Source organism: Chryseobacterium sp. (assembly GCF_041914225.1).
GTDB lineage: Bacteria > Bacteroidota > Bacteroidia > Flavobacteriales > Weeksellaceae > Chryseobacterium.
Map to the genome: position 1 here is coordinate 57672 of NZ_JAYSDT010000010.1, position 42634 is coordinate 100305.

Genomic DNA, 42634 nt, shown 5'->3' on the forward strand with positions numbered 1-42634 from the left:
GAAACCGTTTTCTGTGCGAAAGTAAGCACCGTAAAGAAAAGCATCAGAAATAAGGAAATATTTTTTTTCATACTTATTATTTGCTCAATTAGTTAATGGTTATTGGTTTTTGTTACACTTTTTATAAAGATGAATTTTATGGATAAAGGTTAAATCATTATCACTACAAATGTAGTTATATTTATTAAAGTTTTGATTTTTTCAATAAAATATGCATTTAAAAATCAATTCATCATGACTTACAGAAGTTTACACTACTGAATATTTTTCTTAAAAACTATATTTGGCATATCAATTTTATAAAAACGCAGGCTGATTATTTTTTTAAATCCTGTAACAAAATCTTTATGTATTTTGTCTTATTAAATCAATAAAGGAACATTCTTAACAATAATAGAAATTTTGATATTTTTATCTGTTCCAAATAGTAAAATCTGATTTGAATCATAGATTAAAAAAAAATTAAAAACTGGTACATCAATATATATTTAATAATTTTGTAACATAAAATTTATAAAATGGGAATTATTTTAAAGCCTATAGATGTTGTAGATGATATTTCGAAAGAAGATTTCTACGAAAAATATCTGAAGCCAAGAAGGCCCGTTGTCATCAAAAATATGGCAAAAAAATGGCCTGCTTATCAAAAATGGACGATGGAATACATGAAGGAGGTTGTAGGAGATGTGGAGGTCCCGCTATATGACAGCTCAAAGGCAGATCCCTCTGCTCCCATCAATGCATCTGCAGCAAAAATGAAATTTGGAGATTATATTGATCTTATACAAAGAGAGCCGACTGATCTCAGAATCTTCCTTTTTGACCCGATAAAATATGCCCCTAAACTTCTGGAAGATTATATTTCTCCCAAAGAATTAATGGGAGGTTTCCTGGATAAGTACCCTAATATGTTCTTTGGCGGTAAGGGATCAGTAACGTTCCTTCACTTTGATATTGATATGGCTCATATCTTCCATACTCACTTCAACGGCAGAAAACATATTCTTCTGTTTGATTATAAGTGGAAAGAAAGGCTTTACCAGATTCCGTATGCAACTTATGCGCTGGAAGATTATGATATTGAAAACCCGGATTTTACCAAATTCCCGGCGTTGGATGGTGTAGAAGGTATTGAGTGCTATCTTGAGCACGGTGATACTTTATTCATGCCTACAGGATGGTGGCACTGGATGAAATATCTGGACGGAAGCTTCTCTATTTCTTTAAGAGCATGGGACAAATCATGGGCAGTAAAGGCTCACTCTCTGTGGAACCTTACTGTACAGCGTAAATTTGACGACATTATGAAGTCTAATTTCAAAAAGAAATACATGGACTGGAAAGAGAAAATGGCCATTAAAAGAGCTGAGCTGGCCCTGAAAAGAGGTTTACCAAGATAATAAAAAGACGTTTCAATTGAAACGTCTTTTTTTAACTTATTTATTGATTAACAAATGTTTACAACACTCTGTAAACAGGATACTGCCTGAATGTTTTTTCTTCAAAATAAGGAGAATGTCTGTAAATCCAATCCAGCTGTGCTGTTCCATCCTCCGACAATTTTTTATCTGATGCCCTGGCTGTTTCGAAAGCCTCTTTCAGTTTTTTATCTTTTTTCAGAAGTTCTGCAGCTGTATCTTCAAAGATATAGGCAGAATAATATTCTTTCTGTGCTAATATTCCATCAAAGAAATTCCAGTTAAAGAAAGAGTCTAATGCCTCAGGTTCAAGCGTTTCTATAATATATTTTACACCTGGCTGATTGGTAGAAACCAGATAATCACCCGCAGAAAATGTTATGTTTTTAGTGGAAGCATCCACAGTAGTTTCAAAATGCAGATAATGCCCTTCATAAGGATTTTTAACGGTTTTGAAATCTTTGATTTTATAAGATTCAACTGACAAAGTACTGTCCTTCTGAATCGACTTCATCTGAATATGATTTCTTTTGAACTCTTCAAGAACCCGATACTGTGACTGAGGGATCACATAATATTTAGGAATAGTAATATATCCCGTTGGGACAGCAGTAGTAAAGAGCTTTATATTTTTTGTAAAAGGTTTATTCCGGTCATAATACAGTCTTGGCTTACCTGAAATTTCACTTGGCTTGTATTTTCCTTCATAGCCTTTAAAATCCATCGTAGAAAACTTCGTAGAATCTATTTTCCAACGGATTCCATATTGTTTCCCAGCCTGATACTGTTTTAAATTTTCAATGCGAAGCTGCTTTATTTTTTGGTAGTCCTTATCTAAATTCTGCAGATTCACCAGCATATATTTGTAAGTAGCATCAACCCTTTTGTCATAAGGCTTCAGCATATGGGTTTCAGGAACAGTTCCTAAAGAATTGAAAAGGGAAGTATATCCTGTGGAATATTTGGGAGAGTCTTCAAATGAGGCGAATCCAACTTCCGGAACATCTCCGTGAATGTTTACATAAGGAGTACTTTCATAGCCTAGTTTCTTCATATCCTCAAGATTTTTAGCCTGATACTCATTGTAAAAATAGTTTCCGAGGGTGGTTCCCAGACGTTCTTTAAAGGTGGAAATATAGGTAAATGTATACTGATAATCCGCTCCATTGCTGACATGATTATCAATAAAAACATCCGGTTTCAGCCATTGATAGATTTCCTGAAAGCTTCTGGCATTTTTGGAATCTGCTTTAATAAAATCCCTGTTCAGGTCATAGTTCCTTGCATTTCCTCTGAAACCATACTGTTCCGGTCCGTTCTGGTTGGCTCTGGAGTAAGAACCTCTGTTGAGCATTCCACTGACATTGTAAGCAGAAATAGCAGCAATAATAAAGTTCTGTGGGGTTTTGATTTTTTTGGCAGCAAGATCTCTCATCAGCATCATGGTAGCATCTATACCGTCTGGTTCTCCCGGATGAATTCCGTTGTTGACAAAGAGAATAGCTTTTTCTTTTCTTAATTTTTCAAGGTCTTTTTCAGGAAAGGGATTATAAACCACTACATATATTGGTTTTCCATTGTCATCTTCTCCTTTTTTAAGGTATTGAATGGTATTGAAATTTTTAGCCAGATTTTGATAGTAGCTGTTCATTTCATCGTAGGTAACCGTCTGATTGCCATTTCCTTTTTCAAAAGGAGTCTGAAATGGTTTCTGTGCAAAAAATAAGGAAGAACCCAGAGTGAATAAAAGATATTTCAGTTTCATTGAAGTCATATTTTCAGACTTTAAATGTAGTTATCTTTTGTGAGAAACAGGAATGTGTTGGCAGGCAAAATTGTGAAAGATTGAAAAGGCAAAATTATTTTAAAATAGAAACCTAACAGGTTTTGAAAACCTGTTAGGTTTGTTCTCAATAGTATTAATTTCTGCCCTTTTCTTTAGGATATAAGGAAGGAAGCGGATCACTTTGCCAGAATTCCTTGGAATCGACATCCATGATGGATAAAGCTCCGGTATAAGCTGCTGCGGTATCCATATTCCAGACATTGGCTTTGTTGGCAGGAACCGTAATTCCAATATCAAGAGTAGGCGTATGCCCAATGAATATTTCTTTGTACAATAGCAGCCTTTTGGGATATAATGCTGAGTTTCTCTGTAGCTTTTTATCCATTGCAACAGCGGTTTCCCAAAGGGTTCTGTCCCAACGATAATTACTGGAATAAACATCTCTTTCAGGACCATGCATGGATGCATAACCCGCATGAATAAACAACCGGTTCTGATCATCAATATAATAGTTTTTCATTCTTTGAAAGAACTCAAGATGAAGATCCAGATTTTCCGGGAGATAATCTTTGTAACTCTCAACGGTACTTCTTCCTCCGTTAAAAAGCCATACATGAGGACTTTGGCCTGATGCCAGCCAATCTTCGCACCAGGCATCATGATTTCCTTTGATGAAAATACATTCCTGTTTTTCTGACAGCTCAGTTAAAAACTCTATAACTTCGGAAGATTCACTCCAGCCATCTACATAATCTCCTAGAAAAATCACCTGATCATTTTCTGTGACTCCGGCTCTTTCGAGAACCTGTTGTAAGGCTTTAAATCCTCCGTGGATATCACCAATTACTAATGTTCTGCTCATCTTTACTTTGAAATATATTTTGCATCTACAAAATCTGTCAGCCAAACTCCGTTTGCAGACTGAAAGAAAGCTAATCCATCCTGATGCATTGTTCCGGTTCTGATGGTAAGAATAACAGGCTTGCCATGTCTCATCCCGACCTTTGCAGCCGTTTCTTTATCAGCACTTAAGTGTACATGCTGACGTGTTCGCTTTTCAATTCCTTTTTCCAGAATCGAAGCAATATTGGTTTCTGCAGTTCCGTGGTACAAAAAGTCAGGAGGCTGTAAAGCTTCCAAAGCCAGGTCAATATCAATAGAATGTCCCTGACTGGCTCTGATCATGGTTTTATCTTCATTAAAAGCAAAACGTTTTTTATTATTGGTTTCTACTACCTCATCCAGTTCTTCGGGAGTAAAATGTATTTTTCTTTTCGCAGATTTTTCTCTCAGCTCTTCTACATCTACCCAGCCGTTTTCATCCAGTGCAAGTCCTATGCTTTCCGGCTGATGCCGTAAGATCAGGCTTAAAAATCTACTTATTTTTTTCTTTTCTATTTCGTTCATGGTTGGTGCATTTTAATTCATTAATTTTTGGTGTAATTTCTCACACAGCTTCTCAATATCGTCCTTTCTCACCAGCTCTGCAATCCATTCCTCAGGAATATTTTCGTATCCATAATAAATTCCGGCAATTCCTCCGGTGATGGCTCCAGTAGTATCTGTATCTTCTCCCAGGTTGACTGCTTTTAAAACCGCTTCAGCATAGCTTTCTGAGTTTAAAAAACACCATAAAGAGGCTTCCAGACTTTGGAGAACATAGCCGCCACTTTTGATTTCATCTTCAGCATATCCTGAAATATCATGTTTCAAAATCCTATTGAAAAGTTCAATTTCTTTTGGGTTAAAACCTTGATTTTTAGCGTATTTTAAAGTGACATTCTGTGTTTGCTCATATGCTTCTTTTTTATTCTTTCCTTTCAACAGTTGAATAGCAAAAATCACATAGATGAAACAGGCAAAAACAGAACGGAAATGCCCGTGAGTTATTGCGGAAACCTCTTTTACCATCAGATAGAGTTTCTGAATATCATCTTCCTTTTTGAGATAAAAAGCTAAGGGAAGAATTCTCATCAAAGAACCGTTTCCATTATCTTCTTCAAAAATATTTCCTGAAAATCGGGCGCTCTCACCTTTGATTAATCTAGCCAAAGAATGTCTTGTCGTTCCTCCAATGTCAAAAAGTCTTCCATGAGCAGTCCAGTGACCGTATTTATTCCATTTTACAAAGCTCTGTCCGATTTTTTCCAGATCATAACCTTTAGTAAGTTCTTCCGAAAGACAAAGGGTTAGAGAGCTGTCATCACTCCAGGTTCCTTTGGGTTGGTTCCATGACATATACTCCAGCATTTTTGTTACCGGAAAACGTTTTAAATCTTCCCTTTTTTTAAATTCCACCGGAACCCCAAGAGCGTCTCCGATGCAAACACCCATAATTCCTGCTTTTACTATATTTTCCATCAGGCAAGGTTTACCAGTTTATCAAACAACAGTTTCATTCCCTGTGTTGCTATTTCTTTCATTACAACAGCTCTCTGTCCGTAACCAAAACCTGTTTCATTAGGATTGATCACAATTAGAAGACAATCGTCTTTGATATCATGAATCAGTCCGGCTGCCGGATATACCTGCAAAGAAGTTCCTATTACGAGTAAAATATCCGATTCTTTGACAATTTCCTGTGCAGTATGATACAAAGGAACATCTTCTCCGAACCAAACGATGAAAGGTCTTAACAGTGCCCCATCTTCGGCCTTATCTCCAATTTTAATATCATCTTTTTGTTCATAAATAAGGTTTTTATTGTTGCATGAGCATGATTTGAAAAGTTCTCCATGGAGATGAAGAATATTGGAAGATCCTGCTCTTTCATGAAGGTCGTCAATATTCTGGGTAATAATCTGAACCTCAAAATATTTTTCCAGTTCTGCCAGTAATTGATGTGCTTCGTTAGGCTTTACCTCATGAAGCTGGCGTCTTCTCTGGTTGTAAAATTCCAAAACCAACGCTCTGTCTTTTCTCCATCCTTCCGGACTTGCCACATCCGTTACATTATGATTTTCCCAAAGACCGTCTCCGTCTCTGAAGGTTTTTATTCCGCTTTCGGCACTGATTCCGGCACCGCTTAATATGGTTAGTTTTTTCATCTTCTATTTATAATTTCATTATAATGGAAGTCCTTATAAGGATTACTAATTCCAGCCTCTTCCCAGTCGTCACAAACAGTAATAATTGAATCAGCATATTTAATATATTGTTCATCATTTTTAGAATAAATATCTATTAAAGATTCTACCTCTTTATTATCAAAAATATAAAGACTATTATTTTCTTTAATTAAAAAAGCTTCCCTAAACGCTATAATAAAATCCTTTATATCAGATTCACTTTTACTACCCTTATAAAAAACATAATATGATTCATGTGATACATTAATTCGATGTTTCATTATTTCAAATTCGAACTCATTTACATTATGTTTTAACTTCCTTTTGGTCTCATTCACTAGTTTAAAATTCAATTCAAAATTTGACGGAAAAACCTCGTAAAACTTCACATCATCATTTTCAAAAAGTTTATAAAAATCTTTCTTTATCTTTTCTGGTGTTTTAACGCCAAAGTAAATTCCTGTGATAGCTGAACGATGAATTTTTTTCATTCCAAATTTATCAAAGATTAAGCGAATTTCTTTTTCATGTTGCCACGCAGACTTTTTAGTAGCAAACATTTTTCTTATAAAACCATCTTGCAAATTTATAATATCATCAATTCCCAAAGTTGGAATATTATCTTTATAATCAATTTGAAATTGATATTGAAAATCAAAATTTTGCCCTTTATCAACTAATTTATCTAAATCATATTCTATACAATATCCAGAATATGAACTAGCATAATAAGCCCATAATTGCTCATTCAAAAAATCTGTACTTAAACAATAAACTCCAACTTCTTCTTTAAAATTTAAAACTTCCTGAAATTGTTTTTCGAAGTTTTCTAATTCCTTATACGGGAATAATATTTTCAATTGTTTTATAACTTGAGATATCTCCTCGTTAAAATAGATATCAAACGGATCATTTAACATGCTATAATTTGATGAGTAAAATGAATTATTACTTATAGTTTCAAAATCTCTTTTAAAAACATCTTCTTCTATTGATCTATATTTATAAGCTTTCATGATAATTATGTTTTTCTATTACAAAATAATTTCTTCAAACGGTTTCAGCATTTCTTCTTTCTTTGTAAGCACTGCAAAAATCACTCTTTTAAATTTATTTTTATATTTACCCTGAAGGTGTTTTTTAAATAATCCTGCAATTTCTTTTGGATCATTTTTAAACACGCCACAGCCCCAGGCTCCTAAAATTAATACCTCATTTCCTTCATGCAAAGCGAGGGAAAGCATTTTATCCATCCTGAGATCCATTGCATCAAGTATTTCATGAGCTTTTTCCGGTTCCTGGCGCTTTACCACACCTGCATTGACTGCAGGAGAAGTAATAAAATTGCACAGAACTGGCTTATCCAGTAATTCTCCTTTGTCTTTTCGGAACACCGGAACTTTCGGGCTGTAAATCATGGTGTCAGTATAAAAACAGGATTCCATCGCACGGTGAATTTTGTAATAATCCCAGGCTTGAAGCAGACTTTCATGCAGTCCGGAAGTTCGTGCCAGGCTTTCTTCCTGCGCTTCTGCCCCGTTGATAAATCCTCCTCCAGGATTTTTTGCTGAAGCGAAGTTCAGACACATGAGTTTGTGCTGATCTTCTTCTTTTGCCAATTGTAAAATAGCTTTTAAAGAACTGTAGTTCCAGGTTTCAATTTTTGTTTCAAAATCAGTTTCCGGCATTGGAAGTTGTATCATCTCGGAAAGGTGTTCCGGAGTGAAAAGAACGGTTTTTTTTTTACTGATTTCCAGCTCGTTTTCTATATTTATTTTTTCGTTATATTCGTTGATATAATATTTTCTGGCAAGGATATCCAAGGTATCTTTTGCCATTCCTTTATTAGTCATAGTTAGTTTTTTAATGTTTAACATCAATTCTTCCAAACCAGTATTTCCTGTTTTTTCAAAATTATCACCTATAAATACTTTGGTTGCTTTAATGTCTCCTATAATTGCCTTATTAAAGCTATTTAATTCTTCAGAAGGGACCCATAACTCATTATGGTTTCTGGCCCCGACATTCTGTGTCGGATATTGATCTGCGACTTCTTCCAACACTTCAAACTGCGTTACAAAACCAAGATAGTTTCCGGCTTCGTCCCTGGTATTCCATTTTTCAGCAATTTCTGAAGCATATTCTTCGTTAAGAACAGGATAAAAAATAGGCTGCCATTCTAATCTTGGGGGGAAACTTTTAAATCCGCTTTCCATAATCAATATCATTTCCTTTTCTCCTACCGGTCTGTATAATGTTTTTGTTTTCATGACTTTTCGTTTATTTTATTACATTATAACTCCAAATTTCTCTTTTCTGAATTAATTCATTCAAAATCATATACATACACATCCACATCCTTGACAAGCAGTGTTCTTTCTATAATAGGTTCAATTTCTTCCCATTTTCCTCCTGCCAGTCCGCATCCGATTCTCGGCATATGTACTGAAGCTTTTTGTTGGACAGCTTCATTCGAGAGTTTTAATAAACATTCTTCTACAGCATCATATCTGATAGGTGGAACTTTTGAATGAGTGATAATTTTATGCAGAGCAATCATATTGCATACCCAGATATCATCCGCTGTCTGAACGATCTGGATTTCTCCAAGATTAAAATTTTTATTGATCTTAAACCACTCCCTATATGCTTTTTCCGGTTGTTTCCACCTTTTGGAAATGGCAGTGACAAATCCTTTTCCCCAGCCTCCTATATCATTGCAGATATGAGCAATAATAATATTTCCTCCGGCATTGGGACGGGTAGCATCACCTTTTATATATTGTATTGTTTTCATGATTATTATTTTTCAATCCTTGATCATTTTCTATTCTATCATTACATATAAAACTAATGCTTTTTATGTTATTCCTGATTCTCTCTTGAAATCAAAAAATCCGTCTAAAATCTTTTGAATACGGAGAGTACGATCCATACACAGCGTCAAACTGCACATCAAGATTCTCTAACTTAAACTGTTCATCAATCTGATCCAGGCAGGTAATAACAAGATTCTTTTTAGTCGGGAATATATAAGCTCCGTCCACTTTCAAGGCATAATTCAGTAGTTTATAATCTATTTCTCCTGTTCTCAGCTCCTTCTGATATTCATTAAATATACAGGTTTCCTCTTCATTATTTCTAAGTTTCATTTCTTTTTCATTGCTCATCCAGCCGTTTCCGTGGCGGGTTGCATAGCTTCTGCTGACATAATACATTTCAATATCTTCAATTTTCAAAAGCTTACAGATTTCGTATACATTTTTCGAAGTGGTATGAGCATAGGTCACATTGGGAAAAACGCCATGATCCATATCGAGTAAAATACCCTGGCTTCCTTCAAAAATAAGGTGATTGAACGAAGCCAACCAGGTATAATCATTTATTTTCCAATCAATTCTATCAATAGCTTCTAAAAAAGGCTCTAAAAGTTCTCTGATCTCGTTTTCATCTGTAAAACCATAGTAATAGGCAATTCCTTTCAGCTTTTCCATCAGCATTTCTTTGGGTGCAATCAGGTCTGCAGCAAACAGTTTATAGGGACTTTCATTTCTTTTCATGGTGGCTCCTACTCCTTTTCCGCAGGTTCCGTGTTCCAGGTTTCTTGCATTCGTTCTGTTCTGCCAGACATCAAAAGGGGTAGTAACCTTTGCCAATGGATGAATATGCAGCTCAATATTTCCATGCTTTGTCTTCAGTTCTTCTCTTTCATTAAGGAGAAAAACAGGATGAACAGTACAATGTTCTGTGAAGTAAGAAGGTAATCCGCGAAGAGATCCACTTCCAAAACTGGAATGCACATGCTTTCTATCATCAATCATGACAGTATGAGCAGCCTGCTGACCGCCTGAAAACCGGACTACAATAGCCTCAGGATTCTGAGAGGCCAGAAAATCTGTGGTAATTCCTTTCCCTTCATCACCAAAACCAAGTCCTATTACTATTTGTGCCTTTTTCATCTCTTTTTATTTTAAAAGCTTGCTATCATCATTTGTGTTTAATTTTCCTGATGGCAATTGCTCTGTTTTAAAGCATTTGAATCTGATCCAATCCTTCTGTTCCTGTTGTTCCAAAGGTTGAGTTTTTAAACTTATCACAGATAATTCCTTTAATAACGTTCGGAATTTCTCTGTGATCTTCTATGGAAATACAGTTTTGTCCTAATAATTCTCTCCATCCCCTGTCTGCTCTCAATGCCTGATCTGAATGCAAAACGCTGATATGGTATACTTCATATTTTTTCTTTGCTTCTTCCAACAGCTCAATATGAGTATAGGTTTGCTGTCCTTTCCCCATAATTTCTCTGATTGCGGAAGCAGGAAGTGTTTTTAAACAAGGCTCATCTCCAACAGTAAACAGCAATCCTTTTTGTTTTCTTTTCTCAAAGGCATCTGTTCTGGTATGGAAAGCTGCAAAATACCATGCTAACAGGTAGCTTTCTCCGGCATTTCCTCCGCCACCGGATTCAATATAAGTACGGGTAAGCCACATATCCAGCTCTGCATCCCCGGACTCAAACTGTCCTACCTGAAGCGGATAGCCATCACATTCATGATCTCCGATTCCAAGGAACAATAAGGCCGGATCGGGAACGCCTCCCTGGATAATTCCGCCCATCAGTTTATGTAATCCATCTCTGATCAGCTCGTAAGGAATATGTCCCATACTTCCGGTAACATCCAGCCCTAAAATAATCGGAACCGAATGAGGATGAACTTCCGAGTCTCTGGATTCCCTGAAAGAAATCCCGTGAGGATTCATGGATTCATGAGCCATTCTTTTGGCATTCTGGGTGAAAATTTCTCCCGCGGATTTTGTTCCGTAACCTGCTTTTCTTGCTCTGTCATAACGAGCGTCTAAATCATATCTTGTACTTCCCATGACTATACTATTTTTCCAAATAAATATTCAAATCTTCTCTGGGTTACTTCCAGCTGAATATTCAGATTTCTGATTGTTAATGATAATTCCATGTCTTTCTGAACAAATGCTTCCGGATTGAAATCCGCAAAAGTCAGACTGTTCCTGTCCAAAGGACTGATATCAATAAGTCCTTCCTGTTCACGCTCGAGTCTTTTGATTTTTAATTGGATGTCTTCGACTCTGCGTCTGTAGATCAGTTCGGAATCTGCTCCGATGATCCTTGCACGGTCTTCTCTGATCTGATCATTATTTCTTTGTAATGATTCGATAAATCTGGGTTTTAATTCATCTTCCATGACCAATATTTTATTTGTGTTTATATTACGCTAATTAAACCAGACATAGTAATGCAATTCAGTTTTTTCCATGATTACTATTTTGTGTTGGTTTTATGCTTTTACTTTCTTAGTTGATCTCTTACTTCCATCAAAGCAAACCCTAACAGGTTTTCCCCGCTCCACAGTAAAGGATTTTCTGCTCTGCTATCTGTTTCCAGCATTCCGATTCCCCAGATTTTGTCATAAGGACTTGCCTCTACGAGGATTTTATCTCCGGTTGATAAAAGAAAGTCTTTAAATTTCTGATTTTGAGAGAATTTCAAAAGATTTCCCTGGGTTACAATTTCAAATTTATGCTTGTCCCACTGTTTCGGATCAAAGTTTTTTACTTTTCTGCCCAGAGCTTTTGCCTGATTAGGGGTATTTGCTTTTAAGATTTCCTCTTCTGTTCCAGGATCATTAAATAATCTAGCCTTTCCTGCCATCATATAATGTTCTGCCGTTTTGTAAATGATCCCGTTTTCTTCAAAATTTCCGGGAAACCACTGGCTGAAACATGACTTGGTGACGGTATCTTTTGCCGTGTGTCCCCAGAAAAAGAGAAATTTTATCTTTTCTTTCTTCTGAAAACGTTCTTTTATATTCTGCAAGTTGTATTTCATGATTGCGTTATTTTTACACAAATTTAAACTAACATCATTTTTCTTTCCAAATTTATTTGTGTTAAATTTACGCTAATAATTATAATTAACTGATTTACAGATATAAAATTTTAATTTATAAAACACGAAAGACACAATTTATGATCACAAATGACACTATTGACTACATCGAATCTTCGATTTCTGATGAAGGAAGCATAACATCTAAACTCCGGATTCTTCATTTCACTGCGCTACATTCAGAATGACAAAATCATAATAGCAGGATTAATGAAAAATTATATATACCCTTTTTAGTATGTTTTGGCTAAAGCCGACGGGAGGAGCAATAAAAAAACGGGCTGAAGCCCGTTTCTACTGAATATGTTTTTGATTAATTATTAAATACATTTTCTTTACTAACATATATTCGTGAGTATTTGTGCAAAACATTCGTGAAATTTGAGTTTACAGATCTTATTTAATTTCGAAATAAAACCCCTGCTCTTCAAGCTCTTTATATTTTTCCTTATTGAAAGTAAAAAGTTTTCCGGGTCTTCCGCTGCCTTCTTTTTTAACGTTATTGGTTTCATTAAGCAGCCCGTAGCTCATAATTTTTTTACGAAAGTTTCTTCTGTCGATTTCCTGTCCTATAATGGTTTTATAAAGGTTTTCAAGATCAGAGAAAGGGAATTCTTCATTGAGAAGATTGAAACCGATCGGCTGATACTGAATTTTTGTACGTAGTCTTTTTAAGGCAGTATCAATGATCGTTTTGTGGTCGAAAGCCAATGAAGGAAGCCTATTAATACTGAACCATTGTGCATCTTCAGCATCAGAGTCTGCAAAAAGTTCATGATAAGATGGGTTCACAAGCCCCAAATAAGCCACAGAAACCACTCTGTTTCTCGGATCCCGGCCCAGATCACCAAATGTATACAGTTGTTCCAGAAAATCGGGCCTTATGCCTTCCTCTTCGTACAGTTCTCTTTTTACCGCATCATCCACACTTTCATCATCAAGAACAAGTCCTCCGGGCAGTGCCCACCCTCCTTTAAAAGGTTCAATATTTCTTTTAATCAGAAGGATCTGAAGGTCTTTTTTATCAAAATATCCGAAGATGACAGCATCTACAGCCACTTTTATATCCTGTAATTTTTTTGGAGACTCCATAAATTGATTTGCGTTACGAATACACAAAGTTACGATTTATGCTCATAGTAAAAAATAATTAGAGGTATAATAAAAGTTCTTATCTTTAAGTTATCATTCTAACCATCTTAAAACTAAACCATTATGAAAAATTTATTATCAATTCTTGTCGCAGCTTTTTTATTAACGGCTTGTGAGAAAGGAAAAACAACAGCAGCCAATAGTACTGATAAAGCCGATTCTGCAGCTGCAAAATCTGAATGGAAACCTGTAGATTCTGCGACAGCTATGAAAGCGTGGATGGAGTACTCTACTCCGGGAGAAATGCATAAAATGCTGGCAAAATCTGACGGAATATGGACAGGAGAAACACCATGTGGATGGAAAACGGAGGAAAGCCTATGATAAGTAAATCTGAGACTACCAATAAAATGATGTATGACGGACGCTATCAGATCAGTAATCACAAAGGAAATTTTATGGGAATGCCTTTCGAAGGAATGAGCATTGTGGGATATGACAATTCCAAAAAGAAATTTATAAGTACATGGATCGACAATATGGGAACCGGAATCATGCATAGTGAAGGAGATTGGAATCCTTCTACAAAATCCGTTGAATTTAAAGGAAAAATGACGGATCCTTCAAGACCCGGAAAAGATTGTGATTTCAGGGAAGTTTTCACTTTCATAGATGACAATACCCAAAAGTTGGAAATGTATGGCCCGGACTCCAAGACAGGAAAAGAGTACAAAACCATGGAAATAAAATACACCCGTAAGAAATAAATCAACAAAAAACCGCTTCATCAGAAGCGGTTTTTATTTTATAATGAATTAATCATTCAGCTTTAATACAGCCATGAACGCTGATTGCGGTACTTCTACCCTACCAATCTGCTTCATTTTCTTCTTACCTTCTTTCTGCTTTTCCAATAGCTTACGCTTTCTGGAAATATCTCCACCATAACATTTTGCGGTAACGTCTTTTCTTAAGGCTTTAATGGTTTCTCTTGCAATTACTTTCGTACCTAAAGCTGCCTGAACAGCAATATCAAACTGTTGTCTCGGGATCAGCTCACGAAGCTTTTCACACATTTTTTTACCAATGTGATATGCATTACTGTCGTGAATCAAAGATGAAAGTGCATCTACCATATCACCATTGATCAGGATATCCATTTTTACAAGCTTGGAAGCTCTGAATCCAATTGGATGGTAATCGAATGAAGCATATCCTTTAGAGATCGATTTTAACCTGTCATAGAAATCAAATACTACCTCAGCAAGCGGCATATTGAACACCAATTCCACTCTTTCAGAAGTTAAATAACTTTGGTTAACAATTTCTCCTCTTTTTTCAATACATAAAGTCATTACCGGTCCTACGAAATCAGATTTGGTAATGATAGAAGCCTTGATAAACGGTTCTTCCACTCTATCCATAATAGACGGATCCATCATTTCAGAAGGGTTGTTGATCAGAATCGGAACCTCAGGTTCTTTTTTGGAATATCCAAAATAAGATACGTTCGGCACCGTAGTGATCACGTTCATATTAAACTCTCTGTCAAGACGTTCCTGTACGATTTCCATGTGAAGCATTCCCAGGAATCCGCAACGGAAACCGAAACCAAGAGCGGCAGAACTTTCCGGTTCGAAAACCAGGGAAGCATCATTCAGTCTTAATTTCTCAAGGGAGAATCTCAGCTCTTCAAAATCCTCGGAATCAATTGGGTAAATACCGGCAAATACCATTGGCTTTACTTCCTCAAATCCATCAATAGGAGCAGCTGCAGGTCTGTCAAAAGAAGTGATGGTATCTCCTACTTTTACTTCACGGGCATCTTTGATCCCCGACACCAGGTAACCTACATCTCCACAATGGATTGTTTTCTTAGGAACCTGCTTAAGTTTTAACGTTCCAACTTCATCAGCTCCATATTCTTTTCCTGTAGCGAAGAATTTGATCTTTTCATTTTTAGTAATACTTCCGTTCACTACTTTAAAATACGCTTCAATACCTCTGAAAGGGTTATAAACAGAGTCGAAGATCAAAGCCTGAAGCGGACCGTCAGGATCTCCTTCCGGTGCAGGAATTCTTTCAACAATCTGCTCTAAAAGGTTATGAACCCCTTCTCCCGTTTTTCCGGAAACTCTCAGTACATCTTCATAGTCGCACCCGATCAGATTCATGATCTCATCAGTTACTTCTTCAGGATTGGCAGACGGAAGGTCAATTTTATTCAGAATCGGAATGATTGTCAAATCATTTTCCAGTGCCAGATACAGGTTACTGATGGTTTGCGCCTGAATACTCTGTGCAGCATCCACAATCAGAAGCGCTCCTTCACAGGCAGCGATAGAACGGGAAACTTCATAGGAAAAGTCAACGTGTCCTGGTGTATCAATAAGGTTTAAAATATATTTTTCTCCTTTATATTCATAATCCATCTGGATAGCATGCGACTTAATCGTAATCCCACGTTCTTTCTCCAGGTCCATATCATCAAGCGTCTGAGACTGTAATTCTCTTTGGGTAACTGTATTTGTATACTCCAACAGACGGTCTGCCAGGGTACTTTTACCGTGGTCGATATGGGCGATTATGCAAAAATTTCGTATGTTTTTCATTTAAGAATCTTGTAGTTTGCAAAGATAAGAAAATGCAGGAGAATTTTTCATTCTTAATTCTTTCTTTTAGCTGAAACACAGATAACAATAAGAAGAGAGGCAAACTTTCCCCCTTTTCAAATATTATTTTGTTTTGCCAAAGTCTTCCGGTAACACATAATTTCCGGTAAAAGGATCAAGATAAACTTTAGGTCCTACAGTATTCTTTCTTTTGCCTGATAAACTGACATCTATCACTGCACCAATAACGCCACCAATCAGACCTCCTGCAGCAGCACCAATTGTAACCCCCGTTGTTGCCGTTTCAGGAAATAATTCTGCTTTTGTTACCTCAATAAAAACACCCTTATCATCTTTGAAAATCTCAGTGTAACCCACGGGGATATTTTTGTATGCAATGCCTTTATACACAAAACCATAAAAATGCCTTATTGCCGTTTTTTCTTCTCCTTTTACGGCCTTTGTAACGATTCCTTTATCATTAGTCTGCAAAGTAAATCCGGGTTCAGGATTGTGAGTAAAAAAGCTGTAATAGTCTTTATAAACTCCTTCTTTTAATTCATCTGCTTTTAGAATACTAAGTTTTTCTTTTAATATAGGAACATAGTCTGAAAGCTCGTTTTCTGAAATACTAAGTTCCCAAGGTGTTGCTTTATAGGATTCTTTAAAAAGATCAGTAAGAATTAAAGTTACTTTTCTTGCCAGACTTTGTGCCAGATAAGGAGTTGTTCGTGATGAGACTGTTGCTACAGTATCTTTTCTGTCAATAAAATGATATCCGTCTTCTTTCTTAATAAATGTACTTGCCTTTAATTCAAGCTTTCCAATAGAGTACTTTTCCTTTTTGTCTTCTGAAATATTTAACTTCTCCAACAGAATGACCATATCATTATTTCCTCTTACTGGATTGTATTTATAAAACCAATCCTGTATGTCTTTGCTGGCACCGTTTTCGAAAATAATTTTCGCCTCATCCTTATGGTGCATAACCATTCCAATTTCCTGATTTTCCCTTTGATCTATTACCGTAAGACTCTTGATAGAATTTTTGCCATCCTTAATAGATTTTGAAAGATCAATGGTTTCTATTTTCTGCGCTGATGCAAAAACTGATATAAGTAAAAGGAAAAAAAAGCTTCTCATAATTTATGTTTTAACTACAGCAAAAATAGGAATTTGAAGCAAATTAAACGGCTCTCACAAAAATATCTGTGAGAGCCGTCCAACATTAAAAAAATAAACTATTATGGGTTTTGTTTTGGTCCTGAAGCATTATTGGTGTTTCCATGAGGTCTCCTTTCTTCCATTTTATCCTTCATCATTTTTTCTGATTGAAACAGCTTCAAAACTTTCTGGCAGGGTATCACCTGCTGCATTTTGTCTGCATATTTTTTTCTGTTATCCAGCAGCTTTTGTCCCACTTCAAAGCTTTGCTGTAGTTTGGCCTTAGCTTCCTCATCCGTTAAGGTTTCCGGATCAAAATTTGAATTGAACTGACTTTTTATCTGCTTCTGGCTATCCAGATATTCGTTATACAATTGTGTAAATTCGGCCTTATCTTCCGGATCGACATTCAGATTATCCATGATCATATTGTTTCTGAATTTCTTCAGAAGTTCCTTTCTCTCTTCAGGAGAAAGGTTATTGATGACTTCCTTTCTTTGTTTAGGATCCATCTTTTTCCAATCATAATCTGTTCTTTGGGCATTTAATCCAAAGCCGTAAATAATCAAAAACGTCAATAATATCTTTTTCATCTTCTATTAATTATAAATATCCAAATAAACGTCCTGAGTCGAATTACTTGCTAACTCTGCAATTTCAGAATTAGAAAACGAATCCAGATAGTCATTCATTCGTGTTTCTTCTTTTTTATTTACTGTTTTCACCGGTTTTGGTGTCTCTGTTGTTCTTTCAGTTTCATGAACGCTTTTTGAAACGTACACATTGTTATTTTTTTGATTTTCAACTGTTTGATTATTATTTTCAACAGAAGTTAAATCAGATTTTAAAGTTTCATAAGCCAGCTCACTTTCTGTTTTTGGTTCTCCGTTATTGGCAACATACGTTGTTTTAGAGTTCAGTATTTGTTCCGTGGAATCGTTATCTGAATTGAAAACATAGGTTGCTCCAAAGATCAAAGCCAGTGATGCCGCTGCTGCATACACCCAGTTCAGCTTAAAGACAGGTGCTTTTTTACTTGTCTTTATATCATTCATAACGCTCTCCTGAATATTTTCAAACAAATTTTCAGGGACTGTGTAAATGTTTTTACGTTCTAATTTTTCTATATCGAACTCTTTCATCTTTGTTGGATCAAAAATTATTTTTCGTAATTTTCTTTAATATAATCTTCTATTTTTTGTTTGGCATAATGATAATTGGTTTTCAAAGTTCCTACGGACATATCTACAATTTTAGATATTTCTTCGTAAGGTAAATCATCATAATACCGCATCATAAATACCAGTTTCTGCTTCTCTGGCAGGCTCTGTATAGCGTTCTGCAGTAAAATCTGTATTTCTTCAGCATCATCCTCTGCATTATAAGCTACGAGATTCTGCATATGATACTCCGGGTCTTCATCAGTTTTCTGCATCTTTTTCATTTTGTTGACCTGCTGTAGTGCCTCGTTGGTAGCAATTCTGTACAACCAGGTATACAGCTGGCTATCATTTTTGAACTGATGAAAATTCTGATAAGCTTTAATAAAAGTTTCCTGCAAAGTATCCTGTGCAAGATCTCCGTCCACAATAATTCTTCTTATGTGCCAGTACAATCTGCTTTGATAGGCATCCATCAAGGCACGGACACCTTTATCCTGGGTCCGTGGATTCTGCATCAACGAAATAATTTCCGCGTCCTTAATCTTCATAAGATGCCTTCATTGTTTTGGATTACAAAAATAACTGAAAGTTAAATTAATTCTTCAATTTTCAATTTAAATATTAAAAATATTATGAGACACTTACGCAATAAACGTGCCTATATTGAAGTACATGATTTCCAAAGTTATCTTCCTTTCCCGGCTCGGCTTAAAATCCTATATTTGTTATATGCAAATTGTAATTATCGGTTCCGGAAACGTTGCCTACCATCTGGCAAAAGCTTTCACTTTGAAAAGCATCCCTGTGGCCCAGTTATTTGGGAGGAACGAAAAAGAATTAAGTAAAATTTCCGAAGAATTAAACATTCCCTATTCCACAGACCATCTAGAAAAGGCAGATCTTTATATCATCTGTGTAAGTGATCATTCTGTAGAAGAAGTTTCGAAGATCATACCCGGAAAAGACTGCCTGGTCGCCCATACTTCAGGGTCTCTTCCCAAAGAAGTTCTTACCGGTGAGTATCGGAAATCCAGTTTCTATCCTTTACAGACCTTTTCAAAATCCAAAGAACTGGAATATGAAAAAATTCCGTTTTTTGTAGAGGCTGAAAATGATGAAGATCAGAAAATATTGTTGGATCTTGCTTCAAAAATTTCGGAAAGGGTAATGGAAAGCACTCATGAAAAAAGAAAGTATATTCACCTGACGGCTGTTTTTGCCTGCAATTTTGTGAATCACCTTTTTTCAAGGGCCAAGGAAATTTCAGACGCTCAGGAAATTCCGTTTGATTATTTCTTACCATTAATTGATGAAACAGTTCAGAAAATTCATACGATTGAACCTAAAGAAGCACAGACCGGGCCTGCCGTAAGAAATGATGTCAGAATTTTACAGCTGCATGAACAGTTATTAAAGGACGAGAGTCTTGACATTTATAAAACAATGAATCATTCTATTCAGAAAATGTATGAGCTATAAAGAGAAATTAAAAGATATTAAGGCATTTGTATTTGATGTTGACGGAGTTTTCACAGACGGAAGTGTATATCTGCTTCCCGGAGGAAATATGTGCAGGGTAATGAATGTTCTGGACGGTTATGCCGTAGTAAAGGCATTAAAAAACAATTATCTGATTGGTGTTATTACGGGAGGGAATGATGAAATGGTAAAACACAGAATCAATTACCTTGGAATTCAGGATTACTATCCGAAATCTCATAATAAAATAGATGATTTTGAAGACTTTAAGAAAAAATACAATCTTAAAAATGAGGAAATTCTGACGATGGGTGATGATCTTCCGGATATCCATATTATGGAAAGTTCGGCTATTGCTGCGTGCCCTGAAAATGCAGTTCCCGAGGTAAAAGGAATCTCTGATTATATTTCACCTAAAAAAGGAGGAACCGGAGCGGTTCGTGACGTGATAGAACAGGTGATGAAAGTTCAGGGTAACTGGCATGATGATAATACCCAATCTGTATAATTAACGGCATGAAATTACTTTTAGCATCACAATCCCCAAGAAGAAAGGAACTTCTTTCCAGCCTTGGTTTTGAATTCGAGGTTGTCAAAATAGATTGTGAAGAAATACTTCCTCAGCACATTAAAATAGAAAAAGCCGCAGCTTATCTTTCCGATTTAAAAGCGGATGCGTTCAGAAGTCTGGAAGCGGATGAAGTGCTTCTGACTGCCGACACAGTGGTAGCTGTTGATCATCAGATTCTGGGTAAGCCTAAAGATGAAGCGGATGCCTTTAAAATGCTCCAGAGCCTTTCAGGAAGAACGCATCAGGTGTATACAGGAATTACCATCAAAACTGCCAATCAGTCTTTTACCGAAACAGATGTAGCCGATGTAGCTCTGGATGTGCTTACGGATGAGGAAATTAACTATTATATTCAAAATTATAAGCCTTTCGATAAGGCAGGAAGCTATGGCATCCAGGAATGGCTGGGAATGGCAAAGATTACAAGCCTTACAGGAAGTTTTTATACGATTATGGGGCTTCCTACCCACCTCGTTTACAAAATTTTGAAAGAAACCGCTTTGATTTAAAAGATTTTTAGGATTCCGGATATCTGTTAAAGAAGAAATAAAATATTTCCTGCAGAAATATAAATATTATTCATTATAAAATTTTATTATTTTTACAAAATCATCAAACTGCTGATAATAAAAAGCAGATTAGCGAGTTATATTGAATAATGAAAAAGAATATATTATTCCTTTTAGTCATATGCCTTGTTGCTTCCTGTGCTACCAAAACAAAAAAGCCGGAGCAGCGTTCAAGGGTATTGAAAGGATTTTCCACATATTACAATACTCTTTTTAATGCGAAAGACGTATTAAACAGTGAATTTACGGCCAGAGACAAAGGGCATAAGGACAATTTCTATGCTCCTTATATTCCTATTCTGACATACGAAGAACAGCCTTTGGGAAGTGACCTTGGCCAGACTGAAGCTTTTGCAGAAAATTCTATGAAGATGGCCGAAGTAGTCAACAGACCCTCCGGAAGAGGTAATTCGGGAGTTCCGAATATTCCTGGCGGGCCTCCGGGAGGCGGACCATCAAGACCTGACGGAGAGGAGAGCAAGGGCGCTACCACTCTTGAAATTGCAGAAGCCAAAGCTTTAAAAGCTATTAATAAATATTCTGTAACCAGAAACGGGGAAGAGAAAAACAAGCAGATTTTTGATGCCTATATGATCCTTGCCCAGGCAAGAATTTACCGTGGTAAATCCCTGGAAGCACTGGATGCGCTCAATTATGTCTTCACACATATGAAAGATGATAAAAGGATTGCGCTGGCAAGAATTTATCAGGGGCTTGCTTATGATAAAATCAAAGATTATCACAGAGCGCATGAGACTTTTGCAAAACTGAAAGGAGAAGACATTAATAAAAGCTACGCAAAGCTGCTGAGTATTTACTATTCTGAATCTCTGCTTGATGCAGGGAAAAAAGAAGAGGCAGCCAAAGAACTTGACAATGCTTTTGAACTGAATAACAATAGAAAACTGAAAAGCAGAATCGCTTATCTGAGAGGCCAGGTTTATGAAAATCTGAACCAGAATGATAAGGCAAGAGAAAGCTATGCTGCAGCATACAAATATGCCAGTGATTTCGAATTCGAAGTAAAATCACAGATTGCAATTGCCAAAACCTTTAACGGTAAAGGAGATTATGCCGGGGCAAAAAATTACCTGGAAGGAATCAGTAAGAAAGGAACTTATGGTTCCAGAAAAAATGAATTTTACTATGCCTTAGGTCTGATGGCTAATAAGGCCGGAAAAAAAGATGAAGCACAGCAATTCTTCAGAAAATCACTGTTTGAGAAGGTTTCTGACCCCCAGATCCGTGGGCTGACTTATTATGAAATAGGAAAAAGCTACCTGGATAAGAATGATTATTTAGGGGCAGGAAGCTATTACGATTCTGCACTTGCCGTAATGACTTATGAACCGTCAAAAATCTTGTTGAAAGACCAATCCGAATACATTAAAAAGATTTCCAAAAACTACTATCTGATCAAAAAGAATGACAGTATTCTTTCTCTGGCAAGGATGGATGATGCCCAGAAGACTGATTATTTCACAAAATATATTGCAAAATTAAAGATTAAAGAAGAAAAAGCAGAACAGGAAAGAAGACGTGCTGAAAGAAGTAAAGGTTTTGATACAGGAGATTACAGCGCCAATTCTGTTTTTGCCAACAGTGGTAATTCTTTTGAGGACTTTGGAGTAACTACAAAAGGTTTTTACTTCAGCAATACAGGAACTGTAAGCAAAGGAACCTCTTCATTTAAGCAGATCTGGGGAGACCGTGCTCTTGCCGACAACTGGCGTTCTTCCAAGAAGATGGCCTCTATTGAAGATATGAAGAATGAAGCTCTGGGAGTTACTTCAGCACCTAATCCAAGACGTTTTGAACCTGCTTATTATATTGAACAGATTCCTACCGATCAGGGCAAATTGTCCCAGCTAAAAAAGGATAGGGATACTGCTTCACTGGGACTTGGTATTATGTATCAGAACTATTTTACCAATACTCCCCTGGCGACTAAAACGCTTTATGACCTTGTAGATGTGAAGCCGAAAGAAAAGGTAATGTTACAGGCATTGTATGAGATTTTTGCCATGAATTATGAAAAGAATCCCCAGGCTTCTGAAAGGGCAAAACAAATTCTGTTAGCTGATTATCCTTATACTTCATATGCTGAGTTTGCAAGAAATCCTAAAAACAAATCATTTGTAAAATCAACTGAGGAAGTTGAAAACGAATATAAAAAGGCATATGCCTTGTTTGAATCGGAAAAGTTTACGGAAAGTAAAGATGTGATTGATCAGACCATCCAGAAGTTCCCGAAGGATGCTTTGGTTCCTAAGCTATATCTTTTGAATGCATTCAATGCCGGGAAATCCAGTGGTAAGGAGGTAATGATTCTGCAGCTTGAACAGATTGCCCTGAATTATTCCAAAACTCCGGAAGGAGTAAGAGCGAAAGAAATGCTGAATTACCTGAAAAGTGATCTAAGCTTCCAGGCAACAGATAATAAAGGAAATACCATCCCTCAGCAGCCGTCAGGAGCTCCTGTGCAGCCCAATGCCCAGAATACGGGTATTCCACAAATGAACAACGGGAAAACCCAGAAGCTGGACAGCGCTCAGAATCCCAATATGAATAATGCGGCTCCACAACAATCAAGTTCCGGGCAGCAAAATCCTAAGAAAGCAAACGAAACAAAATCAGGGTCAAAAATACCACCAAGACCTCAATAAAATAAAAAAGCGAAGATTTATTCTTCGCTTTTCTTTTTCTTTACTCCATGGAAATCTTTGAGATAAAATGGCTCAAAATACGCCATGTCTTCAAATTCTTTATACTTTATCTTTTCCAGTGTCTTCGTGATCAGATATTGTGCAGAGGGATAAACATCGTCTTTAAAAGTTGCATCCGGAAGATTCAGGATGTCTTTTGCTTTTTTAGTCCCATCCCCTACAAACAGAACTTTTTTATCTTTGAATTCTTCAAAAGAAGCTTCATCTAAAATCTTAGCTTCTGTCTCCGACAACTCCTTCCCTGTTTTACCGTCATAAACGGCCGTATAAACCTCCATTCTCCTCGCGTCGACCAAAGGCACTATAAGACCGTAGTTATCGCCTAAAAACGGCTCTATCATGCTTTCAAGAGAATTTACAGCAACCAGAGGAACTCTCAGTCCGTAACAAAATCCTTTTGCCGAAGCAGCACCGATTCTTAAACCGGTGTAGGATCCCGGGCCTTTTCCTAAAGAAACCGCTTCAATCTCTTTCAGAGAAATACCTGCTCCTTCCAATGCCCATTCAACATAGGTGTGTAAACTTTCAGACTGTTTATAGTTTTCGGAAACTTCTTCACAAAGGCATAGCAGCTTCTCATTATCTGAGACTGCTACTGAACAATTTTTGGATGATGTTTCCAGATATAGAATTTTCATTTTTTTCTTTTAAGCTAAACTGCAACATTACAAAGACAAACCGCTTTTAATGTTCTGCAAATTTACTCCATTATTTTGAACTACTTTCTATAAATTGTTCTTGGTTCTGCCTGGGCACTTGGATAGATGGTCAAATCTGAAATGGTAACATGCTTCGGAGCATTCACACAGTAAGCAATTGCGTCTGCAATATCTTCCGCTTTCAGAGCCTCATAGCCGGCATACACCGTTGAAGCTTTCTCGCTGTCTCCTTTGAATCTTACCAGAGAAAAATCCGTTTCTACAGCGCCCGGCTGAATGTTGGTTAGTTTGATTCCAAATTCAGTAAGCTCCAACCTCATCCCTTCGGAAATAACATCTACTGCTTTCTTCGTCGCACAGTACACTACTCCATTTATGTATGTTTGTCTTGCAGCGACAGAGCTGATGTTTACAATATGACCTAATTTTTTAGTTTTCATTGTTGGGATGATCATTTTGGAAACATAGAGTAATCCCTTTATATTTCCGTCTATCATGGAATCCCAGTCATCCGTTTTACCGCCCGACAGCGGATCTAATCCATGGGCATTGCCTGCATTATTGATCAGAACATCAATATCTCTCCAGTTATCAGGAAGAGAATTGATGGCTGTTTCCACTTCTTCAAGATTTCTTACATCAAACTTTAAACTAAATATTTCGGTAAATCGTGAAAGTTCAGCTTTTACAGATTCCAGTACTTCACTTCTTCTTCCACAAATAATTATTCTGTTTCCTTGTTTTGCAAGAAGTTCTGCAGTAGCTTTTCCTATACCGGAAGTAGCTCCGGTGATCAATATTGTCTTCATATTTTTTCTTCTTAAATGATATGCTTTGCCCCCTGTATTCCACCGTTTCCAAACGACCAGTCTTCCTGCCCGTTGTTCTCAGTTAATACAATAATGATATTATTTTTTGTAATTGTAGTTGATGCTTCTATTTTTTCAGCAATAGAAGCATATAACCTTTTTTTCTTTTCAAAATCCCTCCCTTTTCCTGCAGTTATCTGTATAAAGATTATTTCTTTTGTATGAGGGATGTCCAGATAGCTTTGAGGAAATTTAACCTGGTGTGATTCTAATTCTTCTATAACATGAAAATAATCATCAGCCGGGATGTTAAATTCATTCATAAGAGCCTGATGTACAGAAATGGAAATCTGATCTTTCTCTTCTTGTTTCAGCGTTTTAGGCAGGCTAATTCTTACAAAGGGCATATGGTAAATTTTAATTATTTATACTCAAAGATAAGACATATCTAATTGGCATCAAACGCCTCAAAAGCGTCTTCAATATGCTCAATTATTAAATTTTTGTTTTCGTCAGGAAGAACGGAAATAATATCAAACCTTACTTCGTTATCTTTATTAAGTTGTTCCAGATAATGATTGGCAGCAGAAACAATAGATCTTATCTTTGTTTTGGTTACAGCTTCCTGCGGGAGCATAAATGCATCAGTAGATCTTGCTTTTACTTCCACGATGATAATCAGATTATCCTTTTCAGCAATAATATCAATCTCAGCTTTCTGAAAACGGAAGTTTCTGACCAGGATTTTATAGCCACACTTTTTGAGATGTTCAACAGCGAGATCCTCTGCCATTTTTCCAAAATCGTTATGGTTTGCCATATTCAGTATTTAAGAGTCTGGAGATAGGAGAGAGGTACTATTTAAAATTCTATTTTTACTTTATTATCAACTTTCATCTTAACCTCGCTTCCGATAATTAATGGCCGGTTGTCTTTAATATGTCCATTCGGAAAGGCAAATACCACAGGAAATTTATATTTTGAAATTCTGTCAGAAATCAGCTTGTAAGCAAACTCATCAAAGCTTTCTTCATAGCTTTTGTTTTCTTTTTCATCTCCCATATTGGTCATACCACCAACAATAAGCCCTTTAATTTTGTTAAAGACTCCTGCCAGCTCCAGGCTCATGATCATACGGTCCAGGGCATAGAAATTTTCACCAATATCTTCGATAAAAAGGATTTTATCCTTAAAATCAAAAGAATATTTGGTCCCCAGAAGGGCATAGATAAGGGCTAAATTGCCTCCAACCAGCTCACCCTTGATATTCCCTTCTTTATTAAACTGATGAGATTCCAGGCTGTACTTGGGCGTTTTTCCTTTCAGGATATCGAAAATAAGATCATAACTTTCATCCGTAACTCCAAAACTGGATGTTTTAATGGTTTGTCCATGGATGGAAGCGAAGCCTTTTTTCAACAGGTAGCTTTGAATTACAGTATTATCGGAATAACCGATATACCATTTCGGGTTTTCTGTAAAGTTTTTCAGTTTCAGGTGCTGAATCAGGTGCTGGCAACCATAACCTCCTCTGGAAGCCCATATAGCTTTTATTTCTTTATCATTTAAAGCCCAGTTGATATCTTTAATTCTTTCCTTTTCTGTTCCGGCATAATTGTATCCGTTTGAAAATTTACTGTAAAGATGTTCCCCCGGAACGGGTTCAAAACCTCTGCTTTTAATCATTTCAATCCCCTTTTCCAATTGTGAGGCATCTACGGAACCTGCAGGGGAAATAACAGCTATTTTGTCTCCTTTTTTAAGAGACTTCGGAAAGATCATTTTTTTCATTTTGTTTTTTGATATTTTACTTCTTTCTTTTCTGCTTCCTCCAGCTGTCTGTCAAACTGGTTGAACTTTTTGAAACTCTGCAGGAAGATAAAGAAGCTGAAGATGATAAGAATACAGCCAACCACTCTTCTGATCTGGTTGGCCAGTTTTTGTGTTAATTTATCGTGAAACTGCTTGGCAAGAAATATCTTGGCAAGGTCTATAGAAAGGTAAGTGGCCAGTACAATGCTGATGTATAAAATAAAACTGCTGGTGTCCGGATATTGATTCCTTACGGAAATTACCGTTACCAGCCAGAAAAGGATAACTCCAACGTTGAGAAGATTAAAGAAAAAGCCATTGAAAAATGTCTTGATATAATTCTGACCGATGATCTTTTCTTCTCCAGGCATATGCATTTTGGTCTTGGTAACCAGCATCACAATTCCGTAGATGAAAATAAGAATGGAAGTAATCCTGTAAAATCCGGGATGCTTATCTATTAAAGTTACAATATCTGTACTGGCATAATACGCTGCAACAATGCATAATAAATCTGCCGTAATAACGCCAAGATCCAGAGATAGGGCATGTCTGGGCCCTCTGGAAAAGCTGGTTTCAATTAACAGGAAAAAAATAGGTCCTATGAAAACCAGGCTCAGCATAAATCCTAATATGATGGCAGATAGTACAAGTTCTAGCATTAAGTGGTGTTTTAAAATGAAAAAAATTCATTTCGTTTAATACAAAGTTAGACTTTATGATTTAATTATTCAATAAAGTTGTGATATATCAAGTGGATTTTAATCTGAGTTTAATATAAAAATTTTAAGAAGTAGGAGAGGGAAGCATATTAAAAAGCTCTTAATCTGAAAAACAAAAGGCTGGGTGTTATTGAGCACCCAACCTTTTTTATTTATAGTCTTTGAAGACATTATTTATTTCACAATCTGGAAATCCAGCTGTTTCTGAATCAGATTGGCTTTCACCACTTTGATCTGAACTTCGTCTCCCAACTGGTATTTATTGCCATGTCTTACTCCATATACAGCATGTGTTTTGGCGTCAAACATATACGAATCATCAACAAGATCTCTCAGTTTGATCAGGCCTTCCGCTCCGTTTTCCGGGATTTCAACCCAGAATCCGAATTCTGCCACTCCGGAAATCACACCTTTGAAAGTTTCTCCCAGATGTTTTTCCATGAATTTCACCTGCATGTATTTGATAGAATCCCTCTCCGCATCTGCTGCCAGTCTTTCCATAGCACTGCAGTGTTTCGCCTTTTCTTCAAGCTCACCTCTGTTTGGAGATTTTCCTCCATCCAGATAATGTTGAAGAAGACGATGAGCCAATAAATCCGGATAACGACGGATAGGAGAGGTAAAGTGGCTGTAATACTCAAATCCTAAACCGTAGTGCCCGATGGGTTCTGTAGAATATACCGCCTTACTCATACTTCTCATGGCCAGCGTTTCGATCATATTTTCTTCACCTTTACCTTTTACATCATGAAGTAGCTTATTCAGAGATTCAGCAACTTTTTTGGTATTGGCTAGATTCATTTTATATCCGAAAGTAGCTACAAAGTCTCTCAGTGATTCCAGTTTTGCAGGGTCCGGATCATCGTGAACCCTGTAAATAAATGTATTATTGGTGATTTCACCTTTCCTTGTCAGAGATACAAATTCAGATACTTTTTTGTTGGCTAAAAGCATGAATTCTTCGATCAGGTGATTGGAATCTTTACTTATTTTAAAATAAACCCCAACCGGCTCATTATTTTCATCCAGGTTGAATCTTACTTCACTTCTGTCGAAAGTAATAGCCCCTTTTCTGATACGTTCATTACGCATAATTTTTGCCAGCCTGTCAAGAGTATTGATCTCTTCCGCCAGATCTCCCTGTCCGGTTTCTATACGTTCCTGGGCCTCTTCATAGGTAAATCTTCTGTCTGAGTGGATGACTGTTCTTCCAAACCACTGTTTCTGGATTTCCGCCTGATCATTCAGTTCAAAGACTGCTGAAAAAGTATATTTATCTTCGTTCGGACGCAGGGAACAGACATCATTGCTCAATACTTCCGGAAGCATCGGTACAACCCTGTCAACAAGATATACCGAAGTAGCTCTCTGATAGGCTTCATCATCAAGAATAGTTCCGGGAACCACATAATGAGATACATCTGCGATATGAACCCCGATTTCCCAATTTCCGTTTTCCAGTTTTCTTATGGATAAGGCATCATCAAAATCCTTGGCATCTTTAGGGTCAATTGTAAAAGTGCATATTTTACGCATATCCCAGCGTTTTGCAACTTCTTCGTCAGTAATACTTCTGTCAATTTTATCTGCATCAGCTTCTACTTCCTGTGGAAATTCATACGGTAAACCATATTCTGCAAGGATAGAGTGGATCTCTGTTTCATGTTCACCCGGAGCACCCAGTACCTGGATAATCTCACCTTCAGGATTTTTATCCCCTGGTTTCCACTCTGTCATTTTTACAATCACCTTATCTCCGTCTTCCGCATTATTGAACTTGGTCTTCGGAATAAAGATATCCGTATTGATTGTTTTTTTATCACAAACTACAAACCCGAAATCTTTGTAAGCTACCTTCTGAAATGTCCCTACAAATTCAGTTCTGTTACGTTCCAAAACTTCCAGAACTGAGCCTTCAAGTTTCTTTCCTTTATAATGATAAGTTATAATAAGAACCTTATCTCCCTGCAGTGCATCCTTCACATTTTTGGCATGAATGAAGATATCGTCTTCCATTCCTTCCACACTTACGTAGGCATTTCCGCTTTGGTTGAAGTCAATAATTCCGGTTAGTGTTCCTGCTATTTTCAGGTTAACAATATATTTCCCGCGCTCCACTTCTTTGATCTTTTCAGATGCCTGAAGTTTATGCAGTGCCTGGATAACAAGTTCCCTCTGTCTCGGATTTTTGTAATCTATACCGTCAGCGATTTGTTTGTAATTATAAATTTTGGATGAATTTGCATTCATAAAACGGAGGATCAGTCTTCCGATCTCCATCAGCTTTAAATCATTTTTATGACTTATATATTTTCTTTTTTTTGGCATGTTAATTTCTTTTTTTAAATGTTTGGTTTTATCTCAATTCAAATAAAACCTTTTCCTAAATCTTCCTTATTCCTTATATAAGGTTATTCAATTTCATCATAGATTCTTTCCGTATATCATCAGAAATTATCTTTCAGTTTGCTAACAACGGGAGCTTTAGTTTTGTATAAATTTAATACAATTCTGGAGAAGAAAAGAGAAAAACCTTCTGTTAAATATATTTCCAATATAAAAAAGGCTTTAGAGAATAATAGAGTATTATTTCTACTGGACACTGCAAATGTACGAATAAAAAATAAATAAGGCTTGTAAAACGTTTTACAAGCCTTATTATATGTTAGCAAAATGCAATTTTGTCAACTCTGTTCTGGTGTCTTCCACCTTCAAAGTCTGTTGAAAGAAATTTATCTACAATCTCAATGGCCAGTTCCTTTGATATAAATCTCGCCGGTATCGAAATCATGTTGGCATCATTATGCTGTCTTGCCAGTGTTGCAATCTCCGGCATCCAGCAAAGGGCACACCTTATTTTCTGATGTTTGTTGGCCGTGATCTGAACTCCGTTTCCGCTTCCGCAGAACAAAATTCCCAGCTCATTTTCTCCGTTTTCCACAGAAGTAGCGGCAGGGTGCACAAAGTCCGGATAATCCACACTGTTTGTGGAAAACGTTCCAAAATCCTGAACTTCAAAATGTTCTGAAAGGTAGTTTTTAACAATCTCCTTATATTCATAGCCTGCATGGTCCGCTGCAACAGCAATTTTTCTTTTCATAATACTCTTATTAAGCTTTTTTAGATTCTATTTCCTTACAAAGGTAAGAATAATAACAATTCGTGTTAGTAAACCGGGAGTTAATTGTGAAAAGGTCTGTGAATAACTGTGGAAAACTTTTATCAACTTTCTATTTTTAAAGATCAATTTATTTCGTAATAGAAAACGTTTCCGCAAAATTTAACCACAACTTTCCAGATGTTTTCTTCAGCTATCCCCAGTCTTTTCCATAATAAAATAACTAAGAATGACATCATTTCAAAGTTATCAACATTTGTTAATAAGTACGTGAAACAGCGGGTTTACAAGGATTTATATTGTGAATTAAATATGAATTGAATAAAAGTTGAGTGTTACCAACTTTTAGCCTGAAACTTATCCCCGAAACTAACAACACTCAACAACAACTACATTATTCTTTTTTTTAAAAGAGAAAAAATTGTTGATTAATGGATGATTGGGTTCGGGGAAAGTTTTTGAAAACTTTTATTTTAATCAAAGTGTTGAAAAAGTTTAAAACCTTACATTTGTGAAACAAAAATTCAGTGAAATTTATGAAATGGTTCTTGCGAGATTTTACCGGAAGCTAAAACGGACTTTGAGCACGGCGGTTTCATAAGGCTTAGAAAAAAATAAATCTATTTATGAAAACAATCAATGATCTTAATTTTAAAGATAAGAAGGCTCTGGTAAGAGTGGACTTCAATGTTCCGCAGGATGATCAACTGAAAGTGACAGACAACACAAGAATTGTTGCTGTAAAACCCACAGTGGATAAGATCCTTAATGATGGTGGTTCTGTCATCTTAATTACACACCTGGGAAGACCAAAGGGAGAGGTTAAAGATGAATTTTCTCTTAAACATATAGTAGGCGAAGTTTCCAATGTCTTAGGACGTGAAGTAAAGTTTGTTGATGAATGTATCGGTGAAAAAGCAGAGCAGGCTGCAGCTGAACTTAAACCGGGAGAGATCTTGTTATTGGAAAATGTACGTTTTCATAATGAAGAAGAGAAAGGAGATGCTGCCTTTGCAGAAAAGCTTTCTAAACTTGGAGATGCTTATGTAAATGATGCATTTGGTACTGCACACAGAGCTCATGCTTCCACAGCCGTAATTGCACAGTATTTTCCATCAACTAAATATTTCGGTTTACTGATGGCTAAAGAGCTTCAGGCAATCGATAAAGTATTTAAAAGCGGAGAAAGACCTGTTACAGCTATTCTAGGAGGTTCTAAAGTTTCAACTAAAATTACCATTATAGAAAATATTCTTCCTGCAGTAGACAATCTGATCATTGGAGGTGGTATGGCATTTACCTTTATTAAGGCTCTGGGAGGAAAAATCGGAAATTCTCTTGTTGAAGAGGACAAGCTTCCTTTAGCTCTTGAAATTTTAGGTAAAGCTAAAGAACATAAGGTGAAAGTTTATCTTCCTTCTGATACGATCATTGCAGAAAGTTTTAGTAATGATGCAGAAAGAAAAGAAGCTGATATCTATGCAATCCCTGAAGGATGGATGGGACTTGATGCAGGCCACAAATCAAGAGATCAGTTCAATGATGTACTGTTAAATTCAAGAACTATTCTTTGGAACGGACCGATTGGAGTTTTCGAAATGTCAAACTTTGCGGGTGGAACTGTAGCATTAGGTGATAGTATTGCTGAAGCAACCAGACTTGGTGCCTTCTCTTTAGTTGGAGGTGGAGACAGCGTTGCATTCGTTAAACAATTCGGGTATGCAGATAAAGTAAGTTATGTTTCTACCGGAGGTGGAGCAATGCTTGAAAGTCTTGAAGGCCTTGAGTTACCAGGTGTAGCTGCAATCAACAACTAATAGGAAATTAAAAATATTTTAAAGCCTGCTAATATAATTAGCAGGCTTTTTTTATCTCAGTAATGTAAAGAGAATCCTTTATTCATCAGTAATTCCAATGTATTTTAGATATAACTTATGGTTATATAGAGTCATGTTTAGCTCTTTATCAATTACTTGTTTTTTATTGAAATTTCTTTGTATATATTTTTCTCTATAATTCTGGAATTTCAAAAATTTCTTCCTATTCTTTCTTTGTCTTTTTTTGAAAATAAATGGCTCGATCTTCAGCCGAATATTGTCATTGAAAGATCCAATTAGAAACATTTTTTATGGTTTTCATTTGATAGTTATTTCTGGTATATGCTCCTGATGATATTAATCTAATCAGTTCTTTTTAAAGGGTCATTTTTGATTCCAGATTTTATAATCCTTATCCTGACAGAATTATCTTTTTATATTTCTTTGTAGGAATAATTTGAATTTATTTTTAATAAAGTAATTTTTATATTTATTTTAATTCATATAATTGTGATAACGGTGTATCATTTTGAATACCAATTAGTAAACTAATTTTTTAACATATTTATTAGAACCGTTTTTACCTTTGATACTTTGTTAAGTAATGTAGAATGAATAAGTTAACAATATTTCTTATCAAATTTATCTTAAGGTTGAATTTTAATTCAAATTTTGAAATATTGGTGACTTTTTATTTTTTTGAAAACACATTCAAATTACATCTACTTCTTTTTAGGTTTTGATTTATAATTTAGTTTTGAAAGAATTTTCAACATTATCATTTTATTTTAAGTTAGAAGAATCTGAAGTAAGATGTTAAAACTTTGTTTATAATTTCAGATAAGAAGAGTAGGGGAAATTTTATATTTTTCATTGTATATATTCTCTGTTTATTTCTAATAGCCTCCGGTTTACAGAATAAAAAATATTTTTGCCTGTCTTGTACTTTTCATTAAGAATACTGAAATATCGACCTCCATAAATCGCTTAAAATCGATTTTCTATATTTATCCGAGTATTTATATGTTAATTTATTTTTTAGAGTAAATTATCTTTGTTTTTGTGGAAATTTAAATTGTAAAATTTATTTTTTTTGTTAATTTTAGACACCAGGCTAAATTTAGAGATAGTAAAGTGAAAATTAGGCTTGTTAAAAAAATTTATAAAATGGAGTAGGGGAGATCCTTATTAAATTTTAATGAGGCTTCCACTAGTCAAATTATTTTTACTTAAAACTTGAAGAATAAATAAAAATGAGTTTATATAAAAAATAAAAAACTCAGGAGAAAAATTCCTGAGTTTTGTTTTTTAGTTAAAAATGTTGAAGATTGACCTTCATAAACAGGTCAAAAATCGATTTTCTATCTTTTTTCGATAATATATATCAAACTTGAAAATTCGTTCGAAAATAATGCCTTTACGTTAGAAATCGTTCCGTAGATCACTCCTTTTAGCCAAAATAAGGGTGATTTTTTATATTTTTCGCTCAACATGGAGATGTAGTAAGAGTCAAGAACCAATGGTTTTATTTTTCTTAATTTCCAGTTACGGTTTTTAGAAATTAAATTTTCCATCCCATTTTTTGAAAAGTGATAGATGTGTCTCGGTACATCATAAGCAGCCCAATATTCTTTATAATGTTTTGCATCATATGATGTAGGATTAGGAACAGCAATAACAAGAAGACCTTTTTCTTTTAATTTTGTATGGAATACATTCAGCATCTCATCCTGGTTCTCGATGTGCTCGAAAACGTGCCAGAGTGTAATAGCATCCAGACTGTTTTCTTCAATCTTATCAATGTCATCCACAATGGAAGCTTTAGCTATTTTTCCCTGTGCAGCTTTTCTTGCGTCGGCATCCGGTTCAAAACCGAAAGTCTCAAAATCATTTTCAATATATCTTACAAATTCTCCGGCTCCGCATCCATAATCCAGAACTTTTGATCCTTTTTTGATTCTGTCTACCAGTATATTTTTTTTATACTGAAGATTGAATGACTGAAGAAACTTGTAGAGTTTTTCTTTTAAACTACCGGAGTCCTGGTGATGAGAAATGTAATCTTCGCTTTCATAATATCTTGAAATGTCAGATGGAATAGGGGAGGTTTTGAAAACACCTTTTGTTTCTGTTTCTTTAATTTCAAATATTTCCTGTGAAAGAAAATGATCTTTTATTTTCATTGATATGTTATCTTTTTATAGGGTAAAAAAATTAAGATATTCAAAGTTTATCACTACAAATATCTTAATTTTTTGTTTTTATTTTTTAATGTTCCACGTGAAACATTTTTTTTAACGTCCCAGATATATTAATAAAACATTGATATCGGCTGGAGAAACTCCACTTATTCTTCCTGCCTGTGCTATAGTTTTCGGGCGTACATTAGACATTTTCTGCTTCGCTTCTGCAGAAAGGCTGGAAAGCTTGGTATAATCAAAATCTTCAGGAATTTTAATGTTTTCCAAACGGTTCAGTTTAGCAACATTTTCTTTTTCTTTCTCTATGTATCCTTTGTACTTGATATTAATCTCTGCCTGCTCCCTTACTTCATCGTTATATTGAGTAGAAACTTCTTTAATGAAATCAATTTCATCCAGTTTTTCCAATGTCATGTTTGGTCTGGTAAGAATCTGTGCTGCTCTGTAGGCCTGATCTACAGGGCTGCTTTCGATAGATTCTAAGATCGGATTGATAATACCTGGCTTTAAAGAAGTTTCTCGAAGAAACTCTTCAAGTAGTTGACTTTCAGATATTTTTGTTTCTACTCGTCTTAATCTGTCTTCTTTTGCCAATCCAAGGTTGAAAGCTTTTTCAGTTAAACGGATATCAGCGTTATCCTGTCTGAGAAGAAGTCTGTATTCTGCACGTGAAGTAAACATTCTGTAAGGCTCTTCGGTACCTTTAGTAATCAAATCATCAATAAGTACTCCGATGTATGCTTCATCTCTGTTCAGGATAAATTCACCTTTTTCGTGTACTTTATTATGTGCATTGATCCCCACTATTAAACCTTGACCTGCCGCTTCTTCATAACCTGTTGTTCCGTTAATCTGTCCGGCGAAATATAAATTATCAATAATTTTCGTTTCCAGGGTGTGTTTTAACTGGGTAGGGGGGAAGTAATCATATTCAATAGCATAACCAGGGCGGAAAACTTTTACGTTTTCAAATCCCGGAATATGTTTCATTGCTTTAATCTGTACATCCTCCGGAAGAGAAGAGCTGAATCCGTTTACGTAGATCTCAACAGTTTTCCATCCTTCCGGTTCTACGAAAAGCTGGTGTCTGTTTCTTTCTGCAAAACGGTTAATTTTATCTTCAATACTTGGGCAGTATCTTGGGCCTAAACTTTGGATTGTACCATTGAACATTGGACTTCTGTCGAAACCTTCTCTCAAAATGTCGTGTACAGTTTCGTTTGTATATACAATATGACAGCTTAATTGTTTCGTCAGTTTCGGCGTATCAAGATAGCTGAACTTTTGAGGATTTTCATCTCCTTTCTGTTCTTCCATTTTTGAATAATCCAGACTTCTTCCGTCTACTCTCGGTGGAGTACCGGTTTTCATTCTACCTGCTTCGAAACCTAAAGTAACCAATTGCTCTGTAATTCCAAAGGCTCTTGGTTCGCCCATTCTTCCTCCGCCTAATTGTTTATCTCCAACGTGAATCAATCCGTTAAGAAAAGTTCCGTTGGTAAGAACTACAGATCTTCCTTTGATCTCAATTCCTAAAGAGGTAACAACTCCGGTTACTTTATTATTTTCAACAATCAGTTGTTTCACCATATCCTGAAAGAAATCAAGATTGGGAGTATTCTCTAATGCCAGTCTCCATTCTTCGGCGAAAAGCATTCTGTCATTTTGGGTTCTCGGAGACCACATCGCAGGACCTTTTGAAAGATTCAGCATCTTGAATTGTATGGCAGATTTGTCTGCTACAATTCCGGAATATCCTCCCATTGCATCAATCTCTCTTACGATCTGTCCTTTTGCGATTCCGCCCATTGCCGGGTTGCAGCTCATCTGTCCGATGGTCTGCATATTCATTGTAATAAGTAAAGTTTTTGAACCGAGGTTGGCTGCTGCTGCTGCTGCTTCACAACCTGCGTGTCCGGCACCCACTACTATTACATCATATATTTCTGAAATCATTTTTATCTCGCTTGTTTTAAGCTTTAAACCTTATCTTTATAACCAATGTTTCACGTGAAACATTTTTGGAGAATGCACTCTAGGTAAATGTATATTGTTGCTAGAATAGAGTACTTTAGATATAGGACTTTAAGTGATTGTTCAATTTTAAAACTTTAAATCCCTGTATTTATCCAGGTACAGATCTTCCATTCTCCGCATCTCTTTTTCTTCCTCTTCCGTCTTGTCTTTATAGCCTGCCAGATGTAAAATTCCGTGGGCTAAAACCCTTCTTAATTCTTCTTCATAATCTCGGGAAAGGGTAGAGGCGTTATCAGAAATGCGCTGCAAAGATACGAAAATCTCTGCGCTTATTGTCTTCCCTTTTACATAATCAAAAGTGATGATGTCTGTATAATAATCATGCTGCAAATAATCCTGATTGATCTTAAGAAGATATTCATCATCACAGAAAATGTAATTGATTTCTCCTAGTTTTTTTCCTTCTGAAAGAATAAGGTCTTCCAGCCATTTTTTGTAATCTGTACTTACTGACTCCGGTAAGTTTTCGTAAAAGAACTGTATCATTTTTTTAAAACCAGTGCCCTAAAATAACACTGAATATACCTTTTTGGTTGTTTTTAAGTGAGTGGCTGAAGTTTACTTTTATCTGCCCGAAAGGAGATTTGTAACCAGCCGTTATTCCCAGTGAGCTATAATTTACTTTAACTGCATCTTCAAACTTGATATCGTTTGATAAGTTAGCAAAGCTGAAGTTTCCACTGATAAAATAGTTTTTGTTGAATTTAAACTGGAGATCATTAGACGCCAGTATAACATTATTTGTATGAAGCTGGGCGAAATAAAATCCTCCGAAGCTTTTGAAATTAATCAGGTTCTGTTCAAAAATTCCGCCTAATCTGTATTGATAATAAACAGGAAGATTTTCACCAATGGTAACTCCTCCAAATAAATTCAGGCGATAACTAAACTGCTTGCCAAGCGGGATATTAAGTCTGAGATCTGCTTTAATCTGAATGATTCTTTTGTCAACCTCGGACTTTAAAAGGTCTACGACCTTTCCTTCTGCAGAGAAATATACTCCTTTAGTCGGAAATTCTTTATCATCCTGCGTGTCGGTTTTGATGAAAATATACGGGTTTAAAAAACGGCTGTAACGTTGGTTTTCACCATTGGGGTTTTCTGCCTTAAAATAATCATGGCTGATACCGCCACCAATAGCGAATTTATCTTTCCATACAGACTGTATATAAGCTTCATTTCTGAGCCATTCCCAGCGGTCTACCACATAATTGTCTATATTTTTGATATCAAAGCTCATTCCGGAAGAATAAATACCGAATCCGGGAATATAGCCATTATCGATAAAATAGTTCAGGTAATACCTCAGTCGGTCTCCAACAACTACATCGAGCGAAAGATTTGAGTTTTTGAATAAAAGTCTTTTTGCAGAGTAATTCAAAAGAAGTCCCGTTTTGAAAACTTCATCATAATGTAGACCGAATTTTAAAAAATGACGGGCTTCATCTTCGGTAACATACAGCTTCAGATAATTGGCATCATTTTCCTGAACAATATCATAGTTGATAAAACGGTAGTTGTTTGTAGCAACAAGCTTATCTATCATTTTATTGATGCTTCCATAGGTCTGCAGAGAGGGGAGGCGCAGTCCCATTTTACCAAGTGTATAGTTTTTTCCGTAGATTTTACTTCCTTCAATAGAAATGCTGTCTATCTTATATACATTGGAATAGATTGGATTTATACGCTGTCTGAGACGGTCAAACGGTCTCTTTGGAAGCTGATCCAGTATCTGGGTATATTTGAGCCCTTCCACATAGCCGCTGTCCAGAATTTTCTTTTTATCATCATAGCTTGTGGCAGACATCCCTTTCAGATTGGGTTTAATATTGATGTCTGTATATTTATACTGTCTTCTTGTATCTTTTTTTATTCCGAAATCAATAACCTGGTTCAGAATGGCTATAATATTGTTTAAATCCTCTCTTTTTGAGAGATCTTGGTTAAGGTCCACACCAATGACGATATCGATTCCTTTGTCCTTTAAAGGCTTTGACGGATAGTTTACCGTCATAGCTCCGTCAATATAAATACTATCACCAATTTTAACAGGATCCATTAAAGAAGGAAATGCGGAACTTGCCATGATAGACTGTACAAGATCTCCTTTTTCAAATATCTGCATATTTCCGCTTTCAAGATTGGTGGCAACACATAAAAAAGGAATAGGCATTTTAGAGAAATCTTCGATATTGGAAACATTTTTAAAAAGTTCTTTAAGAAGATAAACATTTCTCTGGCCGGTGCTGATGGAAGAAGGAAGGGTGATTTTTCCGTTTTTAAGCGGAATGGATAAAAGATATTTATCTACTGATTTGTTGAAAAAGCTGGTTTCCTGCCGTGATTTCGGATCCATAATCAGAGAATAGAAATCCGTATCCATGACAATTTTTTCTATTTCTTTTCCGGAGTAGCCGGCCGCATACAATCCTCCTACAATAGCCCCCATACTTGTCCCTGAAATATAATCCACTTTCACTCCCAACGAATCTAATACTTTGAGAACCCCTACATGTGAAAAGCCTTTGGCCCCGCCACCGGCAAGTGACAGCCCGATCTTTGCATTCCTGGGAATCACCAGATCTTTTTTTACCTGAGAATGGATCAATAACAGCGGGAATATGAAAAGCAGAATCAGGAGTTTTCTCATAAGTTAGTCTTTTATATAGATCCGTTTCACCCGGGGTGAAACGGAGGTTAATACTTCATAGGTTATCGTTTTGCAGTATCCTGCGAATTCTTTTAAACTTGGGTGTGCATTAAAAACAGTTACAGTGTCACCTTCTTTTACATTCGGAATGTGATCTACATTAATCATCATCATATCCATACAGATATTTCCAACGATAGGTGCCAGTGTTTTGTTAACTCCAACATTTCCTACCTGGTTTCCTATAAGCCTTGGAATTCCGTCTGCATATCCTACAGGAATGGTTGCTATTCTGGTAGGATGATCTGTCTTATATCTTCTGCTGTAGCCTACAGATTCTCCGTTTTCCACAGTTGATATCTGTGAAATTACGGTTTTAAAGCTTACGACGGACCGCAATTGCTTCTGAATTTCAGGATCTGCTGATTCTCCCAGCATTCCGATACCGATTCTTACCATATCATACTGGTGGTCTGTATAATTTGTTATTCCGGGAGAGTTCAGGATATGGCGGATAGGAGTGTAGCCCAGTTTTTCAATAAGGTAACTGGAATTTTTTTCGAAAACTTCCAGCTGTTTCAAGGTGAATTCTTTTTCTTCAGGTACATCAGAAGAAGAAAGATGGCTGAACAAACTTTGTACTTTTAAGTTTTTCTGGTTTAAAGTTTCAATTAACTGATCCAGTTCAAAATCTTTAAAGCCAAGGCGGTGCATTCCTGTTTCCAGTTTGATATGAATAGGGTATTTTTTATCATATCCTGATTTCTGAACGGCTTCATAAAATAATTCCAATACTCTGAAGCTGTAAATTTCAGGTTCCAGGTTGTATTCTATAATAGTCTGATAACTGTGCTGCTCAGGATTCATTACAATAATAGGAGTGGTAATTCCTTTCTTCCTCAGCTCCACACCCTCATCTACATAAGCAACTCCAAGATAGTCTATATGATGATGCTGAAGGAATTCTGATACTTCAAAACTTCCCAACCCATAGGCGTTGGCTTTTACCATAGCCATCATTTTCGTTCCCGGTTTCAGCAGTGATTTATGATAGTTGATATTATGAAGAATGGCATTAAGGTTTATTTCCAATACTGTATCATGCTTTCTGAGTTCCAGGATATCTTTAAGTTTTTCGATCTCAAATTTTCTGGCACCTTTCAGCAGGATGATCTGATTTTCTATTTCAGTAAGATATTTACTTTCAATAAGCTCTTTAGTGTCAATAAAAGTATAGGTTTTAGCTTTAAATAATTCACTGAATATTGAAATTTCTTTACCGATCAGGAATACCGAATCAAAATTCTGGTCATTCACCAATTCTGCAACTTCTTCATATAATTCTTTGGCATTGGTGCTCACTCCTACGATGTCTGTAAGGACCAGAGATTTTTTTGCTTTATTGTATTCATTCAAAAACTGCAGGGCGGTCTTCAAAGAATCGAGATCAAGGTTGAAAGAGTCGTTGATGATAATATTGCCTCTATTTCCTTCAATGGCTTCAAGCCTCATTTCGACGGCCTTTAAAAGGTTGATTTTTTCGACGATCTTTTTATTTCCGATATTCAATTCCTTGAGGACTGTGATAAGCGCCATAGCATTGGTTAACGTCGCTTCGTCTCTCTGATGGGCCGGAAAACTGATTTCTTCTCCAAAATATTCAACAATTATATTTTCATCTCTGGAAATATTGCTTTTGATGAAAACCTGGTTCTCTTTTTTAAAACCGTAAGCAATTAATTTTTTATCAGAATAGGAATTTTTAATTTTTTGATCAACCAAAGGATTGTCGCCATTGTAAATGATCACCTCAGAACTTTTAAAAAGTCTGATTTTTTCATCAATCAATTCTTCCTCGGAAGAAAAGTTGGCAGCATGGGCAGTTCCTATATGGGTAAGCAATCCGATCTGAGGATGGAAAATATTTTCAAGCTTTTCCATTTCATGTGGTTTTGAGATTCCCACTTCAAAAATTCCCAGCTGATGAGAATCATTGATCTGAAGAAGAGATAATGGCAACCCGATCTGGGAATTGAAACTCTTTGGACTTTTTACCGTAGGAAATTCATTCCACAGACATTGATACAACCATTCTTTTAAAATGGTTTTTCCGTTACTTCCTGTAATTCCGATAGATTGTAAATGAGAATTTTCGAAATGATATTTTGCTAATTTCTGAAGAAATGCTACGGAATTTTCAACAATGATCCAGGTTATATTTTCAAACTCCGGATAATGATGCTCAGAAATAACGACCTTAATACCCCTGTCCATTGCAGATTCAATAAATTTTTCCCCGGAATTTTTATGAGTATTGATCGCGATAAAAGCTGTATTCTTGATAGAATAAATAATCCTGCTGTCATACGCTATATTTTTGATCAATAAATTCCCGTCTCCAATGATCTGTGCATTGGTGATCTCTGCAATGTGTTGTACTGTATAGTTCATTGGTACCCTTTCTGCTTTATTTTAGGCGAAATCGTAAAAAGGTAAAATAGTAAAAGGGCTAAGATTTATAACATCATCCGGTTTTTTCCTTTTTAATATTTTACGGTAGCTTTTTCGCTTTTCATTTTGTATTAAGTTAAATATATTCTTAATGGTTTTGGCAACAGCTGATTTATAATATAGCAGCTTCGCCTTTCCGGTTATTTTCTTTTTGAAAGTACTTCGTCAATAAAAACACGGCGGCTTACTGCTTCATAGCTTTCAGTTTCTCCCAATTCTACCAGATTATCTCCCTGGGAAATTCTCATGGAATAGTTGGCAAGATTACCCGTTCTCTTACAAATAGCATGCACTTTTGTAACATATTCGGCAGTAGCCATCAGATTCGGCATCGGCCCGAACGGACGGCCCAGAAAATCCATATCCAAACCTGCGATAACTACTCTGATACTGCTATTGGCAAGCTGATTGGCTATATCAACAATGCTTTCATCGAAAAACTGAGCTTCATCAATTCCTACAACATCACAATTGGACGCCAGCAGAAGAATTTCATTCGGATTCTCTACTGCTGTGCTGCGGATCTTATTCTGATTGTGGGAAACTACATCCTCTTCAGAATACCGTACATCCAGCTTAGGTTTAAAAATTTCCACATTCTGTCCTGCCATTTCTGCTCTTCGCAACCTGCGGATAAGTTCCTCGGTTTTACCGGAAAACATAGAGCCGCAAATCACTTCCATCCAACCGCTTTGTTTGGAATGATTAATTGTATTTTCTAAAAACA

Annotated in this window: 41 protein-coding genes (1 of these 41 running past the window's edge); 8 read left to right on the top strand and 33 right to left on the bottom strand. The window is 36.1% G+C overall.

Annotation, left to right across the window (positions count from 1 at the left end; translation table 11 throughout):
* On the bottom strand, positions 1-71 hold the 5' end (the start) of the coding sequence (locus ACE3RB_RS06915) for a hypothetical protein (RefSeq protein WP_374463555.1). It extends 2641 nt beyond the left edge of the window; 71 of the gene's 2712 nt are visible here — the first part of the coding sequence; the start codon lies at positions 69-71; its stop codon lies off the left edge, out of view.
* Between the two features lie 447 nt (positions 72-518).
* Between ACE3RB_RS06915 and ACE3RB_RS06920 the strand changes: the two genes are divergently transcribed.
* A complete protein-coding gene (locus ACE3RB_RS06920) occupies positions 519-1400 on the top strand; it encodes a cupin-like domain-containing protein (RefSeq protein ID WP_232722697.1) in 882 nt (293 codons plus the stop codon).
* 58 nt (positions 1401-1458) lie between these two features.
* Here ACE3RB_RS06920 and ACE3RB_RS06925 read toward each other — a convergent pair whose 3' ends face one another.
* From ACE3RB_RS06925 to ACE3RB_RS06985, 13 genes are all read right to left on the bottom strand, one after another.
* Entirely contained in the window at positions 1459-3183 is a 1725-nt protein-coding gene (locus ACE3RB_RS06925; RefSeq protein ID WP_374463556.1) for a hypothetical protein, read from the bottom strand.
* Positions 3184-3337: 154 nt separating this feature from the next.
* Positions 3338-4066 (bottom strand): metallophosphoesterase family protein, encoded by a 729-nt coding sequence (locus tag ACE3RB_RS06930; RefSeq protein WP_374463557.1) that lies wholly within the window; start codon positions 4064-4066, stop codon positions 3338-3340.
* Between the two features lie 2 nt (positions 4067-4068).
* Positions 4069-4611: an RNA 2'-phosphotransferase gene (locus ACE3RB_RS06935; RefSeq protein ID WP_374463558.1), complete on the bottom strand. Its 543-nt coding sequence runs from the start codon at positions 4609-4611 to the stop codon at positions 4069-4071.
* A gap of 12 nt (positions 4612-4623) precedes the next feature.
* A complete protein-coding gene (locus ACE3RB_RS06940) occupies positions 4624-5565 on the bottom strand; it encodes an ADP-ribosylglycohydrolase family protein (RefSeq protein WP_374463559.1) in 942 nt (313 codons plus the stop codon).
* Positions 5565-6251, bottom strand: a complete 687-nt coding sequence (locus tag ACE3RB_RS06945; protein WP_374463560.1) for an NAD-dependent deacylase — start codon at positions 6249-6251, stop codon at positions 5565-5567. The genes ACE3RB_RS06940 and ACE3RB_RS06945 overlap by 1 nt, the downstream gene beginning before the upstream one ends.
* A complete protein-coding gene (locus tag ACE3RB_RS06950; protein WP_374463561.1) occupies positions 6248-7288 on the bottom strand; it encodes a DUF2971 domain-containing protein in 1041 nt (346 codons plus the stop codon). Before ACE3RB_RS06950 ends, ACE3RB_RS06945 begins: the two co-directional genes overlap by 4 nt.
* Before the next feature lie 18 nt (positions 7289-7306).
* Positions 7307-8542: a TIGR02452 family protein gene (locus ACE3RB_RS06955; protein WP_374463562.1), complete on the bottom strand. Its 1236-nt coding sequence runs from the start codon at positions 8540-8542 to the stop codon at positions 7307-7309.
* A gap of 56 nt (positions 8543-8598) precedes the next feature.
* Positions 8599-9069: a macro domain-containing protein gene (locus tag ACE3RB_RS06960; RefSeq protein WP_374463563.1), complete on the bottom strand. Its 471-nt coding sequence runs from the start codon at positions 9067-9069 to the stop codon at positions 8599-8601.
* Positions 9070-9160: 91 nt separating this feature from the next.
* Positions 9161-10231 carry an adenylosuccinate synthetase gene (locus ACE3RB_RS06965; RefSeq protein ID WP_374463564.1) on the bottom strand — a complete coding sequence of 357 codons (1071 nt, stop codon included), beginning with the start codon at positions 10229-10231 and terminating at the stop codon, positions 9161-9163.
* A 67-nt stretch (positions 10232-10298) separates the two neighbouring features.
* Entirely contained in the window at positions 10299-11153 is an 855-nt protein-coding gene (locus tag ACE3RB_RS06970) for a hypothetical protein (RefSeq protein ID WP_374463565.1), read from the bottom strand.
* A gap of 2 nt (positions 11154-11155) precedes the next feature.
* Positions 11156-11491 carry a hypothetical protein gene (locus ACE3RB_RS06975; protein ID WP_374463566.1) on the bottom strand — a complete coding sequence of 112 codons (336 nt, stop codon included), beginning with the start codon at positions 11489-11491 and terminating at the stop codon, positions 11156-11158.
* A gap of 101 nt (positions 11492-11592) precedes the next feature.
* Positions 11593-12135 carry an NADAR family protein gene (locus ACE3RB_RS06980; RefSeq protein ID WP_374463567.1) on the bottom strand — a complete coding sequence of 181 codons (543 nt, stop codon included), beginning with the start codon at positions 12133-12135 and terminating at the stop codon, positions 11593-11595.
* 456 nt (positions 12136-12591) lie between these two features.
* Complete coding sequence (locus ACE3RB_RS06985; protein ID WP_374463568.1) at positions 12592-13287, bottom strand: NUDIX domain-containing protein; 696 nt, start codon at positions 13285-13287, stop codon at positions 12592-12594.
* A gap of 123 nt (positions 13288-13410) precedes the next feature.
* Between ACE3RB_RS06985 and ACE3RB_RS06990 the strand changes: the two genes are divergently transcribed.
* Together ACE3RB_RS06990 and ACE3RB_RS06995 are read left to right on the top strand one after the other, a co-directional pair.
* The gene (locus tag ACE3RB_RS06990; RefSeq protein ID WP_374463569.1) at positions 13411-13671 is read left to right on the top strand and encodes a hypothetical protein; all 261 of its coding nucleotides are present in this window, start codon (positions 13411-13413) and stop codon (positions 13669-13671) included.
* Positions 13623-14054: a DUF1579 domain-containing protein gene (locus ACE3RB_RS06995; protein ID WP_374463570.1), complete on the top strand. Its 432-nt coding sequence runs from the start codon at positions 13623-13625 to the stop codon at positions 14052-14054. Before ACE3RB_RS06990 ends, ACE3RB_RS06995 begins: the two co-directional genes overlap by 49 nt.
* A 48-nt stretch (positions 14055-14102) precedes the next feature.
* Here the strand turns inward: ACE3RB_RS06995 and lepA are convergent, their stop codons facing one another.
* The 5 genes from lepA to ACE3RB_RS07020 all read right to left on the bottom strand — a co-directional run bounded on the left by lepA (position 14103) and on the right by ACE3RB_RS07020 (position 18774).
* Complete coding sequence (gene lepA, locus ACE3RB_RS07000; RefSeq protein ID WP_002982007.1) at positions 14103-15899, bottom strand: translation elongation factor 4; 1797 nt, start codon at positions 15897-15899, stop codon at positions 14103-14105.
* A 123-nt stretch (positions 15900-16022) separates the two neighbouring features.
* A complete protein-coding gene (locus ACE3RB_RS07005) occupies positions 16023-17042 on the bottom strand; it encodes a hypothetical protein (protein ID WP_374463571.1) in 1020 nt (339 codons plus the stop codon).
* A 101-nt stretch (positions 17043-17143) separates the two neighbouring features.
* The gene (locus ACE3RB_RS07010) at positions 17144-17656 is read right to left on the bottom strand and encodes a hypothetical protein (protein WP_374463572.1); all 513 of its coding nucleotides are present in this window, start codon (positions 17654-17656) and stop codon (positions 17144-17146) included.
* 6 nt (positions 17657-17662) lie between these two features.
* Entirely contained in the window at positions 17663-18205 is a 543-nt protein-coding gene (locus ACE3RB_RS07015) for a hypothetical protein (protein ID WP_374463573.1), read from the bottom strand.
* A gap of 17 nt (positions 18206-18222) precedes the next feature.
* Complete coding sequence (locus ACE3RB_RS07020) at positions 18223-18774, bottom strand: RNA polymerase sigma factor (protein ID WP_374463574.1); 552 nt, start codon at positions 18772-18774, stop codon at positions 18223-18225.
* 181 nt (positions 18775-18955) lie between these two features.
* Between ACE3RB_RS07020 and ACE3RB_RS07025 the strand changes: the two genes are divergently transcribed.
* The 4 genes from ACE3RB_RS07025 to ACE3RB_RS07040 all read left to right on the top strand — a co-directional run bounded on the left by ACE3RB_RS07025 (position 18956) and on the right by ACE3RB_RS07040 (position 23511).
* Positions 18956-19705, top strand: a complete 750-nt coding sequence (locus tag ACE3RB_RS07025; protein ID WP_374463575.1) for a Rossmann-like and DUF2520 domain-containing protein — start codon at positions 18956-18958, stop codon at positions 19703-19705.
* Positions 19695-20213 carry an HAD family hydrolase gene (locus ACE3RB_RS07030; RefSeq protein ID WP_034694018.1) on the top strand — a complete coding sequence of 173 codons (519 nt, stop codon included), beginning with the start codon at positions 19695-19697 and terminating at the stop codon, positions 20211-20213. The genes ACE3RB_RS07025 and ACE3RB_RS07030 overlap by 11 nt, the downstream gene beginning before the upstream one ends.
* An 8-nt stretch (positions 20214-20221) precedes the next feature.
* Positions 20222-20785, top strand: a complete 564-nt coding sequence (locus ACE3RB_RS07035) for a nucleoside triphosphate pyrophosphatase (RefSeq protein WP_374463576.1) — start codon at positions 20222-20224, stop codon at positions 20783-20785.
* A gap of 149 nt (positions 20786-20934) precedes the next feature.
* Positions 20935-23511 (top strand): tetratricopeptide repeat protein, encoded by a 2577-nt coding sequence (locus ACE3RB_RS07040; protein WP_374463577.1) that lies wholly within the window; start codon positions 20935-20937, stop codon positions 23509-23511.
* A 17-nt stretch (positions 23512-23528) separates the two neighbouring features.
* On the opposite strand, the gene tsaB is transcribed toward ACE3RB_RS07040, so the two are convergent.
* The 8 genes from tsaB to rpiB all read right to left on the bottom strand — a co-directional run bounded on the left by tsaB (position 23529) and on the right by rpiB (position 30673).
* Complete coding sequence (tsaB, locus tag ACE3RB_RS07045; RefSeq protein WP_374463578.1) at positions 23529-24209, bottom strand: tRNA (adenosine(37)-N6)-threonylcarbamoyltransferase complex dimerization subunit type 1 TsaB; 681 nt, start codon at positions 24207-24209, stop codon at positions 23529-23531.
* A gap of 80 nt (positions 24210-24289) precedes the next feature.
* The gene (locus tag ACE3RB_RS07050; protein ID WP_374463579.1) at positions 24290-25039 is read right to left on the bottom strand and encodes an SDR family NAD(P)-dependent oxidoreductase; all 750 of its coding nucleotides are present in this window, start codon (positions 25037-25039) and stop codon (positions 24290-24292) included.
* 11 nt (positions 25040-25050) lie between these two features.
* Positions 25051-25446 carry a tautomerase family protein gene (locus tag ACE3RB_RS07055; RefSeq protein ID WP_374463580.1) on the bottom strand — a complete coding sequence of 132 codons (396 nt, stop codon included), beginning with the start codon at positions 25444-25446 and terminating at the stop codon, positions 25051-25053.
* 41 nt (positions 25447-25487) lie between these two features.
* A complete protein-coding gene (locus tag ACE3RB_RS07060) occupies positions 25488-25859 on the bottom strand; it encodes a YraN family protein (protein WP_374463581.1) in 372 nt (123 codons plus the stop codon).
* 41 nt (positions 25860-25900) lie between these two features.
* Positions 25901-26830 carry an LD-carboxypeptidase gene (locus ACE3RB_RS07065; protein ID WP_374463582.1) on the bottom strand — a complete coding sequence of 310 codons (930 nt, stop codon included), beginning with the start codon at positions 26828-26830 and terminating at the stop codon, positions 25901-25903.
* Positions 26827-27513: a LysE family translocator gene (locus tag ACE3RB_RS07070; RefSeq protein WP_002982035.1), complete on the bottom strand. Its 687-nt coding sequence runs from the start codon at positions 27511-27513 to the stop codon at positions 26827-26829. Before ACE3RB_RS07070 ends, ACE3RB_RS07065 begins: the two co-directional genes overlap by 4 nt.
* A gap of 234 nt (positions 27514-27747) precedes the next feature.
* Positions 27748-29901 carry a ribonuclease R gene (gene rnr, locus ACE3RB_RS07075; RefSeq protein WP_374463583.1) on the bottom strand — a complete coding sequence of 718 codons (2154 nt, stop codon included), beginning with the start codon at positions 29899-29901 and terminating at the stop codon, positions 27748-27750.
* A 337-nt stretch (positions 29902-30238) separates the two neighbouring features.
* Entirely contained in the window at positions 30239-30673 is a 435-nt protein-coding gene (rpiB, locus tag ACE3RB_RS07080) for a ribose 5-phosphate isomerase B (RefSeq protein WP_002982040.1), read from the bottom strand.
* Between the two features lie 644 nt (positions 30674-31317).
* Here rpiB and pgk point away from each other — a divergent pair.
* Positions 31318-32508, top strand: coding sequence for a phosphoglycerate kinase (gene pgk / locus ACE3RB_RS07085; RefSeq protein ID WP_374463584.1), 1191 nt, complete (start codon positions 31318-31320; stop codon positions 32506-32508).
* Positions 32509-33869: 1361 nt separating this feature from the next.
* On the opposite strand, the gene ACE3RB_RS07090 is transcribed toward pgk, so the two are convergent.
* The 6 genes from ACE3RB_RS07090 to ACE3RB_RS07115 all read right to left on the bottom strand — a co-directional run.
* On the bottom strand, positions 33870-34691 hold the full coding sequence (locus tag ACE3RB_RS07090) for a class I SAM-dependent methyltransferase (protein ID WP_374463585.1): 822 nt from the start codon (positions 34689-34691) through the stop codon (positions 33870-33872).
* 111 nt (positions 34692-34802) lie between these two features.
* Complete coding sequence (mnmG, locus tag ACE3RB_RS07095; RefSeq protein ID WP_374463586.1) at positions 34803-36665, bottom strand: tRNA uridine-5-carboxymethylaminomethyl(34) synthesis enzyme MnmG; 1863 nt, start codon at positions 36663-36665, stop codon at positions 34803-34805.
* A 147-nt stretch (positions 36666-36812) separates the two neighbouring features.
* Positions 36813-37232, bottom strand: coding sequence for an rRNA maturation RNase YbeY (gene ybeY, locus ACE3RB_RS07100; RefSeq protein ID WP_034694045.1), 420 nt, complete (start codon positions 37230-37232; stop codon positions 36813-36815).
* 4 nt (positions 37233-37236) lie between these two features.
* The gene (locus ACE3RB_RS07105; protein WP_374463587.1) at positions 37237-39396 is read right to left on the bottom strand and encodes a patatin-like phospholipase family protein; all 2160 of its coding nucleotides are present in this window, start codon (positions 39394-39396) and stop codon (positions 37237-37239) included.
* A gap of 3 nt (positions 39397-39399) precedes the next feature.
* Positions 39400-41847 carry a bifunctional UDP-N-acetylmuramoyl-tripeptide:D-alanyl-D-alanine ligase/alanine racemase gene (locus ACE3RB_RS07110; protein WP_374463588.1) on the bottom strand — a complete coding sequence of 816 codons (2448 nt, stop codon included), beginning with the start codon at positions 41845-41847 and terminating at the stop codon, positions 39400-39402.
* Positions 41848-42047: 200 nt separating this feature from the next.
* On the bottom strand, positions 42048-42634 hold a 587-nt coding region (locus ACE3RB_RS07115), incomplete at its 5' end, for a thymidine kinase (RefSeq protein ID WP_374463589.1).

Excerpts from the sequence above, each read along its gene's own strand:
- ACE3RB_RS06920 (WP_232722697.1), top strand. The coding sequence starts at position 519 with ATGGGAATTATTTTAAAGCCTATAGATGTTGTAGATGATATTTCGAAA.
- ACE3RB_RS06925 (WP_374463556.1), bottom strand. The coding sequence starts at position 3,183 with ATGAAACTGAAATATCTTTTATTCACTCTGGGTTCTTCCTTATTTTTT.
- ACE3RB_RS06930 (WP_374463557.1), bottom strand. The coding sequence starts at position 4,066 with ATGAGCAGAACATTAGTAATTGGTGATATCCACGGAGGATTTAAAGCC.
- ACE3RB_RS06935 (WP_374463558.1), bottom strand. The coding sequence starts at position 4,611 with ATGAACGAAATAGAAAAGAAAAAAATAAGTAGATTTTTAAGCCTGATC.
- ACE3RB_RS06940 (WP_374463559.1), bottom strand. The coding sequence starts at position 5,565 with ATGGAAAATATAGTAAAAGCAGGAATTATGGGTGTTTGCATCGGAGAC.
- ACE3RB_RS06945 (WP_374463560.1), bottom strand. The coding sequence starts at position 6,251 with ATGAAAAAACTAACCATATTAAGCGGTGCCGGAATCAGTGCCGAAAGC.
- ACE3RB_RS06950 (WP_374463561.1), bottom strand. The coding sequence starts at position 7,288 with ATGAAAGCTTATAAATATAGATCAATAGAAGAAGATGTTTTTAAAAGA.
- ACE3RB_RS06955 (WP_374463562.1), bottom strand. The coding sequence starts at position 8,542 with ATGAAAACAAAAACATTATACAGACCGGTAGGAGAAAAGGAAATGATA.
- ACE3RB_RS06960 (WP_374463563.1), bottom strand. The coding sequence starts at position 9,069 with ATGAAAACAATACAATATATAAAAGGTGATGCTACCCGTCCCAATGCC.
- ACE3RB_RS06965 (WP_374463564.1), bottom strand. The coding sequence starts at position 10,231 with ATGAAAAAGGCACAAATAGTAATAGGACTTGGTTTTGGTGATGAAGGG.
- ACE3RB_RS06970 (WP_374463565.1), bottom strand. The coding sequence starts at position 11,153 with ATGGGAAGTACAAGATATGATTTAGACGCTCGTTATGACAGAGCAAGA.
- ACE3RB_RS06975 (WP_374463566.1), bottom strand. The coding sequence starts at position 11,491 with ATGGAAGATGAATTAAAACCCAGATTTATCGAATCATTACAAAGAAAT.
- ACE3RB_RS06980 (WP_374463567.1), bottom strand. The coding sequence starts at position 12,135 with ATGAAATACAACTTGCAGAATATAAAAGAACGTTTTCAGAAGAAAGAA.
- ACE3RB_RS06985 (WP_374463568.1), bottom strand. The coding sequence starts at position 13,287 with ATGGAGTCTCCAAAAAAATTACAGGATATAAAAGTGGCTGTAGATGCT.
- ACE3RB_RS06990 (WP_374463569.1), top strand. The coding sequence starts at position 13,411 with ATGAAAAATTTATTATCAATTCTTGTCGCAGCTTTTTTATTAACGGCT.
- ACE3RB_RS06995 (WP_374463570.1), top strand. The coding sequence starts at position 13,623 with ATGGACAGGAGAAACACCATGTGGATGGAAAACGGAGGAAAGCCTATG.
- lepA (WP_002982007.1), bottom strand. The coding sequence starts at position 15,899 with ATGAAAAACATACGAAATTTTTGCATAATCGCCCATATCGACCACGGT.
- ACE3RB_RS07005 (WP_374463571.1), bottom strand. The coding sequence starts at position 17,042 with ATGAGAAGCTTTTTTTTCCTTTTACTTATATCAGTTTTTGCATCAGCG.
- ACE3RB_RS07010 (WP_374463572.1), bottom strand. The coding sequence starts at position 17,656 with ATGAAAAAGATATTATTGACGTTTTTGATTATTTACGGCTTTGGATTA.
- ACE3RB_RS07015 (WP_374463573.1), bottom strand. The coding sequence starts at position 18,205 with ATGAAAGAGTTCGATATAGAAAAATTAGAACGTAAAAACATTTACACA.
- ACE3RB_RS07020 (WP_374463574.1), bottom strand. The coding sequence starts at position 18,774 with ATGAAGATTAAGGACGCGGAAATTATTTCGTTGATGCAGAATCCACGG.
- ACE3RB_RS07025 (WP_374463575.1), top strand. The coding sequence starts at position 18,956 with ATGCAAATTGTAATTATCGGTTCCGGAAACGTTGCCTACCATCTGGCA.
- ACE3RB_RS07030 (WP_034694018.1), top strand. The coding sequence starts at position 19,695 with ATGAGCTATAAAGAGAAATTAAAAGATATTAAGGCATTTGTATTTGAT.
- ACE3RB_RS07035 (WP_374463576.1), top strand. The coding sequence starts at position 20,222 with ATGAAATTACTTTTAGCATCACAATCCCCAAGAAGAAAGGAACTTCTT.
- ACE3RB_RS07040 (WP_374463577.1), top strand. The coding sequence starts at position 20,935 with ATGAAAAAGAATATATTATTCCTTTTAGTCATATGCCTTGTTGCTTCC.
- tsaB (WP_374463578.1), bottom strand. The coding sequence starts at position 24,209 with ATGAAAATTCTATATCTGGAAACATCATCCAAAAATTGTTCAGTAGCA.
- ACE3RB_RS07050 (WP_374463579.1), bottom strand. The coding sequence starts at position 25,039 with ATGAAGACAATATTGATCACCGGAGCTACTTCCGGTATAGGAAAAGCT.
- ACE3RB_RS07055 (WP_374463580.1), bottom strand. The coding sequence starts at position 25,446 with ATGCCCTTTGTAAGAATTAGCCTGCCTAAAACGCTGAAACAAGAAGAG.
- ACE3RB_RS07060 (WP_374463581.1), bottom strand. The coding sequence starts at position 25,859 with ATGGCAAACCATAACGATTTTGGAAAAATGGCAGAGGATCTCGCTGTT.
- ACE3RB_RS07065 (WP_374463582.1), bottom strand. The coding sequence starts at position 26,830 with ATGAAAAAAATGATCTTTCCGAAGTCTCTTAAAAAAGGAGACAAAATA.
- ACE3RB_RS07070 (WP_002982035.1), bottom strand. The coding sequence starts at position 27,513 with ATGCTAGAACTTGTACTATCTGCCATCATATTAGGATTTATGCTGAGC.
- rnr (WP_374463583.1), bottom strand. The coding sequence starts at position 29,901 with ATGCCAAAAAAAAGAAAATATATAAGTCATAAAAATGATTTAAAGCTG.
- rpiB (WP_002982040.1), bottom strand. The coding sequence starts at position 30,673 with ATGAAAAGAAAAATTGCTGTTGCAGCGGACCATGCAGGCTATGAATAT.
- pgk (WP_374463584.1), top strand. The coding sequence starts at position 31,318 with ATGAAAACAATCAATGATCTTAATTTTAAAGATAAGAAGGCTCTGGTA.
- ACE3RB_RS07090 (WP_374463585.1), bottom strand. The coding sequence starts at position 34,691 with ATGAAAATAAAAGATCATTTTCTTTCACAGGAAATATTTGAAATTAAA.
- mnmG (WP_374463586.1), bottom strand. The coding sequence starts at position 36,665 with ATGATTTCAGAAATATATGATGTAATAGTAGTGGGTGCCGGACACGCA.
- ybeY (WP_034694045.1), bottom strand. The coding sequence starts at position 37,232 with ATGATACAGTTCTTTTACGAAAACTTACCGGAGTCAGTAAGTACAGAT.
- ACE3RB_RS07105 (WP_374463587.1), bottom strand. The coding sequence starts at position 39,396 with ATGAGAAAACTCCTGATTCTGCTTTTCATATTCCCGCTGTTATTGATC.
- ACE3RB_RS07110 (WP_374463588.1), bottom strand. The coding sequence starts at position 41,847 with ATGAACTATACAGTACAACACATTGCAGAGATCACCAATGCACAGATC.